Annotated in this window: 51 protein-coding genes and 2 pseudogenes (2 of these 53 cut by a window edge); 29 read left to right on the forward strand and 24 right to left on the reverse strand. The window is 71.3% G+C overall.

What is annotated here, in order from left to right:
* Positions 1-696, reverse strand: the 5' portion of a protein-coding gene (locus ACGFQC_RS17970) for a hypothetical protein (RefSeq protein ID WP_393288412.1). Its footprint begins 285 nt before the window's first position; the window shows 696 of its 981 coding nt (coding positions 1-696); the start codon lies at positions 694-696; its stop codon lies beyond the left edge, outside the window.
* 286 nt (positions 697-982) lie between these two features.
* Between ACGFQC_RS17970 and ACGFQC_RS17975 the strand changes: the two are divergent.
* The 4 genes and pseudogenes from ACGFQC_RS17975 to ACGFQC_RS17990 all read left to right on the forward strand — a co-directional run.
* Positions 983-1090: pseudogene (locus tag ACGFQC_RS17975) on the forward strand (IS5/IS1182 family transposase); the annotation flags it as partial.
* Between the two features lie 595 nt (positions 1091-1685).
* Positions 1686-2261, forward strand: coding sequence for a DUF5994 family protein (locus ACGFQC_RS17980; protein WP_363090594.1), 576 nt, complete (start codon positions 1686-1688; stop codon positions 2259-2261).
* 5 nt (positions 2262-2266) lie between these two features.
* The gene (locus ACGFQC_RS17985; protein ID WP_363090593.1) at positions 2267-2452 is read left to right on the forward strand and encodes a hypothetical protein; all 186 of its coding nucleotides are present in this window, start codon (positions 2267-2269) and stop codon (positions 2450-2452) included.
* 305 nt (positions 2453-2757) lie between these two features.
* Entirely contained in the window at positions 2758-3612 is an 855-nt protein-coding gene (locus ACGFQC_RS17990) for a glycoside hydrolase family 16 protein (RefSeq protein WP_363090592.1), read from the forward strand.
* A gap of 59 nt (positions 3613-3671) precedes the next feature.
* On the opposite strand, the gene ACGFQC_RS17995 is transcribed toward ACGFQC_RS17990, so the two are convergent.
* On the reverse strand, positions 3672-4370 hold the full coding sequence (locus ACGFQC_RS17995; RefSeq protein ID WP_363090591.1) for a tetratricopeptide repeat protein: 699 nt from the start codon (positions 4368-4370) through the stop codon (positions 3672-3674).
* Positions 4371-4569: 199 nt separating this feature from the next.
* On the opposite strand from ACGFQC_RS17995, the gene ACGFQC_RS18000 reads away from it, so the two are divergent.
* Complete coding sequence (locus tag ACGFQC_RS18000) at positions 4570-5061, forward strand: DUF2975 domain-containing protein (protein ID WP_363090590.1); 492 nt, start codon at positions 4570-4572, stop codon at positions 5059-5061.
* The gene (locus ACGFQC_RS18005; RefSeq protein ID WP_363090589.1) at positions 5061-5327 is read left to right on the forward strand and encodes a helix-turn-helix transcriptional regulator; all 267 of its coding nucleotides are present in this window, start codon (positions 5061-5063) and stop codon (positions 5325-5327) included. Before ACGFQC_RS18000 ends, ACGFQC_RS18005 begins: the two co-directional genes overlap by 1 nt.
* A 66-nt stretch (positions 5328-5393) precedes the next feature.
* On the opposite strand, the gene ACGFQC_RS18010 is transcribed toward ACGFQC_RS18005, so the two are convergent.
* Positions 5394-6623, reverse strand: a complete 1230-nt coding sequence (locus ACGFQC_RS18010) for an amidohydrolase family protein (RefSeq protein WP_363090588.1) — start codon at positions 6621-6623, stop codon at positions 5394-5396.
* A 115-nt stretch (positions 6624-6738) separates the two neighbouring features.
* Between ACGFQC_RS18010 and ACGFQC_RS18015 the strand changes: the two genes are divergently transcribed.
* Entirely contained in the window at positions 6739-7197 is a 459-nt protein-coding gene (locus ACGFQC_RS18015) for a MarR family winged helix-turn-helix transcriptional regulator (RefSeq protein ID WP_363090587.1), read from the forward strand.
* 203 nt (positions 7198-7400) lie between these two features.
* Positions 7401-7757: pseudogene (locus ACGFQC_RS18020) on the forward strand (VOC family protein); the annotation flags it as partial.
* A gap of 298 nt (positions 7758-8055) precedes the next feature.
* On the opposite strand, the gene ACGFQC_RS18025 reads toward ACGFQC_RS18020, so the two are convergent.
* From ACGFQC_RS18025 to ACGFQC_RS18035, 3 genes are read right to left on the reverse strand one after another with little or no spacing between them, the layout of a single operon-like run.
* Positions 8056-8406 (reverse strand): STAS domain-containing protein, encoded by a 351-nt coding sequence (locus ACGFQC_RS18025; RefSeq protein WP_363090586.1) that lies wholly within the window; start codon positions 8404-8406, stop codon positions 8056-8058.
* A 50-nt stretch (positions 8407-8456) separates the two neighbouring features.
* Positions 8457-9563 carry a cobalamin-dependent protein gene (locus ACGFQC_RS18030; RefSeq protein WP_363090585.1) on the reverse strand — a complete coding sequence of 369 codons (1107 nt, stop codon included), beginning with the start codon at positions 9561-9563 and terminating at the stop codon, positions 8457-8459.
* Positions 9560-11179, reverse strand: a complete 1620-nt coding sequence (locus ACGFQC_RS18035; RefSeq protein WP_363090584.1) for a PP2C family protein-serine/threonine phosphatase — start codon at positions 11177-11179, stop codon at positions 9560-9562. The genes ACGFQC_RS18030 and ACGFQC_RS18035 overlap by 4 nt, the downstream gene beginning before the upstream one ends.
* A 559-nt stretch (positions 11180-11738) precedes the next feature.
* On the opposite strand from ACGFQC_RS18035, the gene ACGFQC_RS18040 reads away from it, so the two are divergent.
* Entirely contained in the window at positions 11739-12245 is a 507-nt protein-coding gene (locus tag ACGFQC_RS18040; RefSeq protein WP_363090583.1) for a MarR family winged helix-turn-helix transcriptional regulator, read from the forward strand.
* A gap of 6 nt (positions 12246-12251) precedes the next feature.
* On the opposite strand, the gene ACGFQC_RS18045 is transcribed toward ACGFQC_RS18040, so the two are convergent.
* The 3 genes from ACGFQC_RS18045 to ACGFQC_RS18055 form a co-directional block, all read right to left on the reverse strand.
* The gene (locus tag ACGFQC_RS18045) at positions 12252-13499 is read right to left on the reverse strand and encodes a PP2C family protein-serine/threonine phosphatase (RefSeq protein ID WP_393288352.1); all 1248 of its coding nucleotides are present in this window, start codon (positions 13497-13499) and stop codon (positions 12252-12254) included.
* A gap of 115 nt (positions 13500-13614) precedes the next feature.
* The gene (locus ACGFQC_RS18050; protein ID WP_363090631.1) at positions 13615-14034 is read right to left on the reverse strand and encodes an ATP-binding protein; all 420 of its coding nucleotides are present in this window, start codon (positions 14032-14034) and stop codon (positions 13615-13617) included.
* 468 nt (positions 14035-14502) lie between these two features.
* A complete protein-coding gene (locus ACGFQC_RS18055) occupies positions 14503-15669 on the reverse strand; it encodes a PP2C family protein-serine/threonine phosphatase (RefSeq protein WP_363090581.1) in 1167 nt (388 codons plus the stop codon).
* 201 nt (positions 15670-15870) lie between these two features.
* Here ACGFQC_RS18055 and ACGFQC_RS18060 point away from each other — a divergent pair, with 201 nt between their 5' ends.
* The 5 genes from ACGFQC_RS18060 to ACGFQC_RS18080 all read left to right on the forward strand — a co-directional run bounded on the left by ACGFQC_RS18060 (position 15871) and on the right by ACGFQC_RS18080 (position 19703).
* A complete protein-coding gene (locus ACGFQC_RS18060; protein WP_363090580.1) occupies positions 15871-16305 on the forward strand; it encodes a MarR family transcriptional regulator in 435 nt (144 codons plus the stop codon).
* A 402-nt stretch (positions 16306-16707) separates the two neighbouring features.
* Positions 16708-17535, forward strand: a complete 828-nt coding sequence (locus ACGFQC_RS18065; RefSeq protein ID WP_363090579.1) for a DUF4397 domain-containing protein — start codon at positions 16708-16710, stop codon at positions 17533-17535.
* 86 nt (positions 17536-17621) lie between these two features.
* A complete protein-coding gene (locus tag ACGFQC_RS18070; RefSeq protein WP_363090578.1) occupies positions 17622-18317 on the forward strand; it encodes a sortase domain-bontaining protein in 696 nt (231 codons plus the stop codon).
* Positions 18317-18928 (forward strand): sigma-70 family RNA polymerase sigma factor, encoded by a 612-nt coding sequence (locus tag ACGFQC_RS18075; protein WP_363090577.1) that lies wholly within the window; start codon positions 18317-18319, stop codon positions 18926-18928. Before ACGFQC_RS18070 ends, ACGFQC_RS18075 begins: the two co-directional genes overlap by 1 nt.
* Positions 18912-19703, forward strand: coding sequence for an anti-sigma factor (locus ACGFQC_RS18080; protein WP_363090576.1), 792 nt, complete (start codon positions 18912-18914; stop codon positions 19701-19703). The genes ACGFQC_RS18075 and ACGFQC_RS18080 overlap by 17 nt, the downstream gene beginning before the upstream one ends.
* Positions 19704-19826: 123 nt before the next feature.
* On the opposite strand, the gene ACGFQC_RS18085 is transcribed toward ACGFQC_RS18080, so the two are convergent.
* From ACGFQC_RS18085 to ACGFQC_RS18095, 3 genes are all read right to left on the reverse strand, one after another.
* Complete coding sequence (locus ACGFQC_RS18085; RefSeq protein ID WP_363090575.1) at positions 19827-20453, reverse strand: sigma-70 family RNA polymerase sigma factor; 627 nt, start codon at positions 20451-20453, stop codon at positions 19827-19829.
* 276 nt (positions 20454-20729) lie between these two features.
* On the reverse strand, positions 20730-20978 hold the full coding sequence (locus ACGFQC_RS18090; protein WP_363090574.1) for a WhiB family transcriptional regulator: 249 nt from the start codon (positions 20976-20978) through the stop codon (positions 20730-20732).
* A gap of 342 nt (positions 20979-21320) precedes the next feature.
* Positions 21321-22514, reverse strand: coding sequence for an acyl-CoA dehydrogenase family protein (locus ACGFQC_RS18095; protein ID WP_363090573.1), 1194 nt, complete (start codon positions 22512-22514; stop codon positions 21321-21323).
* Between the two features lie 295 nt (positions 22515-22809).
* On the opposite strand from ACGFQC_RS18095, the gene ACGFQC_RS18100 reads away from it, so the two are divergent.
* From ACGFQC_RS18100 to ACGFQC_RS18110, 3 genes are all read left to right on the forward strand, one after another.
* Positions 22810-23841 (forward strand): MerR family transcriptional regulator, encoded by a 1032-nt coding sequence (locus ACGFQC_RS18100; protein ID WP_363090572.1) that lies wholly within the window; start codon positions 22810-22812, stop codon positions 23839-23841.
* Between the two features lie 109 nt (positions 23842-23950).
* Positions 23951-24532: a sugar O-acetyltransferase gene (locus ACGFQC_RS18105; protein WP_363090571.1), complete on the forward strand. Its 582-nt coding sequence runs from the start codon at positions 23951-23953 to the stop codon at positions 24530-24532.
* 10 nt (positions 24533-24542) lie between these two features.
* Complete coding sequence (locus ACGFQC_RS18110; protein WP_363090570.1) at positions 24543-25112, forward strand: TetR family transcriptional regulator; 570 nt, start codon at positions 24543-24545, stop codon at positions 25110-25112.
* A 22-nt stretch (positions 25113-25134) separates the two neighbouring features.
* Here ACGFQC_RS18110 and ACGFQC_RS18115 read toward each other — a convergent pair whose 3' ends face one another.
* The gene (locus ACGFQC_RS18115) at positions 25135-25452 is read right to left on the reverse strand and encodes a UBP-type zinc finger domain-containing protein (protein ID WP_363090569.1); all 318 of its coding nucleotides are present in this window, start codon (positions 25450-25452) and stop codon (positions 25135-25137) included.
* Positions 25453-25644: 192 nt separating this feature from the next.
* Here ACGFQC_RS18115 and ACGFQC_RS18120 point away from each other — a divergent pair, with 192 nt between their 5' ends.
* A complete protein-coding gene (locus ACGFQC_RS18120; RefSeq protein ID WP_363090568.1) occupies positions 25645-26154 on the forward strand; it encodes a DinB family protein in 510 nt (169 codons plus the stop codon).
* A gap of 317 nt (positions 26155-26471) precedes the next feature.
* The gene (locus ACGFQC_RS18125; RefSeq protein ID WP_363090567.1) at positions 26472-27152 is read left to right on the forward strand and encodes a DUF5701 family protein; all 681 of its coding nucleotides are present in this window, start codon (positions 26472-26474) and stop codon (positions 27150-27152) included.
* Between the two features lie 302 nt (positions 27153-27454).
* Here the strand turns inward: ACGFQC_RS18125 and ACGFQC_RS18130 are convergent, their stop codons facing one another.
* The gene (locus tag ACGFQC_RS18130) at positions 27455-28087 is read right to left on the reverse strand and encodes a TetR/AcrR family transcriptional regulator (RefSeq protein WP_363090566.1); all 633 of its coding nucleotides are present in this window, start codon (positions 28085-28087) and stop codon (positions 27455-27457) included.
* A gap of 168 nt (positions 28088-28255) precedes the next feature.
* On the opposite strand from ACGFQC_RS18130, the gene ACGFQC_RS18135 reads away from it, so the two are divergent.
* From ACGFQC_RS18135 to ACGFQC_RS18145, 3 genes are all read left to right on the forward strand, one after another.
* A complete protein-coding gene (locus ACGFQC_RS18135; RefSeq protein WP_363090565.1) occupies positions 28256-29800 on the forward strand; it encodes an MFS transporter in 1545 nt (514 codons plus the stop codon).
* 46 nt (positions 29801-29846) lie between these two features.
* Entirely contained in the window at positions 29847-32534 is a 2688-nt protein-coding gene (locus ACGFQC_RS18140; protein ID WP_363090564.1) for a family 78 glycoside hydrolase catalytic domain, read from the forward strand.
* A gap of 133 nt (positions 32535-32667) precedes the next feature.
* On the forward strand, positions 32668-33441 hold the full coding sequence (locus ACGFQC_RS18145; RefSeq protein ID WP_363090563.1) for a DUF4097 family beta strand repeat-containing protein: 774 nt from the start codon (positions 32668-32670) through the stop codon (positions 33439-33441).
* 282 nt (positions 33442-33723) lie between these two features.
* Here the strand turns inward: ACGFQC_RS18145 and ACGFQC_RS18150 are convergent, their stop codons facing one another.
* Positions 33724-34146: a hypothetical protein gene (locus tag ACGFQC_RS18150; protein ID WP_363090562.1), complete on the reverse strand. Its 423-nt coding sequence runs from the start codon at positions 34144-34146 to the stop codon at positions 33724-33726.
* Positions 34147-34933: 787 nt separating this feature from the next.
* Between ACGFQC_RS18150 and ACGFQC_RS18155 the strand changes: the two genes are divergently transcribed.
* Together ACGFQC_RS18155 and ACGFQC_RS18160 are read left to right on the forward strand one after the other, a co-directional pair.
* Positions 34934-36580: a M6 family metalloprotease domain-containing protein gene (locus ACGFQC_RS18155; protein ID WP_363090561.1), complete on the forward strand. Its 1647-nt coding sequence runs from the start codon at positions 34934-34936 to the stop codon at positions 36578-36580.
* A 9-nt stretch (positions 36581-36589) separates the two neighbouring features.
* A complete protein-coding gene (locus ACGFQC_RS18160; RefSeq protein WP_363090560.1) occupies positions 36590-36895 on the forward strand; it encodes a hypothetical protein in 306 nt (101 codons plus the stop codon).
* A 500-nt stretch (positions 36896-37395) separates the two neighbouring features.
* On the opposite strand, the gene ACGFQC_RS18165 is transcribed toward ACGFQC_RS18160, so the two are convergent.
* Both ACGFQC_RS18165 and ACGFQC_RS18170 read right to left on the reverse strand, forming a co-directional pair.
* On the reverse strand, positions 37396-38850 hold the full coding sequence (locus tag ACGFQC_RS18165) for a M14 family zinc carboxypeptidase (RefSeq protein WP_363090559.1): 1455 nt from the start codon (positions 38848-38850) through the stop codon (positions 37396-37398).
* On the reverse strand, positions 38850-39194 hold the full coding sequence (locus tag ACGFQC_RS18170; protein WP_363090558.1) for a hypothetical protein: 345 nt from the start codon (positions 39192-39194) through the stop codon (positions 38850-38852). The genes ACGFQC_RS18165 and ACGFQC_RS18170 overlap by 1 nt, the downstream gene beginning before the upstream one ends.
* A gap of 371 nt (positions 39195-39565) precedes the next feature.
* Between ACGFQC_RS18170 and ACGFQC_RS18175 the strand changes: the two genes are divergently transcribed.
* The 3 genes from ACGFQC_RS18175 to ACGFQC_RS18185 all read left to right on the forward strand — a co-directional run bounded on the left by ACGFQC_RS18175 (position 39566) and on the right by ACGFQC_RS18185 (position 43645).
* The gene (locus ACGFQC_RS18175; protein WP_363090557.1) at positions 39566-40900 is read left to right on the forward strand and encodes a S8 family serine peptidase; all 1335 of its coding nucleotides are present in this window, start codon (positions 39566-39568) and stop codon (positions 40898-40900) included.
* Positions 40897-41145: a hypothetical protein gene (locus ACGFQC_RS18180; protein ID WP_363090556.1), complete on the forward strand. Its 249-nt coding sequence runs from the start codon at positions 40897-40899 to the stop codon at positions 41143-41145. Before ACGFQC_RS18175 ends, ACGFQC_RS18180 begins: the two co-directional genes overlap by 4 nt.
* Positions 41146-42103: 958 nt before the next feature.
* A complete protein-coding gene (locus ACGFQC_RS18185; RefSeq protein WP_363090555.1) occupies positions 42104-43645 on the forward strand; it encodes a hypothetical protein in 1542 nt (513 codons plus the stop codon).
* A 4-nt stretch (positions 43646-43649) separates the two neighbouring features.
* On the opposite strand, the gene ACGFQC_RS18190 is transcribed toward ACGFQC_RS18185, so the two are convergent.
* Positions 43650-45104 carry a hypothetical protein gene (locus tag ACGFQC_RS18190; protein ID WP_363090554.1) on the reverse strand — a complete coding sequence of 485 codons (1455 nt, stop codon included), beginning with the start codon at positions 45102-45104 and terminating at the stop codon, positions 43650-43652.
* Between the two features lie 412 nt (positions 45105-45516).
* On the opposite strand from ACGFQC_RS18190, the gene ACGFQC_RS18195 reads away from it, so the two are divergent.
* Entirely contained in the window at positions 45517-47238 is a 1722-nt protein-coding gene (locus ACGFQC_RS18195) for a VanW family protein (RefSeq protein WP_363090630.1), read from the forward strand.
* A gap of 134 nt (positions 47239-47372) precedes the next feature.
* Here the strand turns inward: ACGFQC_RS18195 and ACGFQC_RS18200 are convergent, their stop codons facing one another.
* From ACGFQC_RS18200 to ACGFQC_RS18210, 3 genes are all read right to left on the reverse strand, one after another.
* Positions 47373-48863, reverse strand: coding sequence for a hypothetical protein (locus ACGFQC_RS18200; protein WP_363090553.1), 1491 nt, complete (start codon positions 48861-48863; stop codon positions 47373-47375).
* Between the two features lie 380 nt (positions 48864-49243).
* Complete coding sequence (locus ACGFQC_RS18205; RefSeq protein WP_363090552.1) at positions 49244-49654, reverse strand: hypothetical protein; 411 nt, start codon at positions 49652-49654, stop codon at positions 49244-49246.
* Positions 49655-50112: 458 nt separating this feature from the next.
* Complete coding sequence (locus ACGFQC_RS18210; RefSeq protein WP_363090551.1) at positions 50113-50640, reverse strand: hypothetical protein; 528 nt, start codon at positions 50638-50640, stop codon at positions 50113-50115.
* Positions 50641-51987: 1347 nt separating this feature from the next.
* On the opposite strand from ACGFQC_RS18210, the gene ACGFQC_RS18215 reads away from it, so the two are divergent.
* Positions 51988-52209, forward strand: a complete 222-nt coding sequence (locus tag ACGFQC_RS18215; protein WP_363090550.1) for a hypothetical protein — start codon at positions 51988-51990, stop codon at positions 52207-52209.
* Between the two features lie 247 nt (positions 52210-52456).
* Here the strand turns inward: ACGFQC_RS18215 and ACGFQC_RS18220 are convergent, their stop codons facing one another.
* The 3 genes from ACGFQC_RS18220 to ACGFQC_RS18230 all read right to left on the reverse strand — a co-directional run.
* A complete protein-coding gene (locus ACGFQC_RS18220) occupies positions 52457-53188 on the reverse strand; it encodes an adenosylcobinamide amidohydrolase (protein ID WP_393288359.1) in 732 nt (243 codons plus the stop codon).
* A gap of 223 nt (positions 53189-53411) precedes the next feature.
* On the reverse strand, positions 53412-54602 hold the full coding sequence (locus tag ACGFQC_RS18225; protein WP_363090548.1) for a DegT/DnrJ/EryC1/StrS family aminotransferase: 1191 nt from the start codon (positions 54600-54602) through the stop codon (positions 53412-53414).
* 6 nt (positions 54603-54608) lie between these two features.
* Positions 54609-55705, reverse strand: partial view of a galactosyltransferase-related protein gene (locus ACGFQC_RS18230; RefSeq protein ID WP_363090547.1) — the 3' portion only. The gene runs 115 nt beyond the window's last position; 1097 of the gene's 1212 nt are visible here — the last part of the coding sequence; the start codon falls outside the window, past its right edge — the gene reads right to left on this strand; it ends in the stop codon at positions 54609-54611.

Raw genomic sequence — 55705 nt, forward strand, 5'->3', positions numbered from 1 at the left:
CGGCAAGCTCTTCGCGAGCGGACGGATCTCGCCGAGGAACTGCGTGATCAGCGTACGGAACGGAGCGGTGGCGGTGATGTGCTCGGAACCGTCCTCGTCCTCGGCCGTCTTGAAGTCGACCTCGCGGGCGACGGTCTTGCGCAGCGCCTCCAGCAGGTGCTTCTGCGTCTTGGCGTCGAGCGTGGGCTCCGGCGCGGGCTTCGCACCGGGCTCCGCTCCCAGCTCGGCGGTGGTCTTCTCCATCTCCTTGGTGTTGATCTTGACCCACTCGCCCTCAAGTACCTTCTTGAGCCCGCTCGCCTCCGGGGGCAGGTCCTTCACCGACGGTACGGGGAAGCCCATCGCCTTGCCGAGGGCGTTCGCGTCGGAGCGGATGTAGGTGTAGTCGCCGATGACCCGGTACTCGGTGAGGTCACCGTCCTTGGTGCTGATCTTCAGGGCCATGCCGACGTAGTCCTTCTCCCCGGACTCCTCGATCGGCTTCTTCGACTGCACGGTGACACTGATCTTCGCGCCGCTGATCAGGTCGGCGGCCTCGTCGGGCATCTCTTCGCCGGGCTCCGGGTCCGACGAGGCGTCCAGCGCCTTCAGACTCCGGGCGTCGGTGTCGAGATCGAGCTCGAAGGAGATCGTCTTCTCCCCGGCGAGTCTCTCGAAGGCCTGGTCGAGCTTCTTGCCGGCGGAGAGCTGCTCCACGGTGCCACAGGCGGCCGAACCCGCCAGGACGGCGCCGACAACTGCGGTGGCGGTCAGGGTCTTACGTATGGCGGTGATGATGGTCTCCTCGTCAGTGCGATCACCATGTGATCGCTGACGAAGACTCATGTCGCCGCCAAATGGTTGTGTCCCGTGCGAGTGACGTCGACCAGGCGGTACGGCCTCATGCGTTCGGCACGGCCGCCGAGGTCCGGCTCACCCGTTACGGCACACCGACCATGAACCGATTCCCCGTGACGGGCCCCGGTAGGGCGAACCGGCCGACCGTGCCATCGGCCGCTCCCGCGGCGGGCCGGCCACGAGGATTCACCTCGCGGCCGACGATCGCTGTCGCCCCCTCGCGTCCATTCTCACCGCCGGACGAGCCGGTGATGCACTTGTTCCTCACCGACGTTCATGACCCGCCTGCGCGTTCCCCCGACGACACGGCCGTCCGCGCACCAGGCCGCACGTGGTCCTGGCGGACAAGGATTGTGGTCACCCATGCTCGTACGTCGCCGTGGGCGATTGCGGTGCGCGCCTGGGCGCACGCCCCTGCCCGGCGGTATGTCCGGCCCATGACCGAACGGCGCGCGTATCCGAGTGATCTGCCGGACGCCCGAAGGCTGACGCGGGAAAAAGCGATCGACCGGCGAGCGGCTTGACGACGCTCGACGGGCGCGGGGGGCTGCCGATGCGGCGGGTCCGGCAGGCCGCAAGACACAGCCGTCACCTCGTCGCAGGTGGGGACCGCTGCCGGTGCCCGGTCGGCAATGTGCGTGAGCCTGCCGGCGTCGCACGGTGCTCCCACGGTCCTCGGCGCTGCACCTCCGCCGGAGAATACCTGGTCAAGACGGTCAAATCCCACCGAAAAGATGTACGATGAAAGCACCGGGAGTACTTCGCACACCGGCTCTCATGCAGGTGTCGTTTCCGGCGATCACGAAAAACCGGGCTGCCGACGGGCAGCCCGGGGGCAGGTCCGCACCATGACCACCACCCTCGACCGGACCGCGCCGCGCGACCTCGCCGCAGAGCTCCCGGCACGCTTGTCCCTCACCCCGAAGACCACCCTCGCCGGCCTGCTCGACGGGGCCTGGTGGCCCTGTTCACGCGATCTCGAGGCGGAACTTCCGCCGCTCGCGGCCGCACTCGACGGAGTCTGGGGACGCATCACACGCGTCACCGTGAACCCCACCCACTGGCCCGTCATCCCGCGCAAGGTGCCGGTGGCCGGACACACCGTGCATGTGGGCTGGTTCACCGAACAGCACCCCGACAAGCTGATTCTGCTCTCCTACACGGTCGGCCGCTGGGACCTGCTGGTGATCCCGCCCGAGACGGAACCCGCCGCCGCGGCCCGCCTGATGGCCGCCGCGGCGATCCCCGGGAGCGTCCTCACCGCCGGAGTCCTGATGGCCGATGAAGCCGTGATCGGGCGCGGCATCCGCGACGCCCTGCGCCGGGAAGCCGGCTGGGAAAGCGAGGGCGGGGCCTGCATGTCCCCCTTCGGGGGCCTCACAGGCCGACGCGCCCTCTCGCCGCCCGGAAACACCTGGAGGTGAGTTCCATGGAAACCCTCGTCCTCATCGCGGCGATCATCCTTGCGATCGGCATCGGGACACTCCTGATCCGCCTGCTCAACGCACAGCACGACGCCCGGATCGCGGCCCACCACTACAGCGATCCCCTGCCGAGACCTCCCGGTCAGCCGGACGACACAGGCCGTCGAGTCCTCCGTACGCACGGCCGGTGAAGAAGCACTTCCGGCCGGGGCGACGGGCGGGGTGACGGGCGGGGTGACGGGCGGGGCGTACAGCGCCGCACGCGCCGGCTTCCCGCCCACCGTGCAATAAGCACGTCAACGTGACGTACATCGGGACCCCGCGCGGTCGGCAGGCCCAGCGGCGCGGAGCGGAACGCCCGCCGCGCCCGCCGGAGCAGTCGTTCAGTAGGGTCTGCGCATGGCGCACAGCGTTCGTCCGCGACGCTTCGGCACCCCTCACAGGCGAGGAAACCGGCTGTGCTCACCTCTCTGCACGACCTCTCGGGAGCGACGCGATGAATCGACGTACCCGCCTGGCACTCGCGCTGGCGCTGGGTGGACTGCTGTGCGGATGCGCCTCGGATACGGACACGCGCTCCCCAGCGGTCCGGGAAAAGCCCTTCTGGCGAGCGGAGTTCGACGGGGCGGCGGCCACCCGTCCGTCGGAGAGTTCATGGAACACCGACATCGGAAACCGGGACGCCGAGGGGTGGGGCAACAACGAACTGCAGTACTACACGGACGATTCGGCCAACTCCGCCCTCGACGGTGCGGGTCACCTCTCGATCTCGGCGCGACCGGCCCCCGCCGACTCCGAACTGCCCTGTTACACGCAGGAGTTCTGCACCTGGACGTCGGCCCGTCTGACCACCGAGGGAAAGGTCGCGCTCACTCACGGACGCGCGGAGATCCGCGCGAAGCTGCCCACCGGTACGGGACTGCTGCCGGCGATCTGGATGCTGGGCGACAACGGCGTCGAATGGCCCGGGCAGGGTGAGATCGACATCTGCGAGGTGGTGGGCGGAGAACCACGAACGGTGTACGGCACCGCGCACGGGCCGACCTACTTCAACGAGAACGGGATCGGCGGCTCCACCGCCCTTGCGGCCGACGCGTCGCAGGCGTTCCACACGTACGCCGTCGACAAGCAGCCGCGCCGCATCACCTGGTCCGTCGACGGGAAGGCGTATTTCACCCTGACTCCGTCGAAGCTGCCCGCAGCACGCGACTGGGTCTTCGAACAGGACATGCACCTGCTCCTCAACATCGCCGTCGGAGGCGACTGGCCAGGCCCTCCGGACACCTCGACACCCTCTCCGGCGACGATGACGGTCGACTACGTGCGCTTCTACGGCACCGGCCGGGTGTGACCGTCGGCAGCTCCACACCTCGTGTGCCCGTGGGCCGCTGCCCGCCGCGCCTCGCCTCTTCAGTCCTGCGCGCCGCTGCCCGCCCGCGTGCTCTGCCACTGGGTGAGAAGTCGCCGGGTGGAGGCCGCGGTCGGATCGGCGGGACCGAGGGCTCGTTCCATGGCGGCGACGATCGCGGTCATGTCGTCGACGGCCGCGCCGTTGTCCGGACCGGTGCGGTCGCAGTGCAGGACGGTGAGGGAACTGCGGTCGATCAGGACGAGGTTGTGGTCGGCGCCCAGACGCTCGGTGCCGGCGGCGATGACGTCCTCGTACGACGCTTCGGCCTCGTCCGTGCGGCCGTCCTGACCGAGCCACTCGGCGGGGCAGTGACGGGCGGCCAGGGTGTCGGGGCTGCCGGGGCCGAGGACCGGTGTGATGTCGTCGATGAGTTGACGTATCGCGGTGAGGCGCTCGGGCAGGTTCCCCGTCTCGCCGCGCACCTGCAGGCTCAGCAACCGGGTCGACAGGGTCCCGGGGTGGTCCGGCCCCAGCACACGGGTCAGGTCCGGGAGGACGGACCGCAGGCGGGACAGCGTGAGATCGGCCCGGCCCTGCGGCAGACACGCCACCGCCGACAGGACACGGGCACGCAGAACGGCCGGGTCGTCGCCGCCCAGGCGTAACTGCGCCGAGGCCACCGGGAACGGGACCTCGCGATGCGCCGGTCGTACGAGCACCGTGACCGCGCACAGCGCCACGAGCAGGTGCACCCGCATCACGGTCGTGGTCGACCCGGCCGAGCTCGCGCTGATGGACCTGCCGCATCCGGCGTGAGGCCGTTCCGCCGTCCTGACCGGGGGTGCGTGGAGCGTGACCGGGGGCAAGGCGAGGAACCCCGACACGTTTGACCCCGACGGTTGCTCGACCTATCGATTCTCGATAGGTTTCCATTGTTATTCGTTCGAAGGAGGGTCCATGGGAAAGCTGACCGTGGTCGCGTTGCGTGCCGTGCTCGCGACACTGCTCGCCGGCTCGGTGTTCGTCCAGACGGTGATGACGGCGCTGCTGGCCGCCGACATGGAGGACGGCGCCCTCGCGGACCGCCGCATCACGATCCTCGTGATCGTGGTGCTGGGCATCGTGACGGCGCAGATCGTGCTGGTCTGCGTGTGGCGGCTCGTGACGATGGTGCGTCGCGCCACCGTTTTCTCCTCCGCCGCCTTCCGGTACGTGCACCTCGTGATCGGCGCGTTCACGGCCGCCGCGCTCCTGGTCTTCGCACTCGGCGTGGTCCTGGCACCGGGCGAGGCCGTCGCTCCGGGAATCGTGCTCCTGCTGGGCGGAGTCTGCCTGGCGGTCTTCGGCGTCGCACTGATCGTGCTCGTGTTGCGGATGCTGCTCGCCCAGGCCGTCGCGTGCGACTCCGAAGCATCCCGGATGCGCGCCGAGCTCGCCGAGGTGATCTGATGCCGATCACCGTCGACATCGACGTGATGCTGGCCAAGCGGAAAATGTCCGTGGGTGAGCTCGCGGACCGCGTCGGGATCACTCCCGCCAACCTGGCGGTGCTCAAGAACGGCCGCGCCAAGGCAGTGCGCTTCTCGACACTCTCCGCGCTCTGCGAGGTGCTCGACTGCCAGCCGGGAGACCTGCTGCGCTGGGAAGCCGACCGGCCGAAGAACGCGCAGGACACTCCGGCTCAGGAGCGCGTCACGACGCTGCCGGCCCCATGACCGGCGGCCGCCACGCCCGCCGGTTCGCCTGCCCGGAAAAGGGCGGGCGCCCGGCTCAGGCGCATGTCACTGCGTGACGAGTCGGGTGCCCCTGCGCCAGATGGCACGGATGTCGAGGGTGCGGTCGATGTCGGTGGTGGGGTCCCCGTCCACCAGCAGCAGGTCGGCGCGCAGTCCCTCGGCGATCCGTCCGCGGTCGTTCAGGGAGAAGCGCCGCGCCGGGGTGGCGGTCGCCGCGCGCAGTGCGTCGAGCGGTGACAGCCCGGCCTGGACCAGGTAGCGCATTTCGTGGTGGACGCTGGCTCCGTGGGCGACGCCGCCGAGGAAGGGGACGGGCACGGAGGCGTCGCTGCCGACCAGGAGATCGACGCCGGCGTCGTGCAGCGCCTTGACGGTGGCGAGGACGTCCTCCAGCTTTCCCTGGGGAAAGCGGTCGAAGCTGGCGCGCAGTGTCGTCAGCCAGGCCTCGTCCAGCCGGGAGGCGACCCGGTGGTCGTCCGCCTGGGCCGCCCCGGTGATGCCCATCATGGAGGCGTCGAGGACCACGCAGGGGACGACGAAGGCGCCGGAATCGGCGATGAGGCCGATGATCTCCTCGGTGTGGGGCTGGTCCATGAAGACGTGGACCAGCCCGTCGATCCCGGCCTCGATCGCCATGCGGGTGGCATCCAGGGTGAGAGCGTGGGCGATGGTGAGCATTCCGTGCCGCTGCGCCTCGGCGACGCCCGCGTTCAGCGTGGCCCGGTCCAGGCAGGGCAAGCCGGGGTGGCCCTCGACCGTACCGTCGTCGACCATGAACTTGATGTAGTCGGAGCCCGACTCCACGAGCTTCGGGATGAACCCGGCCGCCTCCTCGGGGGTGGCGGCGAAGGGCATGACCAAGTCCCCGAGCTCGTCGCGGGCGGGCCCGCCGCCTCCAGGGCGCTTGCCCTCGGGAAAGAGTTCGCTGGGGTGCCCGCCGGGCGGGGTGATGCCGAAGCCCGCCGAACGGACGTCGGCCACCGCGTCGTTGGCCTCGATGTGCGCCCGGCGCGCCCTGGTCAGGGCACCCTGCATCTCCAGTTCGGTCGTCACACCGAACTTCAGGGCGAGGGCCAGAGCCTGTTCCGAGGCGTGCGTATGGGCGTCGAACAGGCCGGGCAGCAGGGTGCCGCCCCGTGCGTCGACGACATCCGCCCCGGCAGGCACCGCTCCCCCGACGGCCACGACGGTCGGGCCCTCGATCAGGACGGTCGTTTCGTCCCGAACCCGCTCGCCGTCGAAGACGCGTGCGTGGGCGATGGCGGTGATGGTCATCGGTGGACCTCGTTTCCGTATGCGGCGACAGGTGCCCGTCGCTCGCTCATTTATATGCATCAGAGCATACATTTGCAAGTCGCATTGCATATTCCTGTGTCGGTACAGTTGTGCCATGACGAACCACGGGCACCCCGATCAGCCGAACGACGACGCGGTACTCGACGCCATCGGACCGGCCTTCTCCCGGCTCAGGCGCCGCACTCCCTCCTCCGGCAAGGACCTCTCCCGCAACCTGGTGCTCAACGTCGTGTCCGAGCGCCCGGGCGAGACGACCGTGGGCGCGGTCGCCGAGGAGCTGGGTACGGACCAGTCGGTGGCCAGCCGCATGGTGTCCGACTGCATCAAGCAGGGGTACCTGCTGCGGGAGGCGTCCCAGCAGGACGGCAGGCGCATCGTCCTGCGACTGACACCTGCCGGCGAGGACCTGCGCGCCCGCTTCGCCGCAGAGCAACGCCAGGGGTTCGAACACATCACCGCGGACTGGCCCGCTGAGGAACGGCTCCGGTTCGCCCGCCTGTTGATCAAGTACGCGGAGGCCGCCGCCGCTCTGCGCAGGCGGGAACAGGGCTGACCACCCGTACACGGACGACCCTGGAGGCGGACGGGGTTAAAAGGTGGCGAACACCAAGGGGGTTGCGCAGCCGCCGGCCGGCCACGGCGGCGGACGTCGTGGCAGTACACCGGGCAGTTGGCGAGTTCGACGGCGCCGCCGCGTGGATCGCCGCGGTCGAGGCGGAGCGCGAAGCGGGCGATCACGCACCGCCTGTCCGACCGATGACCGACCCCTGGCAAGATGCCGGCAGGGAGCATGTGCTGGGAATCAGCGGGTACTTCATGCGGGCCGCCGACCCCTCGGCCCTGAGCACGTGGTGTCGCGACCGCCTCGGCCTGGACACGGATGAGAACGGCCTGTGGCGTCAGGGAGCTGGGCCGACGGCGTTCGCCACGTTCGCATCCGGAACCGACTGCTTCGGGTCCCGCGCCCAGCGGACCATGCTCGACTTCCGGGTCCGTGACCTGGAAGCGATGCTCGCGCAATCGCGCGACAAGGGAGCGGACGTCGACGAAGAAACGCAGGACGTGGAGGGGGTCGGTCGATTCGGCCGGCGTGGACCGCCGCGAGGTCGGCGGGGGCGGCCGGGCCGTCGTCGTCGGGGGCGGCCGGGCCGTCGTCGTCGGGGCTCACCGCATCGCCCCGTTCATCACGGTCCACGGGACGCACGACTCCGTGACCCGGCCGGGAAACACACGCCCGGACGGCACCGTCGACACGGGAGCGAAGTGGGCTGCCGCGGCGGCCTTGGGGCTCGTCTCGCCGGGGAGAGCCTGGACGCGACTGCGCGACTGCGCGGGTCGTGCCGTCCGCCGCCGCTGTGCCCGAGCCGGCGGAGAGCGGGCGCCGGGTCCGCCGGGCGGCAGGGTCGTCGTGTCAGGTCGAGCGGGGCCGGCCGCCGCCCGGCTGATCACTCTCGGAAGAGGCGGTCAGGTAGTCGTAGGTACCGGTGAGTTCCAGCAGACGCCGCAGTGACGGTCCGATGTTGTCCAGGTGGAAGCGGACGCCGTCCTGACGGGCGGAACGGTGGATCTGCAGCAGGGTCGACAGCCCCATGGAGTCGACCACCTCCAGCTCCCGGCAGTCCAGGCGCAGATCCTCGACGTGCTCACGGTCCAGGAGGGTCAGTCTCACCTGGTGGAGCACGTCGCCGCTGGTGTCGTAGTCCAGGTCCCCTTCGAGGGCCAGGCGTACGGTGTGGCGGCCGGTCGGAGACGGGTTCTCCACGGGGTCTGCGTCGGGCGAGGTAGTCACAGAATTCGTCCAGCGTCTCGAGGTCAGGGACAGGGGGCGAGCGCGGCTCGTCCGGCATCGATGAAACGGCGAGCACGAGGGAAGTCGCGCAGTTGTTCCTCCAGCAGATCCAGGCCGGGCACGAGGGACCGCGCGGGAACTCCCCGGGCGGTCAGGAGGTCGGCTGTCCAGGTCAGGAAGTCGGTGAAGATTTCGGGGGCGTCGACGTACAGGGCGGCGGTCAGGAAGTCGACGATGTGGGCGAGGTCCTCGGCTGTACGTTCCCGCTGCTCGTCGTTGTAGGCCTTCATGGGCGGAAAGCGCTGTTCGAGGGAGTGGAAGGTATCGCGCACCAGGCGGGTGGAGGCGCCCGCGACCATGGTGTACTCCTGGTCGCCCAGATGCGGCAGGTCGTCGATCGTCTGGTGGGCGGCCGCCGGCCGGGCCAGGAGACCGGAGGCGAGCCGGTCGGCGGCGGCCCGGGCGTCGGGCTCCCACGCGTCGGCGCCCAGCATGCGGGCGTACCGGCCGTCGGCGCCGAAGGCGAGACCGCCGGCCATGACCGGGGTCCCGGTGGCCTGGACGGCGGTGATCGCCGTGTGGGCGAGGGGCAGGCGCGTCGGCAGGGAGCTGGACAGGCACACCGCGTCCGGTCCGGTGCGGTGGATGTGACCGACCAGATGGGCGGTGGGCACCTGCGCGCCGAGGTAGTCCACTCGGCAGCCGCGGAGCCGTAGCGTCTCCGCCACCAGGCGTGCGGGCAGTGCGTGCCATTCCTGGTCGACGCAGGCGACGGTGACGCGACCGCGCGGTACGGCCGGCCGGTCGCTGGGCAGGGCGGCGATGACCCGCTCGTTGATGGCGGTGGCGACGTGCTCGTCCGCCACGCTCATGCGGCCGGCCGCCCACTCGGCACCGACCTTCCGTTGGACGGACCCGATGACGTCCAGCAGTACCGTCTCGGGCTCCAGCCCGGTGCGCAGGGCTTCGGTGACGACGTCGAGGGCCGCGTACTCGTCTCCCGCCCGGACCGCCACCCAGAGTCCGTCCGCCCAGTGAGAGGCCTGCTCGTCGTCGTGCGGCGCGGTCCGACCGGCGTCGGCGCCGCGCCGGCGCGAGCCCTCCTGGGTGTCGGTGCCGTGACTGGTCATGCGGTGTACCTGCCCCGGGTCGTTCCGTCCACGGCACTGAGGTGGGCGCCGCGCGGGGCGGTAATGGCCATGAGGGCGATGTCGTCGTGGCGTCCGCCGCCGATCCACTGGGAGGCGACCATCTGGATGTGCTCGACGACGGCCTCGGCGGGCATGCCCGCGCACTCCTGTGCCGCGCGCCGGAGACGCTGCTCGCCGAACATCGTGTCGCCCAGGGGGCCACCCCTGGCTTCGGTGACGCCGTCGGTGAACATCAGGCACGTCTCCCCCGGGGCAAGCCTGATGTCCGCGGTCCGGGAGGTGAGGGTCGGCATGACGCCGATCAGGGTCCCCCGGGTGTCGGCCTCCTCGACCGTTCCGTCACCGCGCACGATCAGTGGTGTGGGATGGCCGGCCGAGGTCAGGCGCAGCATCACGTCGCCGTTCTCGCGGCGGACGGAGGCCAGCACCAGGGTGGCGAAGCGGGTGTGGTGGCTGTTGCGCATGGCGTTGTTCAGCAGCCGCAGCATCTTGTCGTGGTCGTCGGCCATGGGCAGCAGGGCGTGCAGCGTGTTGCGGATCTTGCCGGTGAGCACGGCGGCTTCCAGCCCCTTGCCGGCCACGTCCCCGAGCACGGCGAGCGTCTCGGGAGAGTCCTCGGTCGGCGGATGGACGTCGTAGAAGTCGCCGCCCACGCGCTCGGAGTCCTTGCTGGGTCGATAGCCCCCGGCGAACTCGACGCCCTGCACCTGCCGCAGGGTGGGCGGCAGGAGTTCCCGCATGAGCGTGTCGGAGATCGAGTTCTGCTCCGCGTAGAGATGGGCGGCCGACATCGCCGCGCCGGCCCGGGCTGCGAACAACCCGGCCAATGCCTCCTCCGCGCCGGTGAAGGCGGCTTTGTGGCTGCGGCGCAGCAGGACCAGCGCGCCGGCCGGCACACCGTGGCCCGGAAGCGGCGTGATGACCAGCGAACCGACCTCGCCGAATCCCTGGGGGACCAGCCAGTGCGGTGCCGCGGCGGGGTCTATCCACCGCGAGGGCACCGGCGGGAAGCCGCGCAGCGCCTCGGCCAGGCCCGGCACGGTCTCCGGCGCCCCGGCGGCCGTGGTGTGGGTCACCTCGCCCAGATGGTCGCAGACGACCAGGGGCAGCTTCTTGGCCACGGTGGGGGCGACGACCAGCGCGGCGTCCGCCAGATGCTCGGCGGCCAGGCGGGCGGTGACCTCCATACAGCGGCTCACGTTCAGCGAGGCGAGAAGAGCGCTGGAGGCCTCGGTGAGGAACCGGGTGCGCCCGCGCTCCGCCTCCAGCTCCTCGAGCACCGACCGGTGGGCGGTCTCGTCCACGAGCCACCACGCGGTGTTGCCGTCGGGCAGGACGGACGGGTGGGCGGAGAAGAAGCGGTCGTCCACCACGCCGCTGACGGGTTCCGGGGGGAGACGCTCGTCGGTGGCGGCGAGCCAGGGCGGTGAGGACAGGCTCCGACCGGATCGGGCCGCGGGCAGGAGAGCGGAGGCGGCGCCGTTGAGTTCCACCACGCGCCCGTCCGGAGCCAGGACGATCACCGGATGGGGGGCGGTGGCAGCGCTCGGCGTACTGGCGCCACCGGTACTGGGGGCGTCCGGGAAGGAAGTCATGCCGCGGGGCCCCTGCGCGTGGACCCTCACCTCACTCAGCGAAGAAGACAGTTGTCGGAGAACAACAATCGCGCAGGTGAGTGCGTGGTGCAACCACGAGACCGGGGACCGGCGCGACGCCGCCTCCCCCTCGAATCGCCGATACCCCGGAAAATGGGGGCCACCGCACTCTTCGCCACCGCCCAGGGCATCGGGAACCTTCACCTCTCGTTCACATGGAAGCTCCGGAGCGGGCCGCTCGAGCGGCTTGCCGTCCGAGCGGCTTGCCGTCCGAGCGGCTTGCCGTCCGGGCCCCGGAGCCACCCCTCGGCCGCAGGCGACCGGCTTCGCCCCTCAGGGCGAACACCCCTGCCGCCACTGCGGCACCACGGTCCGCGCGCCGGGCGAGGTGCCGCCACCGGGGCAGGACCCAGGAGTCGCACGCACTCTCGACATGTGCGCACACATTCATCTGCGATCGCACACACCCGCGGTCGCTTGCTCGTCAGTTCCTCGGGTACTGCGTTTGAATGAGCATGGGTGTTCACAGTGCCTCAGGCTTACTGAAAGTGACTGATCAGTGACACATCTCGACGGACCCGGCGACGACCGAGCCAACGGACCCCTTGACGGCCCGGAGGCGACGGCCCTCGAGATCGCCGATGCCGTGGAGAGCCTGGCGGACCTCTGGTCCGCCGCCGCACATGACGCGACGCTGCGGTTGTCGCCGCATCAGTTGCGGGCGCTGCGCGCGCTGCAGGTCACGCCGGGCCTCAATCTCACGGCCCTGGCGGAGTGCCTGGACATCGGGCTGCCCACGGCCAGCCGGCTGTGCGACCGACTCGAGGCGGCCGGCTTGCTCGACCGTTCGTTCCATCCGCGCAAACGCCGCGAGGTCCAGCTGATGCTGACCGCGGCCGGCCAGGACGTGCTCGGGGAGGTCGCCGGACGTCGCGCCCGGGCTCTCGCCGTCGCCCTGGGGGTGCTGGAGCCCGCCGACAGGGACGCGCTGCGCCGTGGGCTGAGGGCGCTCCTCAGGGCACGTGATGCCGGACTGTCACCATCACGGCATCCCGCCCCCGGGTGACGGAAGTCAGCGTGCCGGTGGCGCCTGCCGTGCCGTCCCACTCGTGCGGCCGTGCCAGTCCAGGCAGACGACCGCGGCGTCGGCTGCGAGGTGTCTGCTTCCGAAGTGTTCGATCACACCGGCGACCAGGGCGCGTGCCGCCTCGTGCGGGGACTCCCGTCGTGTGGCGCCGAGGGTCTGCCGCAGGGCACGGTCTCCGAACGATCCGCCTTCGGCGTCGCGGGCGCCGTGCATGCCGGTGCTCACCGCGATGAGCCGGTCACCGGGTTCCACCGTGAAGGTCTGCTCCTCGTAGAGCGTCTCCTCGAGCATGCCCAGCGGCAGCTGCGCCTCGAGTTCGATCCGCTCGGTCGTGTCGCCGCGCTGACGGTAGAGCAACGGCGAGCCGGCGTCGACGGCGCGCACGGCGCCGGAGTCCAGATCGAACCGCAGCAGCAGGGTCGAGGAGTACATCTTGCCGCGGTACTGGGCGAAGAGTGCCTGGTCGGCGAGGCAGGCCTGATCGGCAAGCCCGATCCCGGCGCGGCGTGCGTTGCGCAGGGCTCCGACGGTGAGGCTCGTGAGCAGGGAGGCGTCGATGCCCTGGCCCATGCCGTCGGTCACGCTGAGAGTCAGATGGTCGGCACCGGTCGACCAGTCGAAGTTGTCGCCGCCGACGCTGTAGGCGGGCTCCAGATGGGCTCCGATGACGTACTCCTGGCGGGCGCAGCCCCGGCCGGGAAGGAGCTGCCACTGCATCTCGGCGGCGAGGGTGAGGCGCCGGGTGCGGCGGGCCTGGAGATACAGGTCGGTGTCCCGGTCGGCGGTGGTGACCTCGTGGGCCAGTGCGGTGGCGAAGTCGGTGAGCTGGAGCACCGTGGTGGGGTCCGTCATGCCGCGGGGCAGGCGGACGGACAGAATGCCGAGCCGGTCACCGCGTACGGTCATCGGCAGATGAACGCAGTGGGCGGGGGCCGGGTCGTCGGTGACTTCGACGACCGGGGTCTGGCTGAGGAAGGCTCGTCCGACGGGCCCTTCGTGGGCGGGGACGGGATCTCCGGTGTGCGGCAGGTCGGTGACCGGCTGCAGAACGCTCAGCCCGTAGTCGGCCAGGAACAGGGTCACCTGCTCGGCGCCGACCCGCTCGGCGAGCAGCCGCCGGGCCGTGGTGACCAGTGCGTGGGGCGGAGCGGCACGCAGTTGGCTTTCCGCGGACGGGACACGCAGTTGGCCTTCCGCGGACGGGACCGGTCGTGAAGTGCTCAAGGCGTCCACCCTCTCCCCTCGATCTCTCTACGTTATCCCCGTCGCCTCCCCGCCCGGGATTCTTCCGAACCGGACGAACGCGAGCCGCGTCCGCCCGTGCACCTGCTCTCGCCCCCTCGTGAGGTCATTCCGGGGCAGGCCGGGGCGACGGCATGCCGGAAACCCAGGCGCTGACGGTGACGGTGGTGCCGTGACCCGGCCGGCTGTCGACGGCGAACTCCTGCACCAGCCGTCTGGCTCCGCTCAGGCCCAGGCCCAGGCCGCCGCCGGAGGTGTAGCCGTCGGTCATGGCCCGGTCGAGGTCGCGGATGCCCGGCCCCGTGTCGGTGAAGGTCAGTTGGAGCCCGCGGAGTGCCCCGCGGTCCACAGTGGCGATCTCCACCTGTCCGCCACCGCCGTGCACCAGGGTGTTGCGGGCCAGCTCGCTGGCCGCGGTCAGCAGCTTGGTCAGGGGCACCAGAGCGAAACCGCGTTCGGTCGCGGCCTGCCGCACCTGCTGCCGCACCCGGGCCAGGTCGGCGTCCGACGCGATGGGCAGGCTCATCGTGACGGTGCGGCGCGAGGCGTCGTTCACCGGTCGCCCTCCGCGCCCACGGACGGGGCGCCCGTCACGAAGCGCGTGAGCGGTCCTCCCGCACGGTCGACGTCATGGGCGGCGGGCAGGGGACGCGGGGCGGGTCCCGCCTCCGTACGGGCGCGGACCGCGGCGGGCGGCATCCGGGCCGGGACCCTGCGCGCGGCCGGCGAGGGAGGTGCGGAGGTGACGCCGGGGAGGATCCGCACGGGGCTCCGGGTCCGGAGCCGACCGAGGAACACACCCGCCCGCCGTGCCGCCGATCCGACGGTCACTCCCGGTCCCGGCATCTGCATCTCCCCCTCTGAGCGGGGCCGCTCGGCCACTTCGCGGAGGGCGATCAGCCAATACTTGCCGTATGGCAAACATTAGCGGGTGGGGCGAGGCGCGAACAACACGCCATCACCGGAATCGGGCGAAGGCTCCCGCGGCCGGCCCTCACGGCTGTCGGCCGCGCCAGTCCAGACAGACCACCAGGGCGTCGTCACTCGGAACCGCGTCCCCCCGGTGGCCCGTCAGTTCGCGCAGGACGGCCCCGGGCACCTCGGCGGCGGGGAGCAGCCGGGTGGACAGGATCGCCCGGGCGAGCGCGGCGTCGCCGTACGTCTCGCCGCCCGGGGAGGCGACCGCGTAGACCCCGTCGCTGACGAAGACGAGACGGTCACCCGGCTCGACCTCGAACTCCTGGGGCACGTAGTCCGTCTCCTCGAACATGCCGAGCGGGAGCTGGGCCTCGAAGGTGACGCGCTCCACCTTGCCGTTGCGCAGGCGCAGCATCTGCGGGGAACCGGCGTCCACCACCTGGACCCGCCCGCCGGTGAGGTCGAATTCGAACATGAGGACGGACAGGTAGCGGTGCCCCCGGTAGTGGGCGTAGACCGCCTGGTCGGCGAGCGCCGCCTGGTCGGCGAGCGAGAGGCCCGCCCGTCGGGCGTTGCGCAGGGCGTTGACGGCCAGGTTCGTCAGCAGGGAGGCCTCTATGCCCTCGCCCATGCCGTTGGAGAGGTAGAGCATCAACCGGTCGGCGGTCGACGACCAGTCGAAGTTGTCGCCGAAGATCGCATACGCGGGCTCCAGTTGGGCCCCCAGTTCGAACTCCGGGCGGGCGCAGGAGCGGCCGGGGAGCAACTGCCACTGCATCTCCGCGGCCAGGGTCAGCCGGTCCTTGCGCCGCGCCTGGAGGTAGAGGTCCGTGTCCCGTTCCGCCACGACCACCTCGTGCCCGAGGACCTCGGCGATCTCCGCCAGTTCCTGGAGGCTGTCGCGCGCGTGGTCGCCGCCCGGCAGGGTCACCGACAGGACACCGAGGCGGTCTCCCCGGACGGTGACGGGCAGGTGTACGCACACCAGGCCGTCCGAGACCCCCTCGATGAAGGCCTCCTGAGCCCCGAAGGCACGGCCGACCGGGCCGTGGTGCGCCGGCACCGACTCCTGGATCTGCGGCAGCCCGGACACCGGTTGCAGGACGGTCAGGCCGTAGTCGGCCATGAAGAGTTCGACGGATTCCGCCGCGTAGTGCTCGACGAGAACGCGTCGGACCGCCTCGAGCAACTTGTCCGGTGCCGACGCGCGCAGAGCGCGCTCTGCGGTCACGAGTCTCTTCACGTTGAGAAGTACACCAATCTCTTGTCGGATGGAGCAGGCCTCGCCCACCTGACGGGTACCCACTGCTGAGCAGCCGTGCCCGTGGTGGTTCCCTCTCTAGCCGGCTCGATCGCCTAGTACGCTGACGGTTGTCCCGGTGCCTACGAGAGTGTGACTGTGGCTTCCTTCCGCCCCCACCCAGAGCCAGACGAGGTCGCGCGCGTGACCTCCACGGCCGCGGAGCTGCTGGAAGTCCTGTGGGGCAGGGCCGCGACGGCACCCGTGTCGGCGTCGCAACTGCGCGTCCTGCTCATTCTGGAGCATCACGAGGGAATCAACCTGCGCACTCTCGCCGACGCACTCGCCTCCACGCCGCCGTCGGCCAGCAGGCTGTGCGACCGCCTCCAGGCCGCCGGCTTCGTCGAGCGGACGGTGAGCCCGAGCGACAGGCGCGAAGTGCGCCTGTACCTCAGCGGCCGGGGCACCGCGTTCCTCGCCGACCTGCGCGCGCGCAGGGAGAAGGTGCTGCGGGCGGTGCTCGACCAGATGTCCCCCGCGCGGCGCACCGCACTGCTGCGGGGGCTCGAGGCGTTCTGCGACGCGGCGGCGGTGCGGATACACGACGACGCCCAGGACGTCGGCAGCCGGACCGCCTGAGTGACGCACCGCGGCGTCCGCCGCACCGCCCTCCGCCCGGCGCCGGTTGCCAGCGGGCAGAGCGGCCCCCGCCCACTGGAACATTCCTGGATCCCTCCTGCCCACGTCCCGTTCCACTCTCTTGTCTCACGACTATAGTTGTCAAATGGCAACTGTCCGAGCCTCCCGGACGGCGCCGACCCGCCCCGCTGGTCCCGACGCCGGTGAAAGAGACCGGCCGCGGCCGGACAGCGGACGTGGGGCCCCACGACGACCCCGTCGGGCCGCGGCAGCGGCGGGCGGTGTCCTCCCCCGAATGCGGGGCGGAAGAAAAAACCGGCCGGAGGTGAAACCAAGGCGCCACAGGCGGCGGAATGCGTCTTCACAGATTCGAGACGAACTCGAACGAAGGGAAGAGCCGCCATGACCGCACGCGTTGCAGGTGCCGCCCTCGTCGTCGGTGCCGCCGTCACCCTGTCCGCCGCCGCCCCCGCACTCGCCCAGCCGCAAGCCGCGAGCGACCAGGCCACCGTGTCCGTGCTCCACGGAGTACCCGGCCTGACGGTCGACGTCTACGCGGGGGACAAGGAGCTGATCCCCGACTTCAAGCCCGGAACGCTCACCGATCCGATGAAGCTGGACGCCGGCTCGTACGACATCAAGGTCTTCAAGGACGGTGAGGGACCGGACGGCACCCCGGCCATCGAGAAGACGGTCGACGTGCCCGCCGGCGCGAACGCCACCCTGGTCGCCCATCTGACCGCCGACGGCGAACCCGCGCTGGACGCGTTCGTCAACGACACCTCCAAGGTGCCGGCCGGCCAGGCGCGGCTGACCGTCCGCCATGTCGCCGCCGCCCCCGCCGTCGACGTCCGGGCCGACGGGACGCCGGTCTTCAAGGGCCTGGAGAACCCGAAGGAGGCCAAGGGCGAGGTCCCGGCCGGGACCGTGTCCGCCGACGTGGTCCTGGCCGGCACCGACACGGTGGCGATCGGACCGGCCGACCTGAACCTGGCCGAGGGCACCAACACCGTCGTCTACGCCTGGGGCAGCGCTCAGGACAAGAACCTGGCGCTCAAGACCCAGACGCTGACGGGCATGCACTCCGCCCCGGGCGGGGTCCCGGCCGGTGAGAGCGGCCAGGCCGCCGCGCACAACGAGAGTCTGCCGCTCGGCGCCCTGTCCCTGGGCGCCGTGTCCGCCCTGGCCGCAGCCGGACTGCTGCTCAGGCTGCGCGCCTCGGCCCGATAGGCGCGCCGGACACAGCCCTCGTCACAGCAGGGGTGCCGCTGCCCGGCGGTGGCACCCCGCGATCTCAGCGCAGGGAGGACTTCTCCATGGGCAAGCGGTCGTCGCGGCGGCCCGTCCTCGTCGGGCTGGTGTTCGCGCTGGCGGGACTCATCGTCTCCACCGTCCTGCTCACCGGCTCCTGGCCCGGGGAGCGGGCCCCCGTCGCCGACGACTTCGGCGCGACGCCGGCCACCGGAGCCCCGACGGCCGGCCCGGCGCGGGAGACGGTCCCCGCGGCGGCGGCCGCCGGCGGGCGTTCGCCGAGCGCTCCCGCCTCGGCCACCGGGCCGGTCGCCGAGCCGACGTCGCTGGCCCTGCCCCGGCTCGACGTCCGCGCCCCGGTCGATCCGGTGGGGGTCACGGGCGACGGACAGGTCGAGGTACCGAAGGATCCCGACCGCGTCGGCTGGTACCGCTACTCCCCCGCGCCGGGCTCCCCGCAGGGCTCCGCCGTCGTGGTCGGCCACGTCGACGCCAAGGGGCGCGGCCTGGGCGTCCTCGACGCCCTGAACGACGTCAGAACGGGCGACGAGGTGCTCGTCAAGAGCGGGAACGACGACGCGACCGCGTACCGCATCACCGCGCGCCGCACCGTCAGCAAGCGGGACCTGCCGTCGTCGGAGGCGTTCCGCAGGGACGGCCCGGCCGTCCTCACCCTCATCACCTGTACCGGCCCCTACCTCCCCGACCGCGGCGGGTACCAGAACAACCTGGTGGTCACCGCGGTGGAGGCACCGAAGTGATGTCACGATGGGGCGGATCCGAGGTCCTGGCCGCCGGTGTGGCGGCCGCGGCGTCCCTGTCCGACGCCCGCCTGGGAGACGGCTTCGCGGTCGGTGACGAGTCGTGCCTCGGCGAGGCATACCGAAGGTGGGGTGCGCTGGTGTTCACGGTGGCGACACGGAGGCTGGGAGACGCCGAGGAGGCGAAGGACGTCACGCAACAGGTCTTCGTGGGAGCCTGGCAGGGCCGCAAGGGTTACGACGCCGGGCGCGGGTCGCTCAAGACGTGGCTCATGGGCATCGCCCACAAGAAGGTCGCCGACGCCCTCACCAGACGCTCCCGGCACTTGAGGGACGTGGAGGCGATCACCTCGGCGGTGTCGTCGGCCGCGCCCGAGCAGCCCGCGGCCCCGGCCGACTCCGTCCTGGACCACGTCCTGCTGACGGACGAGCTGGACAGGCTTCCCGAACAGCAGCAGACGGTGCTCAGGATGGCGTTCTACGAAGATCTCACCCAGGCGCAGATCGCCGAGCGGACCGGTCTCCCCCTCGGCACCGTCAAGAGCCACACCCGGCGCGGACTGATGCGGATGAAGAACCGATTGGAGGTGGACGGTGGAGCACACGGATGACGAAACACTGGCGCTGATCGCGATCGGGGAGGAGCCGTCCCCTCCCGCCGCGGAGCATCTTCTCGGGTGCGCCCGTTGCGCGCGGGAACTGCGGGCCCTGCGTCGCGTGGTCGTGAGCGCCAGAGCGTCTTCGCTGGACGAGCACGACCTGCTCCGGCCGCCGGCCGACCTGTGGGACTCCATCGCCGCCGAACTCGGCATCGCCGTCCGGCACGACCTCGACGCCGGGACGGCCGCGTCCCCCGTACGTCTGCCACGCGAGACGGAAGAGGAGGGCGTCACCGGCGCGGGAACGAGCCATCCCGAGGCACGGACCGAGGCACGGACAAGGCTCCGCAGGCCGGGTCGCTTCGCCGTGACGCTGGCCGCGTGTGCCGCGCTGCTCGGCGCGGCCGCGGGGAGCACCGTCACCTGGTGGATGACCCAGGAGAAGTCCGCGGGTGTCCCGTCGGCCGCCTCCGAGCGGCTCGACTCACTGCGCGCCGACTCGGCCGGCTACGCCCGGCTCAGCGACGGCGGCGGGCACCGCACCCTCGACATCACCGTCAAGGGTCTCCCCCGTACGTCCGGCTACTTCGAGGTCTGGCTCATGGACCGCACGCACACCAAGCTGGTCTCCATGGGCGTCCTGGGCCCCGACGGCCGCGCAGCACTGCCCGTCCCCGACAACATCGACCTCCAGGAGTACTCCGTGGTCGACGTGTCCGTTCAGCCCTACAACGGCAGACCCGACCACTCCGGCGACAGCGTGGTTCGCGGCCCGTTCGCCGGCTGACCGTCCGCTCCCCGCGCCGAGCGCCGGGCCACTGCGGGGGGGAAGAGACTAGTGTCGCATCGTCAGTGCGTCGTTCGTGTCGTCGGTGCGTCGTTCGTGTCGTCGGTGCGTCGTTCGTGTCGTTCATGCGAGGTGGCGAAACGTCTCGCTGTCCCGCAGGCAGCGGCTGAGCCGGTGCAGGCCCCGGCGGGCGTGGCTCTTGACGGTGCCCAGCGGCCAGCCGGTCACCTCGGCGATCTGCTTCTGCGTCAGGTCGTCGTAGAACGTCAGGCCGAGAACGCGGCGCTGTGGGGCGGGGAGTCTGGCCAGCTCGTGTCCGATGATCACCCGGTCGATCACGGCGTCCGGCTGGGCGTCGGACTCCGGCGCCGCGCCGGGCAGCAACGACTGGGCCGCCGCGCCGAGTTCGGCCCGTCGGGTCCTGGCGGACAGCGCGTCCGCGATCTTGCGGCGGGTGATCCCGGTGAGCCAGGCGGCCAGGGTGCCGCGCTCCGGGGCGAAACCGGAACGTCCCCGCCACGCCGCGAGGAACACCACCTGCGTGACGTCCTCGGCCTCGCGGGCGTCCCCGAGGGAGCGTCGCGCCAGGGTGTAGACCAGTGGGCCCCACCGCCGGTAGACGGCGGCCACACCTGCCTCGTCACCCGCCATGAAGGCCGCGACGATCTCCTCGTCGGCCGAAGGTCCCTCGGCCGGAGCCCGTGGCGGCGCGGACCGGGGGGTCGGTTCGATGGCCTGCCGTGCAGTCATGGCGATTACTCCTCGTGCAGGAGGGACCGGTTCCGTCTCGGAGGGCCCGGGCCACTGCGCGGCCACGCGGAGCCGTGCACTCCTCGCAGCCGGCCGCAGGAAGCGATTCGACTGGTCCAGCATGCGGAGCCGCACCTCTGTGCGGCAACTTGCATCGACTCTGCATCGGATCGGCGCCACGCCGTCGACACCGTGACCGGCCCTGCTCGTCGGACCGCTCCCCCGTCCCGGGTCGGGGACGTGCGCCACGGAGGGCGCCGCGGGGACGCGTCCGGCTCAGGCGGGGCTGTTCCCGCCGACCCGCCTGAGCCGCAGGGTCCGGCGTTCTCCCGGGGTCATCCCGCCCCACATCCCGTCGGACTCCCCGTTGCGCAGCGCCCAGGCGCCGCAGGCACCGACCACGGGACACCGGTTGCACACCGAGCGAGCCTGCTCGATCTGCCGCCGCCACGGGCCGTCCTCGCGGATGGGGAAGAAGAGTTCGGGGTCTTCGTAGCGGCAGGCCGCCGACTCACGCCAGTTCATACGCCTTCCGCCCTCCCGGCCGTCGCACGACAGGTGCCACCGTGGAGCACGGGACGGGTCTCGCCGCAGGGTGCGGACAACATGGGATTTCCTCCGCCGGTCGCCTGGCCGCCCGTTTTCGGGCAGTCCTGTCCCCGGCGCCCGAAGCGCCGCGGGACCCGGCAGGGATAGACAGGAATATAAGCTTTTCGGTTCTTTTCGACCACCCCTGTCGCCCTCGGCACCCCGGCCGCCCGGGGCACCGGCGGCGGTGAACCGGAGCGCGGTGCCCGTGTCCGCACCCGTGCCCGTGCCCGTGAGGAGCTCACCGAGCGACGATCGCCGGTGGCGAGTCGTCGGCGATCAGACGAAGGCGCTCTGTCCGGTGATCGCCTTTCCCACGATCAACGTGTTCATCTCCCTGGTGCCCTCGAAGGAGTAGATGGCCTCCGCGTCCGCGAAGAAGCGTGCGACGTCGTACTCCAGGACGATGCCGTTTCCCCCGAACATCTCGCGGGCCCAGGCCACCACCTCCCGCATCCGGGCGGTGACGTGCGCCTTCGCCAGGGACGAGTGCTCGTCGCGGAACACCCCGGCATCCTGGAGCCGGGCCAGCTGGAGCAGCATGCCCCAGCTGGAGGTGATGTTGCCGAGGCTCTTGACCAGGAGGTCCTGCACGAGCTGGAAACCCGCGAGCGGACGACCGAACTGCTGCCGCTCGGAGGCATAGCGCAGGGCGAGTTCATAGGCGCCGATCATGACGCCGAGGGCCTGCCAGGCGACACCGCTGCGCGTGGCGCGCAGGGTCTCGGCGACGTCGCGGAAGGAGGACGCGTTCTGCAGCCGGTCGGACTCCGGGACGCGGACGTCTTCGAGGGTGATGTCGGCGTTCTCGACGATGCGCAGCGACGTCTTGTGGGCGATCTTCTCGACCTTGAGTCCGGGCGTGCCGCCGTCGACGACGAACCCCTTGACCTGGTCGTCGTCGACGTCTCGGGCCCAGACGACGATGTGGTCGGCGAAGGTGGCGTTGCCGATCCAGCGCTTGGCGCCGTTGAGCACCCAGCTGTCGCCCGCACGCCGGGCGGTGGTGTGCATGCCTGCCGCGATGTCGGAGCCGTCGAGCGGTTCCGTGAGCGCGAACGCCCCGACGGTGTCCATCCTCGCCATGCCGGGCAGCCAGCGGTCGCGCTGGGCCTGGTCGCCCCCGGTGTGGATGGCGTGCATGGCGAGCCCGTTGTGGACTCCGAAGAAGGTGGCGACCGAGGCGTCGACCCGGCTCATCTCCATCGCCATCATCCCGGTCAGCAGATGGCTGGCGACGGGGCGGTCGTCGCCGTAGCCCTCGTAGGGCAGGCCGACCAGCCCGCTCTCACGGAAACGGGCGATCAGCTCCCTGGGGAAGGAGCCGTCGGCCCACTGACCGGCCACCAGCGGCTGGACCTCGTCGCGCATGAACGCCCGTGTCCTGAGGAGGACTTCGCGCTCGTCCTCGGTCAGGGCGGCCTCGAAGTCGTAGAAGTCTGCGGCGTTGTGCTGTTCCGTGAGTGAAGTCATGGGGCCCTTCTTCCACGCTCGCGCCGGGCAATGCCCGCCGCGGCCGGGCGTCCGCAGTCGGCCGGCGGCGCCCGCACTCGGCTGCCGGCGTTCTCGGCACAGGAGACACACCGGGGCCCGCGGTGCATCCGTGAACACCCTTTCCGGCGAAGAACGTGCAGGTCCCGTGAGGTGGCGGGATCCCGAAACAACCGAGACGAGGCAGGTGCCCCTTGCCGTCCCCCGTGCCCCCGCCGTCCGGCCTCGACATTGCGGAACCTGCGGTGCCGTGCCGCGCGACCGCGCGGAACCTGTGATGGACCTCGACGCGCGCGGTGCCACGGAGACGTCCGACGCCGGAATCACCACCGGTTGCCTGGCGCGCAGGCTCGGGGTCTCCCCCACCACCTTGCGCAGCTGGGATCGGCGGTACGGCCTCGGGCCGGCGGTGCGCGACGAGGGCAAGCACCGCCGCTGGACGCCGGAGGACGTCGCCACGGTCCAGGAGATGTGCCGTCTGACCGCGAGTGGCGTCCCTCCGGCGGAGGCCGCGCGCATCGCGAGACAGCGCCCGTCCACCGGAGCGGCGCTCCGGGGCGCCCTCCACACGACACCCGCGGCAGACCGTCAGGGGGAGTCGGAGCAGTCGGCCGCCGCGCAGCCCCCTCCTGCGCCACACCACGAGAGCCGGGCCTCGTCCGAGCATCCGCGGCAGGCATGCGTGGGACTCGCGCGGGCCGCGGTGCGCCTGGACGCCACGGCCGTCCAGGCGCGGCTCACCGACGCCGTCAGCACCTACGGGCTGATCGGCGCCTGGGAGAAGGTCATGGTGCCCTCGCTCCGGGCGGTCGGTCGCAGGTGGGAATCCTCGGGCGACCGCTACATCGAGGTGGAGCACCTGCTGTCCTGGCACATCTCCGCCACGCTGCGGCACGTCTACGTCACCTCGACCCTGCGGCACGCGCCGCACGGCGTGCCCCCCGTACTGCTCGCCTGCCTGCCCGGCGAGCAGCACACACTGCCGATCGAGGCGCTCAGCGCGGCGTTGGCCGAACTGGGTGTTCCCGCCCTGGTGCTGGGCGCCGCCGTCCCCACCGAGACGGTCGTGGCCGCGGTCCAGCGCGTCGGGCCCGCGGCGGTGGCCCTCTGGTCGCAGTCGCGGTCCACGGCGAGCCTTCCGCTGGCCCGTCACATCGCGGCGACGCGCTGGGGAGTGCACGGCGCCCGCACGCAGAGCCTGGTCATGCTCTGCGGACCCGGCTGGAGCAGGCCGACCGAGCCCGGCCTGACGCGTCCGGCCGGGCTGGGCACGGCGGTCCGGATGCTCAGCTCAGCAGGGTCCGCCTGAGGGGCACGGCAGGGTCCGCCTGAGGGGCACGGCCTTCGGCCCGCCGACGCGGTTCGCCACGTCCACCGCGGCGGTCCGGCACCTCGACCCGTAGCGTACGTTCGTACGCATGACGACGGACCACTTCGCGGACGACCCCCGTACCAACCTGGAGCGCATGCTCGCGGGCGATCTCTACATCGCCGACGACCCGGAGATCGCGCGCCGCCAGCAGCAGGCCGTCCGCCTGGCCACCCGCTACCAGGCCGCCTACGCCGAGGACGCCGACGCCGCCCGGCCACTCCTCGCCGAACTCCTTGGCGCGCTGGGCGAGGAGGCGCACGTGCGGCCGCCGCTCCACGTCGACTACGGCAGCAACATCACGATCGGCGCGCGCACCTTCGTCAACTACAACCTGACCGCACTGGACGTCGCGGCCATCACCATCGGCCAGGACTGCCAGATCGGCCCCAACGTCCAACTGCTCACCCCCACGCACCCCCTGGAGCCGCAGCCCCGGCGGGACAAGCTGGAGGCGGCGAAGCCGATCACCATCGGCGACAACGTCTGGCTCGGCGGCGGCGCGATCGTCCTGCCCGGTGTGACCATCGGCGACAACTCCGTCGTCGGCGCGGGCGCCGTCGTCACCAGGGACCTGCCCGCGAACGTCGTGGCGGTCGGCAATCCGGCCCGACCGGTGCGGAGCCTGTGAGCCCGCCGCCATGGCCACCGGACACACCGACCCCCGGCGCCGCGCGCGCATCCTCGCCGCCACCCTCGACCTGGTCGCCGACGAGGGGGTCGCGGGCGTCTCCCACAGCAAGATCGCCGCACGTGCCGGCGTGCCCCTGGGGTCGATGACCTATCACTTCAGCGGCATGGACGAGCTGCTCAGCGAGGCGTTCCGTCACTTCTCGGACCACATCGTGGCGCTGTTCGACGCGTATCTGGCGCCCCCGGCCGACCGCGACCAGGCCAGGGCCGCGGTGACCGACCTCATCCACGCGCTGTCCGAGGGGAGCCCGCGCGACCTCGTCCTCACGCAGGAGCTCTACACCCTCGCCGCGCGGCGGCCGGCCTACCGGGAACTCACCCAGGAATGGATGGCGGGCAGCCGCACCCACCTGGAGAAGCACTTCGACGCCGACACGGCCCGCCAACTGGACGCCCTCGTCGAGGGCCTGATCCTGCACCGCGCCCTGGCCCGGGACCCCCACGACCGCGCGCTCACCCTGGACGCCGTCACCCGCATCACCACGGTCGGCCGGGAGGACCGCTGGCTTGATCTTTGACCTGTGCGGCGGGAGCGCACGCTCAGGTCGCGTGACGTGGTCGGAGGTAGACCTCGTCGACGAAGCACCAGGCCCATTCGTCGCCGCCTCCGACGCCCCGGATCAACGGGTGCCCGCTGGAGTCGAAGTGAGCGGTGGCGTGGCCATGGCGCGAACTGTCGCAACAGCCCACGTGGCCGCAGGTGAGGCACACCCGCAGGCCGACCCAGTCGTGTCTGAGAGCCGCGCACCGCAGACACACCTCGCTCCGCGGTTCGTGCTCCCGCTCGAGCGTTTCGATGTGTGCGCAGCCGCGTCCCTCCGGCCGGCCACCGTCGGGGCGCAGTGTCCACCTCGTCATGTCGTCTCTCCTCCGCCGGCCTTCCCTCGCCGTCCCTCTCTCTTCGACCGCCGCGGGCCCGCCGGATGCGTCTCGCGCCGGAAACGCCGCGAAGACGGGTGCGCGGGCGGGTGTTCGGTTTCGGGGCGGCGGCTGCCGGCCGGGCGCGCGGACCGCCGCCGCCCCGGGGTCCGCCGGACTATCGTGGCGGTCATGGTTTCCCCGCCGTCGGCGCAGCCCGCCGTCTTCCACGCACCCTTACGCGATCAGTTCGAGGCGTTCCTCGACGAGCACCGCTCGGCACTGCACGACAGCCTGAGCGGACTGACCGAGGAGCAGGCGCGCAGGTCGCTGGTCCCGTCCAAGACCACTCTGCTGGGCCTGGTCAAGCATGCCGCGTTCGTCGAGAAGGTCTGGTTCGACGAGGCCATCACCTGCCGGTCACGTGCCGAGATCGGCATTCCCGCCTCCCCCGACGAGTCGTTCGGTCTCCGCGACGACGACACGATCGCCTCGGTCCAGCGCGCCTACCGGCAGGCTTGTGCGGCGTCCCGTCGAGCGACGGCGGATCTGGCCCTGGACGAGCTCGTAAGAGGCAACCGCCGCGGCCCGCTGCCGCTGCGCTGGGTCTACCTGCACACGCTGCGCGAACTGGCCCAGCACTGCGGCCACGCGGACATCCTGCGCGAGCAGATCCTCGCCGGTACGACGCGCTCCCTCTGAGGCCGGAACCGTCCTGCGGCTCCCGCGTCCGGGCGCGCGGTGCCGGAGGGGGCCGCCGCATCGCGCGCGGGGCGGATCGGGCCGGGTCGGATCGGGTCGGGTCGGATCGGGTCGGGTCGGGTCGGGGCGAATCTCGTCGCATCGCGTTGGTGTCCGGGCATCCGGGCATCCGGGCATCCGGGCATCCGGGCATCCGGGCATCCGGGCATCCGGGCATCCGGGCATCCACGACAAACGTCCGCCGGCCCGGTAGGGAACGTTCCGGTGGGTTTCCGCGTTGTCCCGGGGCCGACGACATCGCCGACCCTGGGAGTACCGTGCCCGAGACCTCGCAGACCCCCTCCACCGTCGTGCCCGCGCTCCCGTCCCCGAGCGCGCAGGCCGAGCGCCTGATCGAGCTGGGGGTGCACGAGATCGCGGAGCTCTCCGCGGCCGACCTGCGTTCGTTCACCGAGTCCGCCGAGGCTTCCCGGGGCGGTGCGGGTGCCCTGCTCGCCGTTCACCCGGATCGGGCGCCGGCCTCCGCCCTGGCGCCCCTGCTCCGCCTCGACGGCAAGCCGGGTTTCGTCGTCACCGACATGCCCGACGTCGACCTCTTCGCGCCGCTCGACGGCGTCGCGCCGCCCGATGCCCCGCTCTACCTTCTCTCCGGCCTCGACCGGGGTGACCACATGGCCGACTGGAGCCCCGACGAGGCTCTGCCCGCTCTCACGGCGGAGGGCCGCACCCCGCTGCTGCTCACCGAGGGCATCCACTGGGTGATGCAGCTGCCCGCCGTGCTGGAACGCAACCGCTGCTTCATGACCATCGGTTCCCGGCTGCGCAAGGCCAATGGCGCGCTGGATAGCCGCACTCCGGCGATCTGGATCAGCAACGGCACCGGGCGGGACGGCCGCGAGCGTCGCAACGCGCCGAAGGTCGGCTGGTGTTGGGCGGGCAACCGGCACACCTGGCTGGGTTTCGCCTCCGCGACGGACCGTCGGGGCCGCGAGGTGTGACGCCTCGTCATGGTGCGGAGGGGCTGCAGCCGAGCATCGCGACGGCGGCGGATCAGGGGGAAGGACACCGGGATCCGCGGCCGGCCCGGCGGCTTCGCCCCCTGACCGCCATGGCTGCCCGGCCGCCGCTGCCCTCCGTCCCCGCGGGGCCGTGTCATCCGTGCTCCGGCCGGGTGCGGCGGGCTTAGGCGCGGGCGGCACGGGCGCGGTCGCCGGGCTCCCGCGCCGGCGACCGCCTTCTCGACGAGCGCGGTTCCTCCTCCACGACCCGCGCCACGGCCGCCGTGACCGTGGCCCGACCGTCAGAGCCCGCCGCCGTCGGCGAGGACGGTGCGGGCGATGCGGTCGGCGTGGGTGTGGACCGCCCCCGCGAGGTCCAGCGTGCCGCCCGAGATCACCCACTGGAGCTGGAGGCCGTCACTGACGGCGATGCACTCACGGGCGACCGCCCGGCAGTCGGTGTCCTCGCGCAGCGTCCCGTTGTCCATGGCGGCGCCCAGCTGGCGGGCCAGCGCGTCGACGGCGCGCTCGTAGCGCTCGGCGAAGAGGGCGTGGGCGGCACTGGCCGGATCGGCGGCCTCCGCCGAGGTGAGGACGAACAGCTCGATGAGGCCGGGCTCGGCGAGGTGGCGTTCGGTCGCCGCCACCATGGCCCGCAGGATGCCCCGGCCGCCCACGTCACCGGGCAGGCGTGACCACCATTCCGCCTCGGTGGCGAAGCGGTGCTCCATGACGGCCAGGAGCAGGTGCTTCTTGCTGCGGAAGTGGTGCAGCAGACCGCCCTCGGTGATGCCGACGTCCTCCGCGATGCGGGTCAGCGCGGTGCGGTGGTACCCCTCCCGCGCGAACCGCCGTGCGGCCGCCTCCACGATCTTCTGCCGCCGGGCTACGCCTACCGAGTAGCTGCCGCGTGGGCCTCGGGTGCTGCTGGTCATGCCGTTCACCGTAGTCATCACGCGGCGGGTGAACACCCGCGGGGGCACTGACGGCAGCCTGGCGTGACGTGGAACACATTCCTAAAACCTAGCGCACTCGGTTTTTGATTCGCATCATCGGTCGGAAACCTCGGCGCAACGACACGCCGACCTCTCCTCGGAGCGACCATGAACACTTCACCCGACCCGGCACCGCTGCCCGCGGCGCCGGTTTCGACCGGTGACACCGACGCGACCGGCCCCACACGGTTCGTCTCCGAAACCTCTCGCTGGACCGGCGCGGAACTGCGCCGACTGGCCGCCCTGGTGTGGCCCGGCCAGTTGCTCGTCGTGGCCGGCATCATCGCCGCCAACGCCCAGCCGCAGATCGCCCAGCACTTCCACACCACGCAGATCGCCTGGTTCAGCCTGTCGTTCACACTGGCGACGATCGTGGCCACCCCGTTCGCGGTGCGCCTGGGCGATGTGCACGGCAAGCGGCGCGTCATGCTCGTCCTGGCCGCCGCCGGGCTCATCGGCGACATCGTCACCGTCGTGGCGCCGAACTACCCGGTGATGGTCCTGGGCCGGGTGATCGGGGGTCTGTACGGGCCGGTCGCGGTCCTCGTCCTGGCCGCGGTCCGTGATCTGTTCCCGCCCCGCAAGGTCGCCATGGCCCTCGGGACGGTCGCCGGTTCGGTCGGCGTGCTCAGTCTGCTCGCCCCGCTGCTGTCGGGCCGGCTGCTGGACGCCTTCGGCTGGCGCGGTGCCCTGTGGTTCCTGGTGGCCTCGACCGTCGTCGCCATCGCCACCCTGCTCGCCGTCCCCGAGACCCCCCTGCGGACCGCGACCGGCCCACTGGACCGGGCGGGCGCCCTCCTGCTCGGCGGCGGCCTCTCCCTGGTGGTCATCGGGATCGGCCAGGGCCGCGACTGGGGCTGGAGCTCCGCGGGGGTCCTCCTCACCCTGGCCGGCGGGGTGGCCGCGCTGGCCGCCTTCGTCGTCGTCGAACTGCGCGTCGCCGCACCGATCCTGGACCTGCGCATGCTGGGGCGCCGCTCCCTGGCCACCGTCCTGCTCGGTTCCTCCGTGCCGCAGGCCGCCTTCTTCGCCTCCCAGGTGATCCTGATCTTCCTCGCCCTCTTCCCGCCCATTCCGCACGTGTCCGACGGTCTGGGCTGGTCCACCACCCGCGTCGCCGTCATCGGCATCCCCGCAGGGCTCGTCACCTTCGCCGCCGGCATCGGCGTCGGCCGGGCGGTACGGACCGTCAGCCCCCGCGCCGTCTGGTACGCCGGCCTCGTCATCCTCACCTGCGGGCTGGTCCTGGCCGCCTTCCACCACGGCAACGCGACGCAGATCATCGCCACCGGCGTCGTCATGGGACTGGGCGGCGGCATCCTGATGGCCGGGCAGCAGACCATGATCGTGTCGGTCGTCTCCGCGGAGGAGCAGGCCGCCGCCAACGGCATGTCCTCCCTGCTCACCCAGGTCTTCCTGGCACTGACCAACCAGATGCTCTACGCGGTCCTGGCCGCGGACTCCACCGTGCTGGACGGCACCGCCTTCTACCACGACCGTGCCTTCACCCACGCCTACCTGGCGATGGCCGCGGTCGTCGCCGTCGGACTGCTCATCTCCCTCGCCATCCCGAGGCTGGCCCGTCCCGCGGACGTCGCGGCCCGTGACCTCGATCCGGCACCCCCCGGATCCGAGGCGCTCCGGTCCGCCTGACCGCACCTCCCGCTCACCGCCGGCCCCCTCCCCGAGAGGACCCTCCTTGTTCAGCACCACACCCACCCACCTGCGGGTCGAACACCTCGACAGGCCCCTGGGCATCCACGTTCGGTGTCCGCGCCTGTCCTGGAGACTCCCGCACGGATCGCGTACGCAGACCGCGTACCGGATCGAGGCCGGGGACTGGGATTCGGGGAGGGTGGACTCGGCGGTCAACACCTACGTCCGGTACGCCGGCCCCACGCCGGGGTCGGCCACCCGGATCCCCTGGCGGGTCAAGGTCTGGACGGACCTCGGCGAGAGCGACTGGTCGCAGGCCTCCTGGTGGGAGACCGGCCTCCTGGAGCCGCACGCATGGCAGGCCCGGTGGATCGAACCGGCCGAGCCGGAACCCGCCGCGGCCGGCCTCCGCCCCGCCCACCTGCTGCGCCACGCCTTCACCCTCGGCAAACCCGTCCGCGAGGCCCGCCTGCACGCCACCGCCCACGGGATCTACGAGGCGTTCCTCAACGGCCACCGGGTCGGGGACGCCGAACTCACCCCGGGCTTCACCGCCTACCGCTCCCGCCTCCAGGTGCAGACCTACGACGTCACCGGCCTGCTGGTCCAGGGCGACAACGCGCTCGGCGCCGTACTCTCCGACGGCTGGTTCCGCGGCCGCCACGGCTTCGCCCGCGAGGCCGACGGCTTCGGTACCCGCACCGCCCTCCTCGTCCAGCTGACCGTCGGGCATCCCGACGGCACCACCACCGTGCTGGGCACCGGCCCCGGCTGGCGCGGCACCGCCGGCCCCGTCGGTGCCGCCGACCTCATGGACGGCCAGGAGACCGACCTGCGCGTCCACGACCCGCGCTGGGCGACGGCCGGCTTCGACGGCCACCCGTGGCACCCGGCGCACGTCGCCCACGGCGGCCTCTACGACGACTTCACCCGCCTGACCGGTCCCCTCGCCCCACCCGTCCGCCAGGTCGAGGACGTGCGACCGGTCGCGGTGACCCGGCGGGGGCCGGGACGGCACGTGGTGGACCTGGGGCAGAACATCAACGGCCGGCTGCGGCTGACGAACCTCGGCCCGGCCGGCACCCGGCTCCGCCTGGTGCACGGCGAGGCCCTGGACGAGCACGGCGACGTCACCACCGACAACATCCGCGCCTTCGACTGGACCACCCACCGGCCGCTGCCCGCCGGTCAGACCGACACCGTCACCTCCGCGGGGCGGCCCGGCGAGGTGTTCGAACCCCGCCACACCACCCACGGGTTCCGCTACGTCCGGGTCGAGGGCCACCCCGGCCCCCTGACCGCCGACGACGTCACCGGCGTCGTCGTGCACAGCGACCTGACCCGCACCGGCTGGTTCACCTGCAGCGACGAACGTCTCAACCGCCTCCACGAGGCGGCGGTGTGGAGCATGCGCGGCAACATCTGCGACGTGCCCACCGACTGCCCCCAGCGCGAGCGCGCCGCCTGGACCGGCGACTGGCAGGTGTTCGTCCCCACCGCCGCCTTCCTCTACGACGTCGCCGGCTTCACCGCCAAGTGGCTCGCCGACCTGGCCGCCGACCAGTGGGCCGACGGCACCGTCCCCAACTTCGTCCCCGACCCCGCCGACGAGGCCGCCCGCCGCGGCTCGCCCGAGGGCGGCATGAACGGCTCGGCCGGCTGGGGCGACGCGGCCGTCATCGTCCCCTGGGAGATCTGGCGCGCCTACGGCGACCTGGACCTGCTGCGCACCCAGTACCCCTCGATGTGCGCCTGGGTGGACTTCGCCGCCCGCCAGGCCCGTACCCGCCGCCACCCGGACCGCGCGGCCTCCCGCCCCCGCGCCGCCGCGCACGAGGAGTTCCTGTGGGACACCGGCTTCCACTTCGGCGAGTGGCTGGAGCCCGGCGTCGCCCCCGACCTCGACCCCGCCCGGGACCGCGGTGACGTGGCCACCGCCTACCTGCACCGCTCGGCCGACCTGCTCGCCCGTACCGCGGCCCTGCTGGACCACCGGGACGACGAGACCCGCTACCGACGCGTCGCCGAGGGCGCCCGTACCGCCTGGCGGGCCGAGTACCTCGTCGCCGACTCCTCCCCCGGTGAACCCGTCACCGCTCCCGACACCCAGGCCACCCTGGTGCGTGCCCTGGCCTTCGGGCTCGTCCCCGAGGCCGTACGCGCCCGCGCCGCGGACCGGCTCGCCACCCTGGTCCGCTCCGCGGACACCCACCTGAGCACCGGTTTCCTGAGCACCGGCCTGCTCCTGCCGGTCCTGGCCGACCACGGTCACCTCGACCTCGCCCACGAGCTCCTGCGGCAGCCCACCCCACCGTCCTGGCTCGCCATGATCGAGCGCGGCGCGACGACCATCTGGGAGGACTGGGACGGCGTCGACGAACGGGGCCGCCCCAAGATGTCGTACAACCACTACAGCAAAGGGGCCGTCGTCTCCTTCCTCCACCAGTACGTCGCCGGCATCCGTCCGCACCCGGTCCCGGACCCGGCCGCTGCCGGCCACCGGCGCTTCGTCATCGCGCCCCGGCCCGGCGGCGGCCTCACGTGGGCCTCGGCCCGCCACGACTGCCTGCACGGGCCCCTCACCTGCCGATGGCGGCGGCACGGTGACGAGTTCACCGTGACCGTGACCGTTCCGCCCGGCACGACGGCCGAGGTCCGGCTCCCCGGAAGCGAGCCCGCCCTCGCTCACCCCGGAACCCACACCTACACCGTCACCTGGCCACGCAGCTGAGGCGGGGGCACGAGGCGACGGCACCTGGCGGCCGCATGCTGATGCTCCATCAACGTCTGCAGGAGGCAGGACAGGTGGGGACTTCGACAGAAGTCCGGGTCTGACCGCTGTGAGACGGGGAAGGCGACCGGGCATGGATGCGGTGGCGATGACGACGACGTACGCGCGGCGCCTGGCCGTGGTGCTGGCGGCCCTTCCCCTCGTCGCGGGGTGCGGCAGCGCGGGACACGACGGGCGGGACGACGCTCCGACGGCCGGAGGGCAGCCGCTCACCGGCCCGGGGGCGCACCTGGTGATCACCACGGACAACGGGGTGCGTCTGCGGCCCGCGGACGGTGACCGGGTGGTCGTCGACCGGGGCGTAAGTCACCACTGGACGCACCACGACGACACCTGGGTCATGGACCTGTCGTGCGCCCGGCCGCCCGAGGCGGACGGGCCGTGCCCGCGCATGCCCGAGGTCGATGTCCCCGCCGGCGTGTCCGTCACCGTCACCGCCCGCAACGCGGGCATCGACGTGGCGGGCATCGACGCCGCCCTGAACCTGACGACCGTCAACGGTGACGTGACGGTGACCGGTTCCGAGGACGGAGAGGGCGCGGCGGTACGGCTGGCGACCCGGAACGGTTCGGTGCGCGCGGACGCCCTTCGGGTGACGACGCTGCGCGCGGAGACGGTGAACGGCGACGTGGTGCTCCACTGCGCCACCTCGCCGACCGGCGTCGCGGCGGCCGGCACCAACGGCTCGGTCCGCGTCGTCGTGCCGCACGACGCGCCCCGCTACCGCGTCACGGCGACCACGGGCAACGGCCGGCCGTCGGTGACCCTTCCCACCGACGGCACGCAGGACGACCACACCATGACCCTGACCACGGTCAACGGCGACGTCGGCGCCGCCCGGGAGTGAGGCGCCCGAGAACCAGTCGGCCTCGCCTTGTCCGAACACCTGCCTGGCCGGCGCCCTCCGCCGTTGGACCGGCGAAGTGGTGCCCGGCGACCGCGCAACCGTCCTCGTCCACGCCGCCGCCACGGACCGGGCCGCGCCGGCCGCACCGCGGCAGCGCCACCGCGCGCGGCGCTGCTCACCTGATCAGCGCCCGTGGTGATCATCACCCCGGCGGTGATCACGCCTGTCGTGGTCACCACGGTCGCGGTGGCCTCCGTAGCGGTCACCTGCGCCCCGTGATCGTCAGCGCCGTCCCGTGAGTCCTGCCGAACCGGCGGCAGCCGTCTCCAGCTGACCGGGTACGGCGGCCGGCAGCGCGGTGAGGGCTCCGGCGGGCGGGTTGAGGTTGACGGTGCCGGACCGGACCTTGACCGTGCTGACCACCCGGCTCTGCGTGTCCCCGATCAGCAGGCAGGAGTCGAACGCCTCCTCGCGGACGTAGATCCGAGGGCCGTTCACGTCGGTCCAAAGGGTGCCGTCGGCGGCTTCTCCGTAGATGTACGACCAGGTGTTGCCGGTGTTCAGGACGTACGCCTCGCCGCCGGGCGGGATGTTCCACCAGCCGCGCGTTCCCCAGCGGCCGTACTCGGCGCAGGTGTCGGGGCTGAAGAAGAGGATGGCGGTGGAGACGGTCAGGTGGTATCGGTTGCGGATGCGGAGTTCCATGATCAACGATCTCCTTCCTGGAACCGTACGCGGAGTGGCCTGAGGTCTACGGCCTCATTGCACGGGGGGAGTTCGTGGGCCGACATCCCGTCGCTCTCAGCGGAGCGGGACGACAGCGGGGCGGCGCCGAAGGCGGACGTCGGATCCGTCGGCCGCGGCTCGCCCCCCTGGTGCTCCTGGAACTGCTGTCGCAGCGGCCTGAGCTCGACCCCTCCGTCGTCAGCCGGAAGCTGCTCGTCTGTTCGCGGAGCAGAGCCGCCGTCCCTCGACGACTCGGCGTTCTGAGCCGCGTGGAATGCCGCCCACAGGTCGGCGTCGGCCCGGTGCGACGATGCCCCGGTATCGAAGTCGCTGGTGGGATCAGGCTGTTTTCGCAGGGCGCTGTCGCTCATCTTTCCTCCTTGTGTCCGTTGATCCGACAGGTGGTGGAAGAGGGCGTGAGGGGGCACGGTCCGATGCGTCAAATTCCGCTCGAACGCCCTCATTTACCACGATAGAACCGTCTGGGTCATCCGGCATCACCCCGAGCGGGGGGCACGCTCGACCGATGTGCGAGAGCGGCAGACGAACGGCCCTTGCGGCGCAGCAAGGGGACGGCGGCGAGACCTCGGTGCGTGCGGTCCGCTCGACGAGGCCCGCGCTCTCATCAGCACCCTCGCACCAACACCCGCCCCGACGGCGCCTGTCCGCTTTGCGCGGCGGTGTGGTCGGTTTGCGAGCCCTCTACGGGAGTGGGTCACTGGATTGAGAGAAACGACCAAGAAATTCTCATTCGAGGGAAACTTCAATGGTTCACCATCGTACTGTCCAGAATTCCACGACCGCGGTCTGGTCGGAGTTCTGCGCCGTCGCCCCCAGTCCGGAACTGCGCGAGAGGATGCGGCAGGAACTCGAGCGGGTCCGAGGGGAATCGGACCTGACGAGCATCTTCAGCCTCGGCGGTCCTCCCCGCGTTCTCGGATTCGACGACGGCACCATCGTCCCGCCCGACGAGTTCCCCCCTGGCACTCCGCACGAAGCCATCCGTACCGCGGCCGCCGCCCGCTCGCCGCTGAGCGGCGTGGTACGGGTCGTCGTCGTCCTCGCGGACTTCCAGGACAAGCCGATGACCACGGACAAGGAACACTTCGAGAAGCTGTTCTTCTCCCTCGGTGAACTCCCGCACGGCAGTGTCCGCGACTACTACCGCGAAGTGACACACGGTCTGGTGGACATCGTCGGCGAGATCATCGGTCCCGTCCGGATGCCGCAGAAGCTCTCCTGGTACGCCAACGACAACTTCGGCATCGGACGTCCGACGGGGCAGGCGCGGGCGCAGATCATGGCCCGGGACGCCGCCGTCGCCGCCGACCCCCTCGTCAACTACGCGCCGTACGACAACGACGGCAATGGTCTCGTCGACGCCTTCATGGTCCTGCACGCCGGTCCTGGCGGCGAAGCCACCGGCGACCGGGGGGACATCTGGTCGCACAAGTGGGTCCTGCCGAGTGCGTACAACGCCGACGGATCCCGGATCTACGGTTACCTCACGATCCCCGAGGACGCCAAGATCGGTGTCTGCGCCCACGAGTTGGGGCACCTGCTGTTCGGCTTCCCCGACCTGTACGACATCGACGGTTCGTCGGAAGGGGTCGGCCGCTGGTGCCTGATGGGCGGTGGTTCATGGGGCGGGGGCGGTGAGGTTCCGACACACCCATCGGCGTTCTGCAAGATCCAGCAGGGGTGGGCCAAGGCCGTCAACGTCACGAGTGACGGGGCCCTGTCCGTCCCCGACATCAAGAGCGGCTTCGAGGCGTACCGGTTGTGGACGGACGGCCTGCCGGGGAACGAGTACTTCCTGCTGGAGAACCGCCAACGCACCGGTTTCGACGTGTCGTTGCCCGCTGGGGGACTTCTGATCTCGCACATCGACACCGGTCAGCGGGACAACTCGGACGAGAACCACTACATGGTGGGACTGGTCCAGGCCGACAACCGGCGCGACCTGGAGTGGGGGACGAATCGCGGTGACGACGGCGACCCCTACCCCGGGAGCACCGGCAACACCTCGTTCACCGCGTCGAGCAACCCCGGGTCCCTGTCCTACGCCGGAGCCCCGACCGGTGTGTCCGTCAAGGACATCTCGGTGTCGGCAGCGACGATGACCGCCACGGTGTCGGTTTCGGCAGCGGGCACCGTGCGCGAACCGCTCGGTGCCGCGGCCCGCCAGGAGGCGAAGGCCGTACCGGAGCTGGTCGAGGCCCTCCACGATCTCCAGGAGCGGCTCGCCTCCCTGGAACACGCCGTGTCGAACTCCACCTGGGCAGGGGCCGAGGCCTTCCTGAGGCAGAGCCCGCGACCCGAGCCGAGGGAGACGGCGAGTGGCTCACAGTCCCTCGCCAAGGCGGGCGGCGTAGAGAGCATGTACCGGCACAACGGCCCGTCCCGGCAGTGATCGTCAGTCATGGTGCAGGCGGTCGACAACCGTACCGATCTGACCGCACGGCTGGTCGGCACGGGTCCGCATCCGCGGCTGGAGGCCTGGGACCAGGCGGAGGTGGCCGTACTCGACGCCGAGCCGGTGGCCGGTTACTCCGACCTGCTGTCGGGAAACGTCGGACAGCACATGCTGCTCGCCGTACCCAGCAGACTCCTGGCGGACGCGGTACCCGGGTCCACCATCCGTGTGAGGGCCAGGCTGGCCGCAGGTGAGGCAATGGCCGAGAGCAGGCCTCCTCCGGGGCGTTTCGCCGTCGAACCGCCGCTGTGAGAAGCGTGCGCCGGTGAGGGGGACGGACTCCGCCGGTCCCCTCACCTCGGGCACACCCACACCTCGGGCACACCCACCGGGACCGGGTCGGCGTGTGCCGGCAGCCGCTTACGACCGGAGCCCGACAACCCGCGCAATCACCTCGTCCTGATCACCTCGGCTTGGACCGTCCGCCGTGCGCCGTCCCGGTCGACACCCCTGCCGCGGTCCTCACCGCAGGCGAGGACGGACGCTGGGGGTCGGCGGTTCCGGCAACCGGCCGTGGCTGCACCTGGACTTCGCGACCATCGACGACGGCAACGGCGCCGGCGTCGAGCTGGAACACCGGGCCGACACCGAGGGCGGTCCGAGCGGCGCACCGGTGTTCGCGTGGTTCAACGGATCGCCCGACGCCGTCGGCACCGTTCCAGGCAGGACTTTTCGTCATTCAGAGGTCAACAGGCCCATCGGTACGGGACGTCGTTCCCTCGCAGCGGGGCAGGACGGGACCGAGGCAACCGCTACAGCGGGCCCCGGCTCGTCAGTTGCTTCAGCACCTCGGCCGGCGGCACCCTTCTCGCCTGCTCCAGAGCCGCGCCCACGGCTTCCAGATCGGTGCGCACCTGGGCGTCCTCGGCTCCGGCCCGCTCAGCGAGTTCGTTCAGCAGGGCCCGCCCCAGGTCGACGTCCTCGTCACTGACGACGGACCTCTCGCCCTCGAACCGCTCCCCCGCGCGCTCGATCAGGGCGGCGGCCCGCCCTGCCAGGCGCTCGTCGGTGAACAAGATCGAGGCGACGGGCAGCTCTACCCGTTCGATGAGGGCGATCCACTCGCGGCCCGCCTCGGTGCTCGCGAGCACTTCCTCACGGACTCCGCGCAGCGCGTCCACCTCGGTCCGGCGCCTGAGCAGTTGCAGACCGATCAGGTCGAAGGCGCAGACGCTCTGCTGGGCGAGCGCCAGCAGGCCCGCTTTGGCGTCGCGCTTGACGAGGGTGGGGTCCGGCGGGTGGAAGGAGTCCTCCACGGTATCGACCGGCGGGCCCGTCTCGAGGGTGAAGCCGTAGGTCTTGCGCAGCGCGGGATCGGCGATGTGGCGGCTGTAGGCGTAGTCGCTCTGTACGCCGGTGGTGGCGTACAGAGCCCGGCCTGTCTGCGGTGTGTACGCGCGCCCGCGTACTGCCGCGATCGCGTCGACGACCCGTTGCCCGACCGTCGTGAAGCGGAGCAGGTCCTCGGGCGTGATGTACTCCCGATGCCCCGGGACGCCGATGGGCGCACAGGTTCCGGTGGGCAGGCTCGTGAACCGTTGTGCCGGATCGCTGGTCTGGTTGTGGGCGTGACCCCACGGGTACAGGACGAGCTCCGAGAACGAGTGCACGTCCACGAAAGTGTGGATGGCCTGCGTGTCCAGCAGGTACTTGACGTTACGGGTCTCCGGCTCGGAGAACGCGCCGGACCCGACGAAGACATCGCTGCAGGGACTGCAAGAGGTCTGCCCCTCGGTCACTCCCCAGAGCAGGTCCGCGTTGCGGTTGAGATCGACCCCGTCGCACGAGGTCCCCGGGTTGTCGCGGAGGTTCTTGCGCCACATGTTGTCGACCGTCAGCACCTGGTTGCGGCCGTCGGGATTGGAGCAGGGCACGAACCAGAGGTCGAGGCTCTCCAGGACGAGTCCGACCTCCTGAGCCGTCCAGGCACGGCCGCCGTACACGACGTCGGTACCCTTCAGGCAGCTCACGACGAGGTCGACGGCGAGTTCCACCAGGGCGTCCGGGTTCATCAACTCGCGGGCGTGGGTGCCGCCCACGAACAGGACACCTCGACGGTCTCCGCCCTCGCCGGCCCGCAACCGCAGGGCGAACACCGGGCGGCCCCCGACGGAGGTCTCGGGCAGTCGGGTCCTCGTGCACAGCTGGGGGAACCACGTGGCGAGGAGCGAGATCACGGAGTCGAGCTGGGGGACCGTTCGATACATCACGTGCCTCCCGACCGCTCGACGCCCCGGACGCGCTCCTCCAGCCAGGCCCTTACCGAGTCGTCCTGCTCCACCAGTTCGGCGGGGAGGGGTCGCACGGGCACCTGGGCGTGCAGACGGACTTCGTAGCCGCTCTCCAGCAGTCGCCGGCACTCCTGCGGGGAGACGACCACCCGGACCCCGCCCTCCCGATCGGGGATCCGGTCCAGATCCAGATCGGCGACGCCGAGGAGATCACGGTTCGTCGCGCCGGGGTGGACCGTGGCGTCGAAACGCACCGTGGGGTTCTCACCCCCGGCGTCCCGGGGCGGAGGCTGCTGTGGGTGTTCGGACGGTTCGCTCATGTCCGTCTCCCTCGGTGCGTTTCCGTCTGCCACCAGGACCGCCGACACCCGGCAGGTAAGCACAAATCAGACATTTCATCGTCACTGACATGGTCAGACGAGTCCGGTCCGCTGTCAACTCCGCTGCGACAAAAGGCAGTCCGTATCTCCGGAACGGCTGGAGCAGCGCCGTGTTGCAGGCCCCCGCACCCGGTGGGACGGTGGACGGGAGGGCGTTGCCCAGACAGCGGCCCGGCAGGAACAGCCCTGCAGGCGACGGCTCGCGCGTCGATACGCGGCCGAACCGCGACCCACCGCTCCCGGAAGCCCGGCACTGGTTTCGTCGGCGTGCGTCCCCTGGTCGAGGAAGCGCACAGAAAGCGGGAAATCCGATGGCGAACGAACCCTTGAACAGGCATGCCTTCGGCGGACAGCCGCCCCGCCGCGATGGGGGCCCGTCGGGCCGGGGCACTGAGTACACCGGCCGGTACGTGGTCCTGCTCGACCTGGGCAACCAGCAGAGCGGTCTGAGCGCGCTGCGTTCCGCCGCCGACATCGCGCCCGTGGAGCGGGTGAGCGGAGCCGAGACCACCAACATCGCCGAACTCCTGGAGAACCCCGACGTATCGGTCCACTTCGAAGAACTCGGCGCCGCCGTCGTCGAGGTGCGGGCCGACCAGCGCCACGCGCTGGTGACCACGGCCGAGGCCGATCCGTCGATCATCGCGGCCGAACCGGAACGCATGGTCTACGCCTCGGTGATCACCGCCCCGCAGCAGGCACCTGCCGAGTTCTTCCCGGCCTACCGCAGCGACGAGGAGACGGTCGAACGTCACACCAAGGCCGAGATGGCCGTTGCACAGGGGCCGGCCCCTGACGAGCAGAAGCTGACCTGGGGCCTCCAGGCCATCCGTGCCGGCCTGTCCAGCCTGACCGGACGCGGTGTGAAGATCGCCGTCCTCGACACCGGCGTGGACACCGGCCACCCGGACCTGGCCGGACGGATCGAGGACACGGCCTCCTTCGTGTCCGGCGAGACGGTCGAGGACGGCCACGGCCACGGCACGCACTGCATCGGCACCGCCGCCGGCCCGGCCAACCCCCAACAGGGGCCCCGCTACGGCGTGGCGACCGAGGCCCGGATACTCGCCGGGAAGGTGCTCAGCAATGCGGGCAGCGGCGCCGACGGCCAGATCCTGGCGGGCATGGCCTGGGCCGTCAGCCGGGGCGCGCGAGTGATCTCCATGTCGCTCGGCGCTCGCGTCCGGCCAGGTGAGCTCTTTCCCCAGACGTACGAGCAGCTGGCCCAACGCACTCTCAAGCGGGGGACGCTGATCGTGGCCGCCGCGGGAAACGAAAGCCAACGCCCCCAGTCCGTCGAACCCGTCGGCCGACCCGCCAACTGCCCCTCCATCCTCGCGGTGGCCTCGCTCGACCAGTCACTCACGACATCGTTCTTCTCCTGCGGCGCCATCAACGGCGCGGGCGGCGAGATCAACATCGCCGCGCCCGGCAGGGACGTGCACTCGGCCGCCCCCGGCGGCGGATACCAGTCGATGTCGGGTACCAGCATGGCCACGCCGCACGTCGCGGGTGTCGTCGCACTGCTCGCCGAGGCCAACCCCAACGCCGGCTCGGTCGGCCTCAAGGCCAGTCTCCTGTCCGGTGCCTTCCCGCTGACGCAACCCGTCGAGGATGTCGGCTCGGGTCTGCTCCAGGTCCCGTGAGCGAGTCTTCGCGGTCCGGACCGGTCGGAGTCGTTCTCGCAGTCGACCCCGACCGGTTCGCGGAAGTGATCGAGGCCGCGCGACGGGCCGGGCTGACCGTCACGGGCGAGCAGCCGGTCCTCGGCACGCTGTCCGGAACCGTCGCCGAGGACCGGATCCCGGCTCTGCAGGAGGTCGCCGGAGTCGAAGCAGTGGACCGGGACCGCACCATCCACCTGCCCCCGCCCGACTCCCCGATCCAGTAGGTCCGCGCGGTCGGGACGTGCGGCTTCTCGGAGGTACCGGTTCGCGCCCCGTCGAGCGACCTGACGCGGGCCTGCGTTCGCTCCTGTCTGCTTCTGCTCCCGTGAGCCTCTGCCCCGCGCGGCGGCAGAGGCTCGCGGTGGCTCTTTCCCAGCCGCCGGCCGGGGCAGCCGATGAACCTGGTCGGCCTTCAGATGGACGGCGGGAGTTCCTGGTCCCGAAGCTGTAGCGCCTCCTGCTGTCCCACCGCTGAAATCCGGGCGGCACGGGCGGCACGAGGGCGAGGTGCTCCGCGGCCGACGGACCGCGGCGACCGGGTGGCATCGCAGGGTGGTTCCGATCGACGGCCTTGTTCACCGAAGCGCAGAACAGCCACCTCGTCGCCGGAGCATCCGAGTTGAAGCCGGTCTGCCCGGCCGTCAAGGAGCCGGTAACACCTGGAGGTATGCCTGCTCCGACGCCGACGAGCGCCAACTGAGTGGTCTCGACCTCATCGTTGCGCTTTCCGAAGCGCACACGGGACGGGGCCACCATCGCGACTCCCCGGGAGCGTGGAGGCCACCGGTCGAGGCGTGCGCCTGCCGGTCGGTCACCGTCGTCCTACTTCCACCACGCGCCCGAGGCACGTCGCATGCGGTTCCGGAAACGTGCTGGCACACAGGCTTTCTGACGATCGCTTCGGCACAGCCGGCAGAGCGCCGGGCAGCGGGCGCAGTGCCGCCAAGAGCCACAGCAGGCACCGCGGAACTGAGCTCGGCGCGCAGGCACCTGGCCTGCTGAGCGTCCCGGAACCGATGCCACCACCGCCCTGTGTTCCCGTTGCGGGATGGGCCGGACGGGTGAAGAGTGGAGGTATATCGGCTCTGCGTTCTTCAGGCTCCGCATCTTCTGGAGCCCTCGTCAGCAGGAAGAATCCGCAACGGACGGAACAGCACCGCGCCAAGCGTATCTGGAACCATCATGGCCAGAATTTCTCGGCGACACGTCTTTCACGCGGCCAACGCATCCGTTCTGGCCGCGGCGCTCGCGCTGCCGGCAGGTCTCATGACCGCCGCGGGAAACGCTCAGAGCCCGAACGAGAACCGTGCCGGTGTGCGGGCTCAGACCACGGCTCCTCCGCCGTCCCCTTCGTCTCCTCCGTCCGTACCGATCGATCCGACGGGACCTGCGACGTCCCCCTCCTCACCACCCGGTTCCGCACCGCCGTCCGAACCGAGCGACCCGTCGCAGACCGCGACGTCTCCTTCCTCCACACCGAGCGGGACACCCGACGCGTCGGAGCCGTCAGACCCCGGCGGCACGGACGGCAGCACGGACGGCGACCCCGATGGCGACACGGACGGCGACACGGACGGACAGACGACCGAACCACCGCCGGAGCAGCAGGCGAAAATCGACGAGGCGACGACGACACTGAACGAGGAGAAGGAACAGCTCCCCGAAGACCTCGCCTCGACGGTGGAAACGCTCATCACCGTCATCGACTCGGTCGAGGACCCGGAGACCTCACCGCAGGACCGGCAGGGAGTCGTCGAGAGCGCGGAGAACCTGTCCACGGCGCTGGCGGCCATCAGCGACCGCGGAACACCTCCCGAGCTGCGGAAGGAGTTGACCGCGATCGTGACGCAGGTGACGTCGACACTCGATGCGGTCAACAGTCCGCGGGTGCCGGCCGAACAGCGGTCCATGCTCACCCTGGTGGTCAAACGGACCACCACCCTCCTGGACGTGATCTGCGATCCGCGAACACCACAGGCCGTGCGGGAACAGATGATCACGATCGTGAAAGACACGACCTACGTCGTGGCGAGGAGTCAGGACGAGCCGCAGGCCGGCCCGGCGAACACGAGCCAGAACTCACCCAGGAGCCTCGGTTCGAAGCAGGCGATCGGGAACACCCTGGTGCTGGTGAGTTCCTCTTCGGACATCATGCACGACCGGAGGACACCGCCGAAAGAAAAAGAACAGCTCGCGAAAATCACGCAGCAGGTCAGCGCGCTGCTCAGGAAAATCAGTGACCCCCGGACATCACAGAAGGACCGATCCAGAGCCACGAAGGAACTGGATCAGAAAACGTCTCGCATGAAGGACCAGCAGGAGCGTTCCGCCGACGCCCAGGAGCGTCCGGAGGAGGCACTCGGAAAGGCGGCCGCGTTCTGCACCAGCGCCATATTCGAGTCCACCCCTGAGTCCGCCCTCATGCGAGGGCTGAAGAAGCTGGTTCCTCCTCAGTGGGAGGCCGAAGGGGTCAAGGACTTCTGGAAGGCGCAGGAAAAGAGCGACGACATGCTCGACGTCCTCGCCCAACTGCGGAACGACGAGCACACGCACGGTCCGTTCGAAGTCGCACCGCTCATCACCGCACTCGCCGAGCTCGTGCCGCGCGACAAGCTGTTCGGGAGCTTGGGAGGCTCTGCCGCGTACTGCGAGCAGACTGCCACATACCTTGACAAGGACTTCGACATCACCGTGGGCACCTGGCTCATGAGGTCCGGCGACTGACCGGTCAGACCCCGGCGGATCTCAACAGTTCGGCCGCGGAGACCTCCGAGTCGACCCGGACCGTCGCGGCCCCGTACCTCTCCAGCTCCCTCCTTTCTTCCCGGTAGTCGCCCACTCCGCCATAACTGAAAGGGAAGGAGGAGATCGAAGAGACGAAACGCCCCCCTGGCGACCAGACGGCGGTCACATAACGGGGCTTGCGCGTCACGTTGATGAGATTGTTGTTGTGCCGCACCCTTCCACGGTAGACGAGCTGCTCCCCGCATACCGCAGGTTCGCAGTGGTAGCGCGCCTCGGTTTCTTTCCACGAAGGGTGGGGAGACCTGAACTCCACCACATCGACCCTCCCCCGGTCCCTCCTCATGTACGAGATCTGAAATTCAACACTCACGGTGTCGTACCCGACCTTCCTGGGGATTTGGAACACGCGCTTCATGGCATACTCCTCCCCGACATCGAGTGAATTTCCGGATTCATAGAATCTTCCACTGCTGATGGTGGTGTATTTAAATTGGTCGACGTAGAGCTCGGCCTCTCCGCCGCGTGTCCCCGACCTGTCGACGCTTTCTCTCCACTCCGCCACCAGGTCTTCCTCCCCGTAAGAATACACGGCGATCCTTCCGCGGACCGTGTAGATATCATTGATGATGTACACCGGAATCCCTCCGGTGTTCTTCATGTAGAGCGTCAGCGGGACGTGCACGAAATCAACGGTGTCGTCCTTCCAGGCCTTCCCGAATTCCGCCTTCAGAGTGAAGTGCATGGGAGCGGACGCGGGCTGGTACATGGTCGAGTACGCGAGGCTGACAGCGGTCAGCAGCACCGTGGCCACCACCCCGGCCGCGAATTTCTTCGGCTGCGGCACTCCTTTCCATGATTTTTGGCGCACGAGAAGGAACAGCGCCCACAGGGACCAGCACAATGCGGGTAAGTAGACCAACGTGTAGCGCGTGTACTCCCGCTCCTCCAACCAGAGAAGAAACAGGAGACCGTCGGTGGCCAGAACAATGATCGCCCCCAGCAGGACAATCGCTCCGGAGACCCTGAACTGTCGGCGCCCCCAGTAGTCGAGTGCCGCGATCGCCGCAATTCCCAGCACCACGCCCGAGAGGACGAACAGGAGTCCGGTGATCCGTTGCGCGAAAGTCAGGGCCCCCAAGGCGTCCGGCCATCCGATGACCGCGTTGAAGACCATGGAAGCAAGTGGCCCGGCGACCATGAGGGACATGGTGAGACGCCTTCTCCAGGCCCGGTCGGACCAGGTCCCGCTGCCGCCCCCACGCCAGCACACGCATGCCGGATCATCCAGATCCACGTCCTCGGGGTAGCCGTGGCGGTCCAGCATTCTGCGCAGTTCGGCCAGCGACCAGGCGCTGCCGACCTTCTCACCGCCGATGGTGACGCGGCGAAGACCTCGGCTGTCCGGCGGCTCGACGATGACCCATGGACGGATACTCATGACCTCAGGCTCGAAGCCGCGTCGGCATCGTGCACGTGGAGCTACCCCGTTTGCCTGCGAGCGCGTCGCGCAGCGGTGAGTTCGTGACGTCGAGCGACCGGCCGCCGCTCGAGGCCTCGCTTGACCACCGAACGGACCGGCCTGCCCGCATCCGCAGGGACCACGGCGGCGAACCTGCGCGTCGGTCAGGCCCCGCCCCCTGGTCAAGTGGGTGATCCGGGCGCTGAGCATGTCGGGTGCCGTTGCGCTCATCACTCAGGCCACTGATCCAGAAGGCCCGGTGTGACCTGAGATATACGCTTTGGCGCCGGTTGTGCGTAGCCTGAACGACTGCTCTCGCTCACAGTGCCGCGGCATTGGGTGCATATTCCATCGATCGTTCAGGAGACCTGTGCGTCCCCGAGTGCCCTCCATCCTCCGCATAGCCTCTCTCCCTCCCGTCGCCCTGGCGGGCGGTGCGTCGGCCGTCGGCCTGGGCGGCCTGTATCTCGCCGCGCTGCTGCTCACCGGCGGTGAGATCGAGACGGGTACGACGGTGCGCGGCGTGGACATCGGGGGCCTGACCCGCGAGGAGGCCGCCCGAAAGCTGGAGCAGCACCTGGTGGCGGCCGGCCCGCGGAAGCTGGCCGTGCAGGTCGGCGACCGCAGGGCCGCGGTCGATACGCGGCAGGCGGGGCTCACCTTCGACATCCGGGAGACCCTTGACCGGGCGGCGTCCACCGGTGCCGATCCGGTCAGCGTGATCGGCGGGCTGTTCCCCTCGGGCGGTGACATCGAGCCGGTCGTGCGGATCGACGAGGACCAGGCCCGTGCCGCCGTCGGGAAGCTGGCGGAGACCCTCGATGAGAAGGTCCGCGACGGCGCCGTCTCCTTCACCGAGGGCCGTGTCGAGCAGATCGCCCCGCGCACCGGGTACGCGCTGGACGTGGACGCCGCGATCGGCGCTCTGCGCGCCCCCTTCCTGCGCGGCGCGGCCGACTCGGTCACGGTGCTGCCCGCACACGAGACCAAGCCGAGAGTCACGGCGGAAGAGACGCGACGGGCGGTGCGCGAGTTCGCGCAGCCGGCGATGTCGGCACCGGTCACGCTCTCCGCGGGCGGCAAGCGGTTGACGATCACCCCGGCCGTGCTGGGCGAGTACCTGACGATGCGGCCGGACGACGCCGGCGGACTCACCCCGAACCTCGACAGCAAGGGCCTGCGCGCCGCCCCCGCAGTGACCGGCGTCCTGAACGGTCTCCCCACCACACCCCGGAACGCCCGGCTGGGACTCGAGGGCGAGAAGGTCGTGGTGGCCGCCGACGCCAGACCCGGCACGGAGATCACCGACAAGGCCCTGAGCAAGGCCGTCCTGCCCCTGCTCACCAAGTCGGGCGCCGCCCGCACCGGCGAGGTGACCACGCGGCAGATCCAGCCGGAGGTCACCCGCGAGAACGCGGCACGCCTGGGGCTGACCGAGAAGATGTCCTCCTTCACCGTCGACTTCGAACCGGCCGCCTACCGCACGACGAACATCGGCCGGGCCGTGGAACTCATCAACGGCTCCGTCGTCATGCCGAACGAGACCTGGAGCTTCAACCGGACCGTCGGCGAGCGCACCAAGGCCAACGGCTTCGTCGAGGGCGTCATGATCCTCGACGACCAGTACACCAAGGCGCCCGGCGGCGGTGTCTCCGCGGTGGCCACGACCGTCTTCAACGCGATGTTCTTCGCCGGCGTCAAGCCCGTCGAGCACGGCGCCCACTCCTTCTACATCGAGCGCTACCCCGAGGGCCGCGAGGCGACGGTCGCCTGGGGCAGCCTCGATCTGAGGTTCACCAACGACTCCGGCAAGGCCGTCTACATCCAGGCCGAGTCCACCGACACCTCGGTGACCGTCACCTTCCTCGGCACCAGGAAGTACGACGAGATCACGTCCGTCAAGGGGCCGCGCACCCACGTGCAGCAGTCGGCGAAGAAGGTGAGCACCGCTGAGAAGTGCGTGCCGCAGACCCCGCTCGAGGGCTTCGACGTCACCGTCGAGCGGGTCTTCAGCAACGACGGCCGGGAAGTGAGGCGGGAGCCGTTCCGCACGCGCTACACCCCTCGTGACGAGATCACCTGCGAGGACGGACCGAGCAGGCGTCGGCCCTGAGCGGACAGCCGGACTCCCCGCGTTCCCCTCCGGCGGACGCGGGAATCGGTCAGCCGACCAGGTTGATCAGGCCATCGCTGCCTACCCACCCCTTGGTGCCCTTGGTGATGCCGGACTTGGACCGGTTGCCGAGCTCAGCGGCCGTCGCCCGGGCGGTAGACGCTGAGGTCGCCGTAGGCCGACAGAATGCCGGCCGGGTCGCCGGGTTCGTGCCGCAGAGTGGTGTCCAGGAAGGCGAGAGTGGGTGCGGCGACGGCGCGCGGGCTCCCGGTGCGGCCCAGGGAGCCGACCAGGGAGGGCACGGGCGGCAGGTACAGGGGGCCGTCCATGAAGGTGAGGTGTGCGGCGCCGGGGACGGTGAGCCGGTAGCTCGTCGCGGTGCCGAGCTTGAGGACCTTGGTGAGGCGGGGTACGTAACGTGGGTCGGTTTCCGGGGTGATGGCCTGGGTGAGCGCGAGCGTCGGCTGGTGGAGGGAGGGGGAGGTGGGGCCGTGGGGGTAGCCGTCCAGATCGATGACGGCGTCGAACCGGTGGTCCTGCCGGGCGGCCTGCAGGGCGGCGGCACCACCCATGGAGTGGCCGGTCACCGCGACCAGGCCGGTGTCCAGGCGTCCGGTCAGCGGGCCGGCGATCTCGCCCCGGTCCAGACGGCCCAGTTGAGTGAGGACGAAGCTGAGGTCGGCGGCCCGGACAGCCGTCCAGCCGGCCGCCAGCTTGTCGTCCTCGTCCCGGTCGCCGGTGGAGGTGAGCTCGGTGTTGATCGTTCGGCCGTCGGCGAGGACGACGGCGGCGGAGTCGTACGGGTGGTCGAGGGCGGCGACCACGTAGCCGTGGCTGGCCAGTTCCTCCGCCCAGGCGGTGTTCTGGGTGCGCACTCCGCCCGACCCGGGAGAGAACAGCACCACCGGGAACCGTCCGCCCCCACCGGCCACCGGGGCGTTGAAGACCGAACGGGTACGGGCACGCGGGACGCCGTCGACCAGGAAACCGGGCAGGCCGACCTCGCGGGCGAGGGCGTCGGACACGGTGCGCGCCTCGCGCTCCGTGCGCCCGAGGTACTGGGCCCGCTGCGCGCCCGCGGGACCCCGCCGGGCGGGGTACCAGAGCTGGACCACGACCGTGCGCCGGTCGTGCGGATCGGCGGTGAAGCTCTCGGGACGGCGCGGGTCGGTCCACTGCACCACGCGGGTGCCGACCGCGAAGTCGCCCGACGGCTCGGGGAACACGGGTACGGGGAAGGCCCAGGCGGCCACCGGACCCGTGGCGATCAGGCCGGCGCAGGCAGCCGATCCCGGCAGCGCCAGCCACCATCGGGCCCGCCACGCCGGCCGGCCGCTGCGGCGTCGCAGCAACGGGGAGACGGCGAACGGCAGCGCGAGAACAGCTCCTGCCAGTACCGGCAGCATCTGCCAGCGGGTCCCCGCCACGCCCAGCACGATCGCGGACGGCACGAGAACGGCCCCCGCCGCGATCGTGACGCGGGGGCGGGCGGCGGGGGGAAGCCAACGCGCCACCACCATCGCGACGGCACCCACCAAGGCGAGGAATTCCAGGGGGGACAGGTACAGCCCCGTGATGATCTCGGTCACCCGGCCATCCTCGGCGCAGGGCACGCGCTGCCACATCGGTCCCAGGTCGCCATCGTGTACGACCGAAGTCGCACTCCGAGGCATGTGCCCTGTGCGACCGGAGTCGTATCCAGGCATGTCGCCCGTGCGACCGGAGTCGCGATCGAACACGCCAGGCCGGCGGCCGGACGCGCGGCCACGGGAGGTGACAGGGCCCATCCCGGGGTCGTATCCGGCCACGGTGCCGTCAGACGGTGGACTCATGTGCTCCGCCGGCCCGCGGCCTGCCGTGACAGGGCGGCGGTGCGTGCCGGGCGCGGGGCTTGCGCTCCCCGCCCGGCGCGGCCCCGGCTGTACGCGGTGGCGGCGGCCGCCACTACGACGCCGAACCGGCTTCGCCGAACCCTCCTGCGGCATCGGCCGCTCCCCGTGCGCCGCTACGACCCCGACGGCACGAGCACGCGCCAGAGACCCAGTACGGCCGGCAGGGACGCGGCGCCCGCCACCGCGACGACCAGGCCGGGCGCTGACACCTCGCCCAACGCCCCGCCGCCGGCCGCGAAAAGCCCTTGCAACGTCATGGTCCCGGTCAGCGCCAGCCCGAAGGCCTGGCCTCGGTTCGCCTCCGGCACCGCCTCCAGGAAGCGCCGGGCCAGCCCCAGTTGGTACGCGCCCCCGAACCCGGACACGGCGAGCAGGAGCGCCGCGGTGACCGGTCCGGGCGAGAGCACGAACCCGAGCAGCGGCGCACCGAGCAGCAGTGCCAGCGGCCCGGCCAGCCGTTCCCTTCGTTCCGGGGTGACCAGCCGGCCGATCGCGAGGTCGCCGGCGAGCGTTCCGAGCGCCACGGCGGTGAACAGCGGCCCGGCCGAGCACGTACCGGTCGCCGTCGAGCAGTTCGGACCGATGACCGCCCGTCAGGCGTCCGGGGAAACACCCGGTTCCGTACGGGCGCTGCCGGGGTCCCGTACGCCGTCTTCGGCGGCTGGAACCTCGGTCGGCCGCTCCCCCGTGTCGGCTGTTCCGCCACAGCCACCGCCACCGCCACCAGATCCGGCTGCGGACAGCGCACCCGGCCGAGCACGGCACGACCATCCGCGTCGTGGTGGAGGACCTCGCGCAGGGCACTCCTGCTCAGGCCTGAGCACGCCGAGCGGGACGAGCCGGCCCACGCCGGAGGTTGCGTTGTCCGTTCCCAGCGTGGGCGGCGGCTCCCGAGCTCGGTTCGCGCAGGTGGCCGCGCCTGCGCTCACCGTGCCCGGGAACCGTGCGTGTCCGAGACGCGCGACCGGCGCCTCGGTACCTGTCAGCGGTTGTTGTGCAGGACGAGGTTGAGCTTCGCCCAGTCCTTACCGCCGTTCTCCCCGTTGCGGAGCGTGATCTCGCTGACCGTCGAGGTCTGACCCGCGGGGACGTACCGGTTGAAGTTGTACTCGGCGTCGAGGTCGGTGTTGGTGTCGTTCGTGCCCTCGTAGAACCGCAGGGTCACGTGGACCATGACTCCGCCGGTGGCGTCCGTCTCCGCGGACACGTGCTTCTCCACACGGATCTCGCCCCCGCACGTGGTCTCCCACCACACCGACGGCGTGCGGACCTCGTTCACCCAGCCCTCGGAGGCGACGTTGCCGTTGCAGTACGTACCGGCGGCGAAAATGCCCTCGTCGTCGCGGATCGTGTAGGTCCCGGTCAGGGCGATGTTCCGCCACACGGAGGCCGTGACCGCGTTACCCGCCGCAGGCGGGGTGGCAACGGCAGCCGAAGTACCCGCCACCGTCAGGCCGGCGGCGGTTGTGACTGCGGCCAGCATCCCGATGGCCTTGTTTCGTATGGACATCTCTTCCCCCTCGTTGTCGTGACCGAATGCGCCGAAGGCGGCTCGCCGCCATCGACCAGGTAAAGAGTGCCGCGACCGGCCGGCACATCCCATCCCAGATATGTGGGGGATCCCTCGCCGCCGACGCTGTGGGGCTCGTGATCATCCCGCTGCGGCACCAGGCCGGTCGGATGTCGTCGTCCGTGCCCGCGGTCCCGCTGCGCCGGGATACGGCCGAGGACGCCGAACCACCGGTGCTGCGGCACGAGAATGCGGTGCTGCTGCGACGGCGACTCGGCGGTCCGGTCCGCTACGAGCCCGCGGACCGGTTCCGGCCGGTCGCGCCGTCGTCACTGCCACCGCGCCCGCGCAGGTACCGAACCCGGCGAGCACCCAGCCCATCCCTGAGGCACCCCGGCCACGCTCGTCGGCGAGCGAGGAGTGAGACCGCCTCACTGATCGTTTCGGGACGAGACCCGTGGCAGGCCCTTGCAGACGGGCCGCACGAGGGCGAAGTTCTGCGGGTGCCGGACGGTCCGGTACCTGATGACCTGCGGGAACGCATCGCCGGATACGCACCGGTCTCCGCCTCGGCCTGCTTCGACTCGTCTGCAGCACCATCTGTTCGAGACGCCTCCGAACCTCATTCCGCAACGATCAGCCGGGCGGTTCGGCCTTCGAAGCCCACCGGGCGACGAGCGTCCTGCCCGGACCCGTAGGACAGTGAGAACCATGAACCGTCACCGACGTCCGCCCCGACGGGCTCCGTGGATCGCGGGCGGTGCCGTCATGCTCGTCCTCGGCGGTGTCGGCGTATGGGCCTTGGTGGCGCAGGACGGCGACAGGCCTCGTCCGGAGCCTTCACCCTCGACCGACTTGTCCCTGCCGACGCTGAGCCCCCCGCCGACGCTGAGCCCTCCACCGACCTGGACGCCCGAGCCGGAGACGCCGAGCACGCCACCACCGGCAGCGTCAGAGTCTCGTTCGACCGGGTCGACGCCCGCGGGCACACTCTCGCCCGCACCGACAGGGGCGGACGGTACCCGTCCGGCCAAACCGCCCGCCGAGCGGTCGACACCCGCGGACGGGACCGGGCCGCGGCAGCCGTCCGCACACCGGCCGACGTCCCCCCCGACGACGGCGAAAGGGACGGCGACGGCCGACGCGTCCACCGGCCGGACGAGGGAAGCGACGTCGGACGCGTCCACCGGCCGGACGAGGGAAGCGACCCCGGCGCACACCCGGCCTGCGGCACCCGAAGCCTCGACCCGGCCCCCGCGAACCGTGACGACACCAACACCGGTACGGCCGTCGAGGCCGTCGACACCCGCACCCGCCGCCTCCGCCACCACTCCCCCGCCCGAGCCGGTGACGCCGACACCGACGCGCGGCGGCACCAAGCCGGCGACAACCACGTGGTACACGTCCACGACGGCGGTGGCCGCCGCTCGGCGGATGGCCGTGGCGGGGACGGTCGGTGACCCGGTGTGCTCGATGGCGGCCGTGGGGCGGCCGGACCCGAGCCTGGTTCCGCAGGGCGGCCGTATCGGCATCGGCCACCACGGCCACTACTGGTGCCTGATCTGGTAGGGCGAGGCGGCCCCTGGCCCTGTCATGTCGGCCCTCGCCCCGTCCCCGTCCCCGTGCCCGGCCGGTGTGCCGGTGCGGACGGTGACCTGGACGCTGCTGCCGCGGCGACCCACGAACGCCACCTGGACGGCCGTGGGTCCTCGCGGTCACCGGCACCGTGGCGCCTACGCCCTCGCGGGTCCGAGACGGTGGCCGGTCCGGGCCGCCGTGCGCGTCCGGTCAGGCCGCTGCACGTACGGTGCCGCCGTCACGGTTCGCGGGTTCCGGCGGGCGGGGCGACGGGCCGGGGCAGTGCGGCGAGGACGGCGCGGTGCACGGCCCGTGCGAGGCGTGCGCCCCACAGCGACCGCGGTCCCGCGAAGGCGTGCACGTCCTCGCCCGGCCGGGGCACGCGGGCGGCGACGCAGACGGCGTCGGTCGGTGTGCCGGAACAGTCGAGACCGGCCTCGACCAGGGCCTGCACCTTGGCCTCGGTCGCGGTGGCGACGGCGTTGACCAGCGCGGCGTCGCCGAGGGCCACTGGAATCGTCGCGAGGACGTTGATCGTGCCGGGCGCGAAGGAGCCGTTCGTGCCGGGCGGGTCGGCGGGCGCGGCGGCCCACCCGCGCACCTCGATGCCGGCGGTGACGAGGGCGTCGACGCCGCCGTCGGCGGCGTGGGCGTGTTCCGCGACGTCGGCCGCCGTCATCAGGCCCACGCCCGCACCGGTCAGACCGGCCGCGGTGGCGACCTGCCCCAGGTGCTCGGCCGGGTCGAGGCGCCGGTAGCCGTGGCGGACCTGGGCGTTGAGGACCCAGAGCCGCTCCCCCACTCCCCCGCCGAGGACGGCGCTGCTGACCATCCGCCATCCCGGGCCCGCCCGCCACACCAGCGCCGACAGTTCCCCACCGTCCTCGAAGCGGCTCAGCCGTTGCACGGTCAGTCGCCGTGCGGTCGGGGTCGGCGGCAGGACGGCGCGCTGCACAGGGGCTCCTCGCATGGGCGGGCATGACCTGCACATGCTACGAACCGGCCCCGTCGCGAGGACGGCCGGTGCGGCACTCCGCGGCGGCGCCTTCCACGCCGGGAGGCGCCGGTCGCCCCGCTCGCCGCCTCGGGAACGCCGGCCGCGCCGGGGACGACCGGACACCGGCCCCGCTCCCCCCGGCGTTCCCGCCCCCCGCCGGACACCGGGGTCCGGCGGGGGCGGGTCTCCCCTGAGGCTACGGTCCGAGAACCGCGTCCACCGCTTCGGTGAACCGCTCCGCGACCCGGGTGATCTCCTCCCGGGAGGAATGGACCGTCGCTCCGAACCCCGCGCCGAGGTGAGCGTCCGACACCCCGACGGAGAGGGCCACCGCGCGGGCCAGGCAGTCGTCCGTCCGGGGCATCGCCCCCGGCCGCAGGTCCTGTCCCCCCGGGCCGGCCGTCACTGCGGCGAGCTGCCGCATGTTGCCGTAGTAGTGCTGGCCCGACTCCAGCAGGGTGGAGGTCCCCAGCGCCGAGGCCACCGCCCGGGCCTCGGCCGCCCGGTCGAAGAGGTGCACCAGGAGCGTGCCGCACTCCCCGGCGGGGTCGTGGAGCGTCCTGCGCCTCACTCCGTCCCGTACCGGGATCGCCTCCGCCAGCCGCCGCTTGACCTCGCGGGTCCGCGCCAGGACGGCCGGCAGCTTCTCCAACTGCGCGCAGGCGACGGCCGCGCACAGTTCGGGCATGCGCAGGTTCAGTCCGAAGAGCGGCTCACCCGCTTCACCGTCCGCGGGGTAGCGGCCGTGGTCCTTGTAGGCATGGGCACGCCGGTGGAGGTCCCGGTCTCCGGTGAGGACGAAGCCTCCGTCGCCGCTGGTGATCACCTTGTAGGGGTTGAGCGAGAAGGCCCCCGCGGCTCCGAAGGTGCCCAGCGCCCGTCCGCCGTACGTCGCCCCGCAGGCCTGGGCGGCGTCCTCGACGAGCAGCAGGCCGTGCCGGTCGGCGACGGCGCGCAGCGCCGCGAGGTCGCAGGGCGCTCCGAGCATGTGGACGGCCATGACGGCCCGGGTGCGCGGGGTGATGCGGCTCTCGACGTCGGCCGGATCGAGGGTCAGGGATTCGTCGATCTCCGCCAGGACGGGTGTCGCGCCGGAGTGCACGATGCTCGCCATCGAGGCGATGAAGGTGTAGGCGGGCACGATCACCTCGTCGCCGCGTCCGATCCCCACCGCTGCCAGCACGGCCAGCAGGGCGGACGTACCGCTGTTCACCGCGACCGCGTGCTCGGCGCCGAAGACCTCACGGGCGGTGGACTCGAAGCGGCTCACGAAGGTGGCGCCCTGCGGCCTGCCGTAGTCGAACCGTGTGCGGTCCCAGTTCTTCAGGACCTCCTCGACGTTGGCGCGCTCCTCGGGGCCGAAGTGTGCGTATCCGGGACCGGGCATGCGAGGTCACCTCCCGTGGCCGGCCGGGGTGCGGCCGGGGGCGAACCGGCCGGGATCGCCGATGGGGCGCTCGGGGCGCCAGCTGAGCATGGGGATGTGCGCGTTGAACAGTTCGCCGTCGTCCTTCGTCGCGGGAGCCGGCGGGTGCGCCAGGTGCAGCAGGGTGTCGTCGTAGCTGTCGAAGGCGGTGTGGAAGTCCATGCGGTAGGCGAAGTCGTTGTCCTCTCCTCCCCAGCCCTCGTACCGCTCGTCCATGCCGCCGATGCGGTGGAAGGCCTCGGTGCGCACCCACAGGCAGCACCCCGGGGGGCGACGGAGCACGAAGCCCCGCAGCTGCGCGACGTCCGCTTCGGCCTCGCCCCGGAGCACGCGGCTGCGGATGGCCGTGGCGGTCGCCTCGTCGGTGAGGTTGAGCATGTTCCGGTACGTCAGGTGACCGCTGGTGCCCGGTCTGCGGAACCGGTCCGCGTTGCGGGCGACGAAGTCGCGGTCCGCCAGCACGTCCGCGTCGAGGACGCAGATCGCCTCGGCCGTGCCGGCGCTCGACACGACGCCGACGTTGACGGCCCACGACTTGTTGAACAGTCCGGCCTTGGGGGCGAAGACGTAGCGGTCGACATGGGGCTCGACGGCGTGCCGCCAGCGCGGTTCGCTGTCGGACTCCACGACCGCGATGCGGTAGCGGTCGCGCGCGTACGACTGGTCCGCCAGTGCCGCGAGGCAGGCCAGCAGGTTCCGCAGCCGGAAGCCACCGGTGTCGCGGTCCCGGAAGGGGACGACGATCAGGATCTCGGCGTCCGCGGCGGCGCGCCCGGTTCCGGGTGGCACGGCGAGGAGTGTGTCGACGTCCACGGGATCGGCTCCCGGGGTGTAGGCGGCCCCCAGGTGGTGTCCGAGCCTGTTGACGCCCTCCGCCTCCCAGGCGGCGGCGAACACCGCGTCGGTGGCGGGGCCCTGCGCCCGCGGGGCCGCGAGGGCGGCGCACAGCCTCCGGTGCGGGCCGGGGTCCGCGGGCGCCGCCGAGAGCTCTGCGGCCGGCCCGGCGATCCCGGCGTCGGGATGGGCCACGGCCGCGTCGGTGACGCGGTCCAGGTACGGTCTGG

Origin of the sequence: Streptomyces sp. NPDC048734, from assembly GCF_043198675.1 — a bacterium.
GTDB lineage: Bacteria > Actinomycetota > Actinomycetes > Streptomycetales > Streptomycetaceae > Streptomyces.

What these genes read in the sequence shown, in the direction of transcription:
- ACGFQC_RS17980 (WP_363090594.1), top strand. Translation starts at nt 1,686, where the DNA reads ATGACCACCACCCTCGACCGGACCGCGCCGCGCGACCTCGCCGCAGAG.
- ACGFQC_RS18000 (WP_363090590.1), top strand. Translation starts at nt 4,570, where the DNA reads ATGGGAAAGCTGACCGTGGTCGCGTTGCGTGCCGTGCTCGCGACACTG.
- ACGFQC_RS18065 (WP_363090579.1), top strand. Translation starts at nt 16,708, where the DNA reads ATGACCGCACGCGTTGCAGGTGCCGCCCTCGTCGTCGGTGCCGCCGTC.
- ACGFQC_RS18030 (WP_363090585.1), bottom strand. Translation starts at nt 9,563, where the DNA reads ATGACCAGTCACGGCACCGACACCCAGGAGGGCTCGCGCCGGCGCGGC.
- ACGFQC_RS17995 (WP_363090591.1), bottom strand. Translation starts at nt 4,370, where the DNA reads ATGCGGGTGCACCTGCTCGTGGCGCTGTGCGCGGTCACGGTGCTCGTA.
- ACGFQC_RS18105 (WP_363090571.1), top strand. Translation starts at nt 23,951, where the DNA reads ATGACGACGGACCACTTCGCGGACGACCCCCGTACCAACCTGGAGCGC.
- ACGFQC_RS18220 (WP_393288359.1), bottom strand. Translation starts at nt 53,188, where the DNA reads ATGCGAGGAGCCCCTGTGCAGCGCGCCGTCCTGCCGCCGACCCCGACC.
- ACGFQC_RS18095 (WP_363090573.1), bottom strand. Translation starts at nt 22,514, where the DNA reads ATGACTTCACTCACGGAACAGCACAACGCCGCAGACTTCTACGACTTC.
- ACGFQC_RS18190 (WP_363090554.1), bottom strand. Translation starts at nt 45,104, where the DNA reads ATGAGTATCCGTCCATGGGTCATCGTCGAGCCGCCGGACAGCCGAGGT.
- ACGFQC_RS18120 (WP_363090568.1), top strand. Translation starts at nt 25,645, where the DNA reads ATGGTTTCCCCGCCGTCGGCGCAGCCCGCCGTCTTCCACGCACCCTTA.
- ACGFQC_RS18155 (WP_363090561.1), top strand. Translation starts at nt 34,934, where the DNA reads ATGGTTCACCATCGTACTGTCCAGAATTCCACGACCGCGGTCTGGTCG.
- ACGFQC_RS18210 (WP_363090551.1), bottom strand. Translation starts at nt 50,640, where the DNA reads ATGTCCATACGAAACAAGGCCATCGGGATGCTGGCCGCAGTCACAACC.
- ACGFQC_RS18130 (WP_363090566.1), bottom strand. Translation starts at nt 28,087, where the DNA reads ATGACCAGCAGCACCCGAGGCCCACGCGGCAGCTACTCGGTAGGCGTA.
- ACGFQC_RS18175 (WP_363090557.1), top strand. Translation starts at nt 39,566, where the DNA reads ATGGCGAACGAACCCTTGAACAGGCATGCCTTCGGCGGACAGCCGCCC.
- ACGFQC_RS18100 (WP_363090572.1), top strand. Translation starts at nt 22,810, where the DNA reads ATGGACCTCGACGCGCGCGGTGCCACGGAGACGTCCGACGCCGGAATC.
- ACGFQC_RS17985 (WP_363090593.1), top strand. Translation starts at nt 2,267, where the DNA reads ATGGAAACCCTCGTCCTCATCGCGGCGATCATCCTTGCGATCGGCATC.
- ACGFQC_RS18115 (WP_363090569.1), bottom strand. Translation starts at nt 25,452, where the DNA reads ATGACGAGGTGGACACTGCGCCCCGACGGTGGCCGGCCGGAGGGACGC.
- ACGFQC_RS18035 (WP_363090584.1), bottom strand. Translation starts at nt 11,179, where the DNA reads ATGACTTCCTTCCCGGACGCCCCCAGTACCGGTGGCGCCAGTACGCCG.
- ACGFQC_RS18015 (WP_363090587.1), top strand. Translation starts at nt 6,739, where the DNA reads ATGACGAACCACGGGCACCCCGATCAGCCGAACGACGACGCGGTACTC.
- ACGFQC_RS18150 (WP_363090562.1), bottom strand. Translation starts at nt 34,146, where the DNA reads ATGGAACTCCGCATCCGCAACCGATACCACCTGACCGTCTCCACCGCC.
- ACGFQC_RS18085 (WP_363090575.1), bottom strand. Translation starts at nt 20,453, where the DNA reads ATGACTGCACGGCAGGCCATCGAACCGACCCCCCGGTCCGCGCCGCCA.
- ACGFQC_RS18185 (WP_363090555.1), top strand. Translation starts at nt 42,104, where the DNA reads ATGGCCAGAATTTCTCGGCGACACGTCTTTCACGCGGCCAACGCATCC.
- ACGFQC_RS18090 (WP_363090574.1), bottom strand. Translation starts at nt 20,978, where the DNA reads ATGAACTGGCGTGAGTCGGCGGCCTGCCGCTACGAAGACCCCGAACTC.
- ACGFQC_RS18075 (WP_363090577.1), top strand. Translation starts at nt 18,317, where the DNA reads ATGTCACGATGGGGCGGATCCGAGGTCCTGGCCGCCGGTGTGGCGGCC.
- ACGFQC_RS18005 (WP_363090589.1), top strand. Translation starts at nt 5,061, where the DNA reads ATGCCGATCACCGTCGACATCGACGTGATGCTGGCCAAGCGGAAAATG.
- ACGFQC_RS18135 (WP_363090565.1), top strand. Translation starts at nt 28,256, where the DNA reads ATGAACACTTCACCCGACCCGGCACCGCTGCCCGCGGCGCCGGTTTCG.
- ACGFQC_RS18050 (WP_363090631.1), bottom strand. Translation starts at nt 14,034, where the DNA reads ATGAGCCTGCCCATCGCGTCGGACGCCGACCTGGCCCGGGTGCGGCAG.
- ACGFQC_RS18145 (WP_363090563.1), top strand. Translation starts at nt 32,668, where the DNA reads ATGGATGCGGTGGCGATGACGACGACGTACGCGCGGCGCCTGGCCGTG.
- ACGFQC_RS18165 (WP_363090559.1), bottom strand. Translation starts at nt 38,850, where the DNA reads ATGTATCGAACGGTCCCCCAGCTCGACTCCGTGATCTCGCTCCTCGCC.
- ACGFQC_RS18160 (WP_363090560.1), top strand. Translation starts at nt 36,590, where the DNA reads ATGGTGCAGGCGGTCGACAACCGTACCGATCTGACCGCACGGCTGGTC.
- ACGFQC_RS17990 (WP_363090592.1), top strand. Translation starts at nt 2,758, where the DNA reads ATGAATCGACGTACCCGCCTGGCACTCGCGCTGGCGCTGGGTGGACTG.
- ACGFQC_RS18110 (WP_363090570.1), top strand. Translation starts at nt 24,543, where the DNA reads ATGGCCACCGGACACACCGACCCCCGGCGCCGCGCGCGCATCCTCGCC.
- ACGFQC_RS18225 (WP_363090548.1), bottom strand. Translation starts at nt 54,602, where the DNA reads ATGCCCGGTCCCGGATACGCACACTTCGGCCCCGAGGAGCGCGCCAAC.
- ACGFQC_RS18010 (WP_363090588.1), bottom strand. Translation starts at nt 6,623, where the DNA reads ATGACCATCACCGCCATCGCCCACGCACGCGTCTTCGACGGCGAGCGG.
- ACGFQC_RS18170 (WP_363090558.1), bottom strand. Translation starts at nt 39,194, where the DNA reads ATGAGCGAACCGTCCGAACACCCACAGCAGCCTCCGCCCCGGGACGCC.
- ACGFQC_RS18200 (WP_363090553.1), bottom strand. Translation starts at nt 48,863, where the DNA reads ATGTGGCAGCGCGTGCCCTGCGCCGAGGATGGCCGGGTGACCGAGATC.
- ACGFQC_RS18070 (WP_363090578.1), top strand. Translation starts at nt 17,622, where the DNA reads ATGGGCAAGCGGTCGTCGCGGCGGCCCGTCCTCGTCGGGCTGGTGTTC.